This window comes from Photobacterium sp., assembly GCF_033720175.1.
GTDB lineage: Bacteria > Pseudomonadota > Gammaproteobacteria > Enterobacterales > Vibrionaceae > Photobacterium.
This window is the reverse complement of the sequence record NZ_JAWWDA010000001.1, coordinates 516967-574637: the sequence shown is the minus strand read 5'-3', so window position 1 is coordinate 574637 and position 57671 is coordinate 516967. Positions and strand designations below refer to the sequence as shown.

General features: G+C 47.5%; 55 protein-coding genes and 1 riboswitch (2 of these 56 only partly in view). Of the genes, 36 read left to right on the top strand and 19 right to left on the bottom strand.

Going from position 1 to position 57671, the window contains the following annotated elements; all coding sequences use genetic code 11:
• The 18 genes from R3289_RS02525 to R3289_RS02440 all read left to right on the top strand — a co-directional run.
• Positions 1–553: the 3' portion of a Mu-like prophage major head subunit gpT family protein gene (locus R3289_RS02525; RefSeq protein ID WP_318923864.1), read on the top strand. 347 nt of this gene lie to the left of the window's left edge; 553 of the gene's 900 nt are visible here — the last part of the coding sequence; the start codon falls outside the window, past its left edge; its stop codon occupies positions 551–553.
• Positions 554–714: 161 nt separating this feature from the next.
• Positions 715–1002, top strand: coding sequence for an HI1506-related protein (locus R3289_RS02520; RefSeq protein WP_318923863.1), 288 nt, complete (start codon positions 715–717; stop codon positions 1000–1002).
• Between the two features lie 67 nt (positions 1003–1069).
• Positions 1070–1498 carry a gp436 family protein gene (locus R3289_RS02515; RefSeq protein WP_318923862.1) on the top strand — a complete coding sequence of 143 codons (429 nt, stop codon included), beginning with the start codon at positions 1070–1072 and terminating at the stop codon, positions 1496–1498.
• On the top strand, positions 1498–1941 hold the full coding sequence (locus tag R3289_RS02510) for a hypothetical protein (protein ID WP_318923860.1): 444 nt from the start codon (positions 1498–1500) through the stop codon (positions 1939–1941). Before R3289_RS02515 ends, R3289_RS02510 begins: the two co-directional genes overlap by 1 nt.
• Positions 1931–2863: a phage tail tube protein gene (locus R3289_RS02505; RefSeq protein ID WP_318923859.1), complete on the top strand. Its 933-nt coding sequence runs from the start codon at positions 1931–1933 to the stop codon at positions 2861–2863. The genes R3289_RS02510 and R3289_RS02505 overlap by 11 nt, the downstream gene beginning before the upstream one ends.
• 79 nt (positions 2864–2942) lie before the next feature.
• The gene (locus R3289_RS02500; protein ID WP_318923857.1) at positions 2943–3275 is read left to right on the top strand and encodes a hypothetical protein; all 333 of its coding nucleotides are present in this window, start codon (positions 2943–2945) and stop codon (positions 3273–3275) included.
• Positions 3191–3607 carry a hypothetical protein gene (locus R3289_RS02495; RefSeq protein WP_318923855.1) on the top strand — a complete coding sequence of 139 codons (417 nt, stop codon included), beginning with the start codon at positions 3191–3193 and terminating at the stop codon, positions 3605–3607. Before R3289_RS02500 ends, R3289_RS02495 begins: the two co-directional genes overlap by 85 nt.
• The gene (locus R3289_RS02490) at positions 3600–4820 is read left to right on the top strand and encodes a hypothetical protein (protein WP_318923854.1); all 1221 of its coding nucleotides are present in this window, start codon (positions 3600–3602) and stop codon (positions 4818–4820) included. Before R3289_RS02495 ends, R3289_RS02490 begins: the two co-directional genes overlap by 8 nt.
• Before the next feature lie 16 nt (positions 4821–4836).
• Positions 4837–5694, top strand: a complete 858-nt coding sequence (locus R3289_RS02485) for a hypothetical protein (protein ID WP_318923852.1) — start codon at positions 4837–4839, stop codon at positions 5692–5694.
• Positions 5694–6668, top strand: a complete 975-nt coding sequence (locus R3289_RS02480; RefSeq protein ID WP_318923851.1) for a hypothetical protein — start codon at positions 5694–5696, stop codon at positions 6666–6668. Before R3289_RS02485 ends, R3289_RS02480 begins: the two co-directional genes overlap by 1 nt.
• A complete protein-coding gene (locus R3289_RS02475; protein ID WP_318923849.1) occupies positions 6665–8311 on the top strand; it encodes a hypothetical protein in 1647 nt (548 codons plus the stop codon). The genes R3289_RS02480 and R3289_RS02475 overlap by 4 nt, the downstream gene beginning before the upstream one ends.
• Positions 8298–9047, top strand: a complete 750-nt coding sequence (locus R3289_RS02470; protein ID WP_318923847.1) for a phage BR0599 family protein — start codon at positions 8298–8300, stop codon at positions 9045–9047. Before R3289_RS02475 ends, R3289_RS02470 begins: the two co-directional genes overlap by 14 nt.
• 26 nt (positions 9048–9073) lie before the next feature.
• Complete coding sequence (locus R3289_RS02465; protein ID WP_318923846.1) at positions 9074–9286, top strand: hypothetical protein; 213 nt, start codon at positions 9074–9076, stop codon at positions 9284–9286.
• Positions 9267–9473 carry a hypothetical protein gene (locus R3289_RS02460; RefSeq protein WP_318923844.1) on the top strand — a complete coding sequence of 69 codons (207 nt, stop codon included), beginning with the start codon at positions 9267–9269 and terminating at the stop codon, positions 9471–9473. Before R3289_RS02465 ends, R3289_RS02460 begins: the two co-directional genes overlap by 20 nt.
• Before the next feature lie 3 nt (positions 9474–9476).
• Positions 9477–11648 (top strand): phage tail protein, encoded by a 2172-nt coding sequence (locus R3289_RS02455; RefSeq protein ID WP_318923843.1) that lies wholly within the window; start codon positions 9477–9479, stop codon positions 11646–11648.
• A 914-nt stretch (positions 11649–12562) separates the two neighbouring features.
• Complete coding sequence (uvrB, locus tag R3289_RS02450; RefSeq protein WP_318923841.1) at positions 12563–14587, top strand: excinuclease ABC subunit UvrB; 2025 nt, start codon at positions 12563–12565, stop codon at positions 14585–14587.
• Between the two features lie 354 nt (positions 14588–14941).
• Positions 14942–16393 carry a quorum-sensing sigma-54 dependent transcriptional regulator LuxO gene (gene luxO / locus R3289_RS02445; RefSeq protein WP_413466656.1) on the top strand — a complete coding sequence of 484 codons (1452 nt, stop codon included), beginning with the start codon at positions 14942–14944 and terminating at the stop codon, positions 16391–16393.
• Positions 16394–16753, top strand: coding sequence for an Hpt domain-containing protein (locus R3289_RS02440; protein ID WP_318923840.1), 360 nt, complete (start codon positions 16394–16396; stop codon positions 16751–16753).
• On the opposite strand, the gene yvcK is transcribed toward R3289_RS02440, so the two are convergent.
• From yvcK to R3289_RS02425, 3 genes are all read right to left on the bottom strand, one after another.
• Positions 16715–17614, bottom strand: a complete 900-nt coding sequence (gene yvcK / locus R3289_RS02435; protein WP_318923838.1) for a uridine diphosphate-N-acetylglucosamine-binding protein YvcK — start codon at positions 17612–17614, stop codon at positions 16715–16717. The two genes, R3289_RS02440 and yvcK, sit on opposite strands and share 39 nt — an antisense overlap.
• Positions 17615–17818: 204 nt before the next feature.
• Positions 17819–18394 carry an LON peptidase substrate-binding domain-containing protein gene (locus tag R3289_RS02430; protein WP_318923837.1) on the bottom strand — a complete coding sequence of 192 codons (576 nt, stop codon included), beginning with the start codon at positions 18392–18394 and terminating at the stop codon, positions 17819–17821.
• Positions 18395–18579: 185 nt separating this feature from the next.
• Complete coding sequence (locus tag R3289_RS02425) at positions 18580–18807, bottom strand: hypothetical protein (RefSeq protein ID WP_318923836.1); 228 nt, start codon at positions 18805–18807, stop codon at positions 18580–18582.
• A gap of 180 nt (positions 18808–18987) precedes the next feature.
• Positions 18988–19156, top strand: a riboswitch (molybdenum cofactor riboswitch).
• On the opposite strand from R3289_RS02425, the gene moaA reads away from it, so the two are divergent.
• The 5 genes from moaA (at position 19130) to R3289_RS02400 (ending at position 22381) form a co-directional block, all read left to right on the top strand.
• Positions 19130–20152, top strand: a complete 1023-nt coding sequence (moaA, locus tag R3289_RS02420) for a GTP 3',8-cyclase MoaA (RefSeq protein ID WP_318923834.1) — start codon at positions 19130–19132, stop codon at positions 20150–20152. Its footprint overlaps the riboswitch before it by 27 nt.
• A 58-nt stretch (positions 20153–20210) precedes the next feature.
• On the top strand, positions 20211–20690 hold the full coding sequence (gene moaC, locus R3289_RS02415; protein WP_318923833.1) for a cyclic pyranopterin monophosphate synthase MoaC: 480 nt from the start codon (positions 20211–20213) through the stop codon (positions 20688–20690).
• Positions 20687–20932, top strand: a complete 246-nt coding sequence (gene moaD, locus R3289_RS02410; protein ID WP_318923831.1) for a molybdopterin synthase sulfur carrier subunit — start codon at positions 20687–20689, stop codon at positions 20930–20932. Before moaC ends, moaD begins: the two co-directional genes overlap by 4 nt.
• Before the next feature lies 1 nt (position 20933).
• Positions 20934–21383: a molybdopterin synthase catalytic subunit MoaE gene (gene moaE / locus R3289_RS02405; protein ID WP_318923829.1), complete on the top strand. Its 450-nt coding sequence runs from the start codon at positions 20934–20936 to the stop codon at positions 21381–21383.
• Positions 21384–21844: 461 nt separating this feature from the next.
• A complete protein-coding gene (locus R3289_RS02400) occupies positions 21845–22381 on the top strand; it encodes a hypothetical protein (RefSeq protein WP_318923828.1) in 537 nt (178 codons plus the stop codon).
• 73 nt (positions 22382–22454) lie between these two features.
• On the opposite strand, the gene R3289_RS02395 is transcribed toward R3289_RS02400, so the two are convergent.
• Positions 22455–22871 (bottom strand): MerR family DNA-binding transcriptional regulator, encoded by a 417-nt coding sequence (locus R3289_RS02395; RefSeq protein ID WP_318923827.1) that lies wholly within the window; start codon positions 22869–22871, stop codon positions 22455–22457.
• A 636-nt stretch (positions 22872–23507) separates the two neighbouring features.
• On the opposite strand from R3289_RS02395, the gene R3289_RS02390 reads away from it, so the two are divergent.
• The 7 genes from R3289_RS02390 (at position 23508) to R3289_RS02360 (ending at position 31982) form a co-directional block, all read left to right on the top strand.
• Complete coding sequence (locus R3289_RS02390) at positions 23508–23675, top strand: hypothetical protein (RefSeq protein WP_318923826.1); 168 nt, start codon at positions 23508–23510, stop codon at positions 23673–23675.
• 449 nt (positions 23676–24124) lie between these two features.
• A complete protein-coding gene (locus R3289_RS02385) occupies positions 24125–25756 on the top strand; it encodes an ABC transporter substrate-binding protein (RefSeq protein ID WP_318923825.1) in 1632 nt (543 codons plus the stop codon).
• A gap of 90 nt (positions 25757–25846) precedes the next feature.
• Positions 25847–26767, top strand: coding sequence for an oligopeptide ABC transporter permease OppB (oppB, locus tag R3289_RS02380; protein WP_318923823.1), 921 nt, complete (start codon positions 25847–25849; stop codon positions 26765–26767).
• Positions 26768–26781: 14 nt separating this feature from the next.
• Positions 26782–27693 (top strand): oligopeptide ABC transporter permease OppC, encoded by a 912-nt coding sequence (gene oppC / locus R3289_RS02375; protein WP_318923940.1) that lies wholly within the window; start codon positions 26782–26784, stop codon positions 27691–27693.
• A gap of 15 nt (positions 27694–27708) precedes the next feature.
• Positions 27709–28674, top strand: coding sequence for an ABC transporter ATP-binding protein (locus tag R3289_RS02370; protein WP_318923821.1), 966 nt, complete (start codon positions 27709–27711; stop codon positions 28672–28674).
• The gene (oppF, locus tag R3289_RS02365) at positions 28674–29663 is read left to right on the top strand and encodes a murein tripeptide/oligopeptide ABC transporter ATP binding protein OppF (RefSeq protein ID WP_318923820.1); all 990 of its coding nucleotides are present in this window, start codon (positions 28674–28676) and stop codon (positions 29661–29663) included. The genes R3289_RS02370 and oppF overlap by 1 nt, the downstream gene beginning before the upstream one ends.
• A 183-nt stretch (positions 29664–29846) precedes the next feature.
• Positions 29847–31982: a methyl-accepting chemotaxis protein gene (locus tag R3289_RS02360; protein WP_318923818.1), complete on the top strand. Its 2136-nt coding sequence runs from the start codon at positions 29847–29849 to the stop codon at positions 31980–31982.
• A 69-nt stretch (positions 31983–32051) separates the two neighbouring features.
• On the opposite strand, the gene R3289_RS02355 is transcribed toward R3289_RS02360, so the two are convergent.
• The 7 genes from R3289_RS02355 to rluE form a co-directional block, all read right to left on the bottom strand.
• Complete coding sequence (locus R3289_RS02355; protein WP_318923817.1) at positions 32052–33182, bottom strand: cupin domain-containing protein; 1131 nt, start codon at positions 33180–33182, stop codon at positions 32052–32054.
• A 263-nt stretch (positions 33183–33445) separates the two neighbouring features.
• The gene (norW, locus tag R3289_RS02350) at positions 33446–34591 is read right to left on the bottom strand and encodes an NADH:flavorubredoxin reductase NorW (RefSeq protein ID WP_318923816.1); all 1146 of its coding nucleotides are present in this window, start codon (positions 34589–34591) and stop codon (positions 33446–33448) included.
• A gap of 9 nt (positions 34592–34600) precedes the next feature.
• Positions 34601–36082 (bottom strand): anaerobic nitric oxide reductase flavorubredoxin, encoded by a 1482-nt coding sequence (gene norV / locus R3289_RS02345; protein ID WP_318923938.1) that lies wholly within the window; start codon positions 36080–36082, stop codon positions 34601–34603.
• 246 nt (positions 36083–36328) lie between these two features.
• Complete coding sequence (gene purB / locus R3289_RS02340) at positions 36329–37696, bottom strand: adenylosuccinate lyase (RefSeq protein ID WP_318923815.1); 1368 nt, start codon at positions 37694–37696, stop codon at positions 36329–36331.
• A 134-nt stretch (positions 37697–37830) separates the two neighbouring features.
• Entirely contained in the window at positions 37831–38448 is a 618-nt protein-coding gene (hflD, locus tag R3289_RS02335; RefSeq protein WP_318923814.1) for a high frequency lysogenization protein HflD, read from the bottom strand.
• A gap of 14 nt (positions 38449–38462) precedes the next feature.
• On the bottom strand, positions 38463–39578 hold the full coding sequence (gene mnmA, locus R3289_RS02330) for a tRNA 2-thiouridine(34) synthase MnmA (protein ID WP_318923813.1): 1116 nt from the start codon (positions 39576–39578) through the stop codon (positions 38463–38465).
• Between the two features lie 318 nt (positions 39579–39896).
• Positions 39897–40547: a 23S rRNA pseudouridine(2457) synthase RluE gene (rluE, locus tag R3289_RS02325; RefSeq protein ID WP_318923811.1), complete on the bottom strand. Its 651-nt coding sequence runs from the start codon at positions 40545–40547 to the stop codon at positions 39897–39899.
• Positions 40548–40689: 142 nt separating this feature from the next.
• Here rluE and icd point away from each other — a divergent pair, with 142 nt between their 5' ends.
• Positions 40690–41943 carry an NADP-dependent isocitrate dehydrogenase gene (icd, locus tag R3289_RS02320; RefSeq protein ID WP_318923810.1) on the top strand — a complete coding sequence of 418 codons (1254 nt, stop codon included), beginning with the start codon at positions 40690–40692 and terminating at the stop codon, positions 41941–41943.
• 329 nt (positions 41944–42272) lie between these two features.
• On the opposite strand, the gene cspD is transcribed toward icd, so the two are convergent.
• Positions 42273–42494 carry a cold shock domain-containing protein CspD gene (gene cspD / locus R3289_RS02315; RefSeq protein WP_107284559.1) on the bottom strand — a complete coding sequence of 74 codons (222 nt, stop codon included), beginning with the start codon at positions 42492–42494 and terminating at the stop codon, positions 42273–42275.
• 868 nt (positions 42495–43362) lie between these two features.
• On the opposite strand from cspD, the gene clpS reads away from it, so the two are divergent.
• The gene (gene clpS, locus R3289_RS02310; protein WP_107284560.1) at positions 43363–43683 is read left to right on the top strand and encodes an ATP-dependent Clp protease adapter ClpS; all 321 of its coding nucleotides are present in this window, start codon (positions 43363–43365) and stop codon (positions 43681–43683) included.
• Positions 43684–43730: 47 nt separating this feature from the next.
• Positions 43731–45995, top strand: a complete 2265-nt coding sequence (clpA, locus tag R3289_RS02305) for an ATP-dependent Clp protease ATP-binding subunit ClpA (RefSeq protein ID WP_318923806.1) — start codon at positions 43731–43733, stop codon at positions 45993–45995.
• 170 nt (positions 45996–46165) lie between these two features.
• Here the strand turns inward: clpA and infA are convergent, their stop codons facing one another.
• The 3 genes from infA to aat form a co-directional block, all read right to left on the bottom strand.
• Positions 46166–46384: a translation initiation factor IF-1 gene (infA, locus tag R3289_RS02300; protein WP_006231244.1), complete on the bottom strand. Its 219-nt coding sequence runs from the start codon at positions 46382–46384 to the stop codon at positions 46166–46168.
• Positions 46385–46600: 216 nt separating this feature from the next.
• Positions 46601–47293: an arginyltransferase gene (locus R3289_RS02295; RefSeq protein ID WP_318923804.1), complete on the bottom strand. Its 693-nt coding sequence runs from the start codon at positions 47291–47293 to the stop codon at positions 46601–46603.
• An 8-nt stretch (positions 47294–47301) separates the two neighbouring features.
• Positions 47302–48015: a leucyl/phenylalanyl-tRNA--protein transferase gene (aat, locus tag R3289_RS02290; RefSeq protein WP_318923803.1), complete on the bottom strand. Its 714-nt coding sequence runs from the start codon at positions 48013–48015 to the stop codon at positions 47302–47304.
• Positions 48016–48064: 49 nt separating this feature from the next.
• Here aat and R3289_RS02285 point away from each other — a divergent pair, with 49 nt between their 5' ends.
• Positions 48065–48523, top strand: coding sequence for a glycine zipper 2TM domain-containing protein (locus R3289_RS02285; protein WP_318923801.1), 459 nt, complete (start codon positions 48065–48067; stop codon positions 48521–48523).
• Between the two features lie 43 nt (positions 48524–48566).
• Here the strand turns inward: R3289_RS02285 and cydC are convergent, their stop codons facing one another.
• The 4 genes from cydC to ald form a co-directional block, all read right to left on the bottom strand.
• Positions 48567–50288 carry a heme ABC transporter ATP-binding protein/permease CydC gene (gene cydC / locus R3289_RS02280; RefSeq protein ID WP_318923800.1) on the bottom strand — a complete coding sequence of 574 codons (1722 nt, stop codon included), beginning with the start codon at positions 50286–50288 and terminating at the stop codon, positions 48567–48569.
• Positions 50281–52053 carry a heme ABC transporter permease/ATP-binding protein CydD gene (gene cydD / locus R3289_RS02275; RefSeq protein ID WP_318923798.1) on the bottom strand — a complete coding sequence of 591 codons (1773 nt, stop codon included), beginning with the start codon at positions 52051–52053 and terminating at the stop codon, positions 50281–50283. Before cydD ends, cydC begins: the two co-directional genes overlap by 8 nt.
• Before the next feature lie 99 nt (positions 52054–52152).
• Positions 52153–53115, bottom strand: a complete 963-nt coding sequence (gene trxB / locus R3289_RS02270; RefSeq protein WP_318923797.1) for a thioredoxin-disulfide reductase — start codon at positions 53113–53115, stop codon at positions 52153–52155.
• A gap of 203 nt (positions 53116–53318) precedes the next feature.
• Positions 53319–54440, bottom strand: a complete 1122-nt coding sequence (gene ald, locus R3289_RS02265) for an alanine dehydrogenase (RefSeq protein WP_318923796.1) — start codon at positions 54438–54440, stop codon at positions 53319–53321.
• Between the two features lie 157 nt (positions 54441–54597).
• On the opposite strand from ald, the gene lrp reads away from it, so the two are divergent.
• Both lrp and R3289_RS02255 read left to right on the top strand, forming a co-directional pair.
• Entirely contained in the window at positions 54598–55092 is a 495-nt protein-coding gene (gene lrp / locus R3289_RS02260) for a leucine-responsive transcriptional regulator Lrp (RefSeq protein ID WP_007467256.1), read from the top strand.
• A 624-nt stretch (positions 55093–55716) separates the two neighbouring features.
• Positions 55717–57671 carry the 5' portion of a DNA translocase FtsK gene (locus R3289_RS02255; RefSeq protein WP_318923790.1) on the top strand. 1144 nt of this gene lie beyond the right edge of the window, so only the first 1955 of its 3099 coding nucleotides appear in the window; its start codon is at positions 55717–55719; its stop codon lies beyond the right edge, outside the window.

The window sequence follows — 57671 nt, the reverse complement described above, 5'->3', positions numbered from 1 at the left end:
GCTGTTTGCCTTAATGGCGGCGGGCTTTACCACCAAGTGTTACGACGGCCAGTACTTCTTTGATCCCGACCATCCGGTAGTAAACCCTGAAACGGGTAAAGAGGAGTCGGTGGCGAACATGCAGGCGGGCGCGGGGGTGCCATGGTTCCTGCTTGATACTCGCCGACCGCTCAAGCCGTTCATCTACCAGAAGCGTAAAGACTATCGCCTCAATGCGAAAACCGATGCGGGTCAGTCTGATCATGTATTCATGGCAGACGAGTATGTCTATGGCGTCGATGGTCGCGGCAACTGGGGCGTCGCGTTCTGGCAGCAAGCCTTTGCGTCAAAAGCCGCTTTGGATGACACCAACTTTGATGCGGCAGTCAGCGCCATGATGGCGTTTAAATCCGATGAAGGCCGTCCGCTGGGGATCATGGCTAACGTGCTGGTGTGTGGCCCGAGCAATCGCAGTGCGGCGAAGAAAGTGCTGGAAGCCGAAAACAAAGCCCAGGGCGAATCGAACACCAACTACAAGGCCGTCGAGTTAGTCGTGGTGCCTTGGTTGGCGTAGTGACTCAGTAGCGAGTTTCGAGAGTCGAGGGGCTAGTTTCGAGTTTCGAGTATCGAGTAACGAGAGCCTAGCTTCTCTCTACTCTCTACTCGCCACTCGCCACTCGCCACTCGCCACTTTTCACTCGTTCCTTGTCCCTTATCTACGGAGATCTTCATGTTATGGAAAAATGCAATATTATCGATAAAAAGCTGGTTGTTAAAAGCGTGGCGCACGATGGCTACCGCCGTGCAGGCATGGCGTTCAGCGCCGGGGAGAACATTCTGGCTGCGGGTACAGTTACCTGCTCGCAGCTGGCCATGCTTGAAGCAGATCCACGCCTTGCAGTGTCGTATGCCGAAGCAGGTGCGTCAGACGATACGCCAGGGGCACTGGTTCAAGGACGTATATCTGACGGTGTAAACAAAAAAAGTAAAGCGAAGTCGAGCAGCAAGAGTCGAGGAGAGTAACGAGACTCGAATCAGGAGATGCTTTTCCTCGGTTCTCGTCCCTCGCCACTTAAATTAGGAGCCCCCTATGTATTGCACCCGAGACGATATGAAGGGCCGCTTTGGTGAGCAAGAGCTGATTGCGCTGACCGATCGCGATGGCAGTGCCGGTGCCGTTGTAGATTCAGTGCTGAACCAGGCAATCGATGATGCCTGCGCCACCATCGATGGCTATCTGGGGGGCAGATACAGTCTGCCGCTCCACATTGTTCCTCGGGTGCTGGCGCGTACGGCGTGTGATTTGGCGCGTTACTACCTCAATGATGATGTTCTGGGTGATGAGCACCAGGTCGCCAAACGCTATAAAGACGCCATCAGCTATCTGGAAAAAGTGGGGCGCGGCGTATTGCAGCTCGGTGTGGACAGTAACAATGCCAGGCCCGAGAGCAACAACACCGCCACCATCACCAGTGCGGGCAGTGTCTTTGGTCGCGACCGTGCGAAGGGGTTCATCTGATGGCCGATTTGATCAAGCTAACGGTCGAGAGGTTGAAATTAACCGTTGACGCCAAGCCGCCCTGGATTGACGTCCATGAACTTGATTCGTTGACGCAGCTGGACTTGAAACGCAGCAAAACCGTCAGAACCCCGTCGCTGTATGTGTTTCAGGTCGGTGATGCTCCGCAGCCCGATGTGCGTGGCAGCGGAGCCTACCTGCAAACCGTTACGGTGACCGTGGGTGTGGTGATTGTTGATGCCAGCAGTAACAGTAAGCCGCTCAACTGGAAGCCGTTGCGCGATGAGCTGAAAAAACGGCTGTTTGGCTGGTCGGGAGATGATGAGTTTGAGCCGTACTGGCTGGGTAGTGGCCGGTTGCTGGCGGTAGAGAGCGGACGGGCGACATGGCTCGATCAATTTGTAACGGAATATACCGAGGATCAAAACGCGTATGGCTCGTAAAGAACGGAAAAAAATTATCGGCTTTGCCCCCGAAACAACCTATGGCGTCGATGCGCTGTCGGCAGAAAACATCGCCAATGGTGCGGTGATGAAGCATGTGCTGGGGCGTGAGTTTTCTATTACGCCGCTCGCCGGTGAATCTCAGGCACTGGAATACGATGACGGTGCTTTGGGCCAGTCAGCAGAGATCATGACCGAGGTGTATGTCTCGGTTGAATTCACGGTGGATTTGGCGGCATCGAACGATCCGGCCAAGGCTGCGCCGTGGGGCGATCTGATGGCGGCCTGTTTGCGTCGGGTGACCGAAGATGCAGTGAACAGCCAGACTGTTTACAGCATCGATGATGATGCCACCGGCAGCCTGACGCTCTATTACTACCAGTCCGGCACCTTGCACAAAGTCGTCGGCACGCGGGGCAGCCTGTCGTTTAACGCGGCGGCCAAAGCTTTCGGCGGGATCAAGTTTGTGTTCACCGGCCTGCATGTACCGGCAGAGGCGCAGGTCCATCCCGCGCCCGATTTTTCAACCTGGCTGACACCGCTGAAGATCGGGGTGCAGCATTCCAGCTTCACCATTGATGGCACAGCGGCCAAGCTCATTTCCCTTGAATATGATCAGGCCAACCAGGTGCCGTATCAGGAATATGTCGGCCATGAAGAGGTGATGATCACCGACTACCAGCCGACCGCCACCATGGTGATTGAAGCGCCGCAACTGGCAGAGCTGGATGTGTTTGCCCTGGCGCAGGCCGGTGATGAGCACGAGCTGGTATTCACCAATGGCGCAATCGGTAATCAGGTGGTCTGGCAAAGCCCTCGGGTACAACTTGGCCGCCCGACCTATGGCGAGCAGGAAGGCACCCAGACCTACAGCATCCCGCTGCGCATTATCGCTAATGCCGATCAGTTTATTACCCGATAGACAGTCAGCGAGGATCTAGTTTCTAGCTTCTCGTTACTCGACTCTCGCCCCTTAAAACTCGACTCTAAGGACTATTTCCATGTTCAAGCTCGTAGCAGACCGAAAAGTAAAAGCCTGGCCCGTCAGTATCAGTGTGCCGGTTGATGGCGGCAAGGTGGAAACCTTTGACATGACCATCGATTTTAAGCTGGTCGATAGCAAGACATTTAATGAGCTGAGCCGTAAAGGCGATGCACAAATGTTTGCCGAGGTGATCACCGGCTGGTCGGGTATCGCCGATGAAAGCGGTGAATCATTGGCATTTACCCCTGAAAACCTCAACGCGGCGTGTCTGAACCCGCACTTTACCGCCGGAGCCTTGTCGGCCTACCTGAAAGCGATGAGCGGGCAGGCCAGCACAAAAAACTCTTAGACGCAGTTCGGGCGGCCATTAAGCGCCAGCCCGCGACTGCGAAAGATGAGCAGGACTGGCAGCAGGAACTCGCCAGTTGGGGGGTAAGTCAAAACCCCGAACCCAAAGTAAATGATGATATTGAGGTGTGGCAGGAGCATGCCGAGGTACTCGAATGGTGGCTCACTATTCCCGCCTTTCTGCGCTGGAATGGCTTCTGTTGCTTGGGGATGGATGTCTGCCAGGTCAAAGCCGATGCCGACCTGTCTGGCCGAACCATCAACCCCGATGATTATCAAAAACTCAAATCAATCGCCAGCGTCATGGCCGAGGAACTGAACCTGCGTGAGTAAAGATCTGAAATTTACCCTGCGCTTTGACGCAGAAAACAAACAGTTTATCGGTCAGGTTCGCGGCGCTGACAATGCGGTTGCCTCCCTTGGCAACCAGTCGGCCACCACGGGCCGTCAGATGCGCACCATGAACCATCAGTCTGATGCGCTGGAAGGGCAGATGTTCTCGCTGCGCAATCAGCTGCTGGGTGTCGCCGCCGGGTTTTCAGCGGTCGCCGCCGCCCAGAAGGCCACCGATAGGCCGGGAGCCTTGCTCAATGAGGCCGGGCAAGACCGTCTAGTGCAAATGCAGCAGCAAGTGCCTCAAAACAAACGCGATATCGAGGCGTTCTACGCCGAATCAGACGAAATCAACGGCGCATGGCTGATGCGGCTGGCGATGCAGGCCGACATGGAAAATCAGGCCAAGATCCGTGAAGAGTATGCTTTTGATGATCGCCTGGCGCGGCTCTCCCAGTCATTTCAATCTGCCTATGCGCAAGCCCAAGAGAACCAGCAGCTACAAGATGAGCTGGAACGGGAGTATTTCGCCAATCGGGAAATACTGCGGGCTGACCATGAAGCCAACTTAACCGATATTGATAAGCAGGCCACCGACGAGCGGGCGGCGTATCAGGCGCAGGTTGCCGAATCGACCCTGACGTTTACCCAGCAGCAGCTCAGCATAACCACCAACTTTTTAAAGCAAGCCGGTGAAGAGCAGGGCGGTTTCTATCGGGTGCTGTTTGCGGCCCAGAAACTGGCGGCCATTCCGTCGATGATCATGGCTACCGAAGAGGCGGCCACCAAGGCGTTAAGCTTCGGGCCGCCGCCGGTTGGGATGGCGCTGTCAACGGCGGTGCGCACCATGGGTTATGCCTCGGTGGGGATTGTTGCCGGGCAGGCGCTGGCAGGTCAGGCCCACGACGGGATCAACCGCGTACCGGCGCAGAACGAAGGCACCTGGATGCTGCGCAAAGACGAAATGGTCTTAAACCCGGCCCAGGCCGACAACTTCCGCTGGATGGTCACAGCCATGCAGCAGATGAAAACCATGCAGAGCCAGCAACAACAGGCAATGCAGTACGGTGGAAGCCCGAATGTCAATGTCGCCGCCCCGCCGGTGCATGTGGCGTTCCTCGATAACCAGCAGCAGCTGAAAGCGTATCTGCGCAGCGACTCCGGCGAGCAGGCGGTGGTGAAAATCGTACAGCGAAATAAGGCGAGTTTTTAAATATTAAGGATTGGGTATGGCGTGGGAAACAGGGACGGCGAATGGCTATCGGGATTTGTTGGCAAAGCTTAAGGTGTTTGCTCAGCAGAATGGCTGGACGGTAAAGCGTTGGCAGCCAAGAACCGTTGATACGGCATTTGATGAGTTGATTCTTGAATCGGTTGATGCGGTATCAAAAGAACGGTTCATTGCCGCATTTAAAACCGATGAAGAACCGACCGATGCACGCTTTAACTGGAAGCTCTATTGCGCGCCTGCGTATTTTGAGGCGTTAACGTTTGAGCAGATGCCGGATAAAAACCCGTATCACTATATGTATTTATGGGATCAGCCTCTAACGTATTACTTTATTACAGATGCCGACCATCGGCATTTAAAAGTTGTCGCTCAAATATCGACCACAACCCATGTGATTTATATGGGACGGGTCAATATGTTTGCATCCATAGCGCATTGGCCGGATCAGTATGGATGCTTTGGTGAAGGAACGGCCTCCAGCTTTAAATGGAATACGCAAAGTGATGGCGTATCCACGTTTCAATTTGCAAGGAATGACGCCCGCCATATTCATTGGCTGGACAAGTCATGGCTCAGTGTGGAATACACTTGGCCTTATCAGCCCAATTATTATTACGGCCTGTCATTGAATCTACAAACCAACTATTTAAATGATGATCATTGGATGATGCCCATCTATCCCTGCTCAAAAATACATCGGTGCCTTGGGGCGTTTATCGGGGCTTATCAGATGAGCGGGCCAAATACATCGACAGGACAAGTGATAAACACGACGGACAATTTACGATCATATTTGGTAGTACAGAACATTTACCGAACGGGTGATTCAGACTTTATGTGCTTGGAGTTAGATTGATGGCTTATTACACCACCGTGATGGCAAATCGAGAGGAACTTGTCGGGAATATCAAACAGTTTTTCTCTAAGCACCCATCATCCCATTGGGCGTTGAAATATGATAATGGTACCACCCAGTTTGTGGTCGCCCACAAGAGCAAGCCTGTTGCGATTGCAATTGAAGCGTTTCATCACTCGCAAACTGGCCACAATATGAATATCAATGGTGGGACAGCATGGCGCAGTGGCTTTCCCGGCTTAGAAAATAGGAGGGGGCTGGAAACAACACACCACTCACGAAACAGCACCGGCTCTGCGTTACATTTCCCCGTATATATCCATATTTTCAGTAATGAAGAACTGTTTGGTATTTGTTTAGTCAACTTATCGAATCATGAGCCATTTTATTCGATCGGCTCTGTTGCTACGGGGATAGGTAGTATTACTGCGGGTGATGAAGCCTATTTCATTGGCGGAGATGGGGTATCAAGTGCGACCTATAGAAATAAATGGCGGTTCTGTACACAATCTTACCTTGATAAAAGCAGCATTGTTTATTCAGCGGCAAACAATAAAACATATGAAATGCGTTTAGCCAGCGAAGGCAATTCATCGTCCAGAACGATCCTGAAATGTATTTATGATGCCAGAAATATGAACGACACTATTTATGGTTATCATCAAAATAACTCGGAATCCATGTCCGCTTATATGCGATTTAAGCCGAGTAATACCCGATTGTTTATGCCTTGGCTGCTATGCGCGAAACAGTCAAATGGGCGGTTTGCCCCTGAATACTCGCTGAATACATTGAGGATCACAACGATTGAGGACTGGGTGCTTGCCGATATGCCCAAGGTCATTGAATATCGCTCCAGGCCGTGGATTGTCTTTCAGTTGACGCAATTTCAACGGTTGAAATACGGCGTGGCGATTCAGCTTGAATCGGGTGATTTGCCTGCATCATCGGTGATAAAGGGTATCGCGGTATGAATACCGCGTATCCCGTTTTATCGTATTTTTGGTATAACGATCCGCCGCCCATTATTCCTCCTGATATACCGGCGGTAGATTGCGGGACGATTCTTTTTGGTACAGTCTCAACATCCAGTTCACTGCCAATGAAGCCCATGGTTGACGGCACAGGGTTTGTTGTTGATGGATTCTGGGATTCGCTGTTTAAAAATAATCTTTTCCTTTCACCTTCAACGATCGAACTGGGTTTCATTCTCAATGCCAGTGAGCATGCCATTGAAATGTGGAGCAGTTACACCAAGCCACTTACGCTCAATGCCTTAGCTAAAAATAACGATACAGGCTTAGCGCTTACAGGTCCCCATCCAGATAAGACGCTTGCATCCTATGGTGGCCATTGGGATTACGAGTTAGCGGTGTCACTCGATGTTGAAATGAATATTGACGCCCAGTACCAGTGGCAATTTAATAACGGTGCCGTTACAACAACGCTGCATGTGTACGGTTCGCGGATCGCTCTCTGGCCGTATCCGCCGATTTATCCGGTCACTGAACAATGGCAGTGGTTTACTGCGGTGCTTGAAACCCGCGCCAGCGAACAGCGTTTGTCGAATGCCGATAAACCGCTTCAGCATATTGAATACCGTTACAACCTGCCGACGTTAGCGGCGGCGGAACAACATGCCCGTTATGAATCGCAGGGTACGAGCATGCATGTCATCCCGATATGGGCGGATGCAACCCCGCCGGTGACGGTAAAGGCTGGTGATGTAGTCATTGATACCGATGTGTCCTCACGCTCGTTTCGTGGTGGTGGCATGGCGGTGCTGTATAAAAATGAACGAGAGTACGAAGTCGCGTTCATCGATAAAGTGAATGTCGATAATCTGTTGCTGAAACGTCCGCTAATGTATAGCCACAAGAACGTGATTGTCTTGCCCGCCATAACAGCCCGAGCCCCTGACGGGGTGAAATCCGTACGCCGAGGCGCAAGAACCGAGCAGCAAATTAGCTGGGTGAATAGCCAGCCGTTATTGATTGAGCCCTTATCGCCTCCCTATAACACTGATTTTGACACTGAATACCTGGGCAAGCCCGTTATTGTTCAGCGCGGTAAATCCGGCGGTGTCAGTGATGATATGGCATTCGCCTGGCGTGAAAAAACCACAGCCAGTGGCCATCACATTATGGATATCGACCGTGATTATGGCCGCCATGCAACCAATGTTGAATTCATTGCCAAAGGGCGACAGCAAGCCTGGCGGTTAAAGCAGTTTATCTATCAGTTTAACGGGCGTTTAAACGCCTGTTGGTGGGTCAGTTATCATCGCGAAATTCGCATCGCGGCACATTGTAACCGACAGCAAATCGTTATTGAGCGGGTGGGCCTGGTCGAGTTCGGCGGCAGGCATCTGTATCTGAACTGGCACGATGGCGTGCAGATGGTGTTGGCACAACCCGTGGGTTACGACAGTAACGGCAATGAAATTATTAAGCTGGGCGGTACAGATCATCGTGCGGTTGAGCCAGCTGATTTAAACGGCGGGCATATTATGCGCCTGATGCGACCGGACGAGGATGATGTCAAATTAGTCACCAATAGTCGTCATTTGTTATCAGCCAATATAAAAATGGTTGAGGTGCCCAGTGGCGACTATTGAATTATATCAAATTGAAATTCAAGCGGATGTCTGGCGGTTTACATCATCTCAATCGGATGTTTTGTATAAGGGATTTAACTGGCAGTCTCACGCTATCGAACGGGGAGCCTCAATCGAACAGTCTGACGATCCGTTGCGTGCCGATACCTCGTTTGAGGTGTCGGCAGGCAGTACCCTGGCCAATATCGCGTTAAATCCGCCGCTTAATGTCGCGCCGAAAATCACCATTCTGCGCTCTGAAGATGGCCTGACGTTTTATACCGTATTCGCGGGGCGATTGATGGCAGGAGTCTGGAATGACGGCTTTGTCAGTGTCGAGCTGGAGGCGGTTCACACTGAACTGCAGATCACCGGCCTGACCGAAACGGTGACCCCGCATTGTCGTTATTCGTTAGGCAGCCGAAAGTGCGGCCATACGGAAAGCCCCCGAACCGTCACCGTGGCGGCGGTTAATGGCAATCTCGTTACCCTCAATGAATCACTGTCGCTGGAATATCATTATGGCCGCCTTAAACAGGGCCATAACCATCACTATATTGATACTCAACCCAGCAGTAAGACACTGCGGCTGCTGCATCCGGCAACGTTCACGCCGGGGGAACAAGTCGAAGTGACCCGAGGTTGCGACCGCACCTTGGCGACGTGTCATTCGCGTTTTAATAACGCCATTAACTTCGGTGGCGCGGTGAATTTGCCCACCAAGAATCCCTATATCGGCGATCCCATCGACCGCTAAACCGTCCGTAAAAAAAGGAGAGTCAAATGTTTTGGGTTCAACTGGTTATTCTCGCGGTATCACTTTTTATGAGTTACCGCGCCATGAATCAAACCCATACCGCGCCGGATGCGCAAGAGCCCAAAGCCCCGGTGATCGAAGAGGGCAAACCGCTTGGGGTGGTATTTGGCCGGGTAAAAATCAGCAGTGGCAACGTTTATTGGTGGGGGGATTTAAGGAATGAAGAAATCAGAAAGTAACCGTATTTTCCCCAAAGATTTGGCCCCGATAGGTTACTGCTGCTCAGGGGCTCGGGGGGTATTTGAAGCTTACGGGTTGAGCTGGGCAGAATTTCTGAAAAACGGGGCCGATTGTGATGCCTTGCTGGCGCTGGATGATCCGGTGGTGACAGCCGTGGTGGTTAAATTTAGACAGGGCAAGGAGTAGTCCATGGGCAGAAAGAAAAAACAGGTTGCTGGGCACCGCTGGTTCTGGGGCCAGCACCTGGTGTTATGCCATGGACCCGTCGATGCCATTAAGCGGATCTGGTTTGGTGAGAAGGTCGGTTGGCAGGCCAAGGTATCGAGCAACACGCGTATTCATGTTGATCAGCCGACATTGTTTGGCGATCGTGACCAGTATGGCGGTATTGTGGGTGATATTGATGTCTGTTTTGGCCGTGCCGGCCAGCGCGTCAATGACTATCTGGCTCACCATTGCGGCCAGGTAGTTAACGGGCAGAAGGTGGTGAGTGCTTTTCGTCACCTCACTGCCCTGGTGTTTCGTCAGCCAGAAATGGGCAATTCCAGCTATCCCGCGCCGGTGGCCGTTGAGGTCGAACGCCTTTCCACCGGTTGGGATGGTCACGCTATCTGGTACAACACGAAGGCAGTCATTGATAATGGCCTCAATGGTGCCCACATTATCCATGAGTTGATCGAGTGCCCGGAGTGGGGCACCGGTAATGCCAATATCGACAATGCGGCATTTCAGGCTTGTGCTGATGTGCTTTATCAAGAAAGGTTTGGCCTTAATGCCCTCTGGGTAAAGCAGCAACCGGTAGAGCAGTTTGTTAAAGATATCTGCCGTTACCTCAATGGCTATGTGTTTACCGACGAGGCCAGCGGCCTGGTCACCATGCGCCTGGCGCGGGATAATTATCAGCCAGAGGCGCTGCCAACCCTGACGGTGAAAGAAATCAAGACCGCGAAGAATGTCCGCCGTCGAAGTCAGGCCGATATTATTAACACCCTGACGCTGACCTATACCGATCCGAAGACGTTTGAAAAAGCCGCCGTCACCGTGATCAACTCGGCCATGGTGCATGCCGTTGGGCGCACCATAGGCGAGAGCGTGGATTTCCCGATGATCCATGATGCCCAGCTGGCCTACCGGGTTGCGATGCGTGAGCTAAAAATGCTGTCGGCCCGCCTGATGACCACCGAACTCTACTGTGATACCACGGCATCCGTTTATCAGCCGGGCGATGTGGTGCGGGTGGTGTATCCGCCCGCCGGGTTAAACCATATTATGCGGGTACAGAAAAAGCGCCGGGGCAGCATGGCGCAGCCGGAAGTAAAACTCGATGTGATGGAAGATATCTTTGCTGCCGCAACCGGCGATTATATTCCGCCACCACCAAGCGGCTGGCAAGACCCTATTAATGAACCTGCGCCGATTGTCATTCAACAGATGGTTGAATCGCCTTACTGGTTGTTGGCCACCACCCTTAATCCGTCAGAGCTGGCAGTACTGAATGAACATAGCTGTTTTGTCGGCTGGATGGCCCGCAAACCAAGCAGTGATACATTAGGCGCGGAACTGTATTACAACCACTTTGGCCGCTGGATTTACAGCCATCGCGCTTCTTTTGCTAACAGCTCTATGCTGGCCGAGGTGATTTCTCCGATGGCAACCCAGCTCAGAATGATAGACAGCAATCTGCTTGCCGCTGATCTGCCTGCAGTGTGCCAGTTGAATGATGAGTTGGTGGTGGTGAAAAGTGTTGTCGATAGGGTGGCAGACGTTGAACGTGGCGTGCTGGATACTATTCCGACCGAACACCCCGCGATGACGGTGATAACAGCACTTGACGGTGACTCGTTAGAGGCAGAGTTCACGACCGGTGAGCAGGTGAGTGTCCGCGGTTTAACCGTGACGGCCCGAGGGGCATTACCCGAGGAAGAGGCGACTATCGTTACAACTGATCTGGTCGGGCGCGCCGCCAAACCGCTCTGCGTGACTAACGTAAAACTGAATGGAGGTTACTGGCCTGAAACCATCACTATGCCGGTTAATGTTACATGGTCACACCGTAACCGCATCAGCCAGGTCGTCGAGCCACAGCACCTGACCAATTGGTACACAGACGGAGCCCCCGAACCCGGCACAACCACACAGATATCGGTAATGGATGCTGATACCAGCGCAGTACTCTATCAAGGCGAGACGACCGAGACTGAATTGCTATTGGATCAAACCCAAATACCGGCAGAAACCCAGCGATTAACCATCACCCTAACCGCCACCCGAGCGGGCAATGAAGCAATGCACCCCTTCACCCACACATTCAATGTAGTGTTTACCCCCGCCACTGAAGTGTTTAAAGGTCCGGATAGTTAAACACTCTAAACAGAGAAACCGCTTAAACTGACAAATACCCAATTGCCAATCTAAGCGGTTCCCTTTGTCACACCGCGCGGCGGGCTACACGTCATTAGGAGACTGCAAAATATTACATCAAAAAACACTTGATTTTTTCGAGGCCAGAAATGGCAAGGGCTTTAGTCGGTTATCCACGGAAACTGTGGATAACTGTGTTGATGAATGTTAGAAAAACGTAATATGGTCTAAAGGATGGCGGATCCGTCTTAACCTGCTCGGTGTGAAATTATAGGCATAAGCATTTGTTATTCAATAGGAAAGAATAAGTGTTAAGAGGATGTTAGAATAAATACTTTAAACTGTTTTTTCTAATATAACAATTGTGAGTTGATTTACATCGGGAGATGAACAAGCTGTGGATAATTCTCATCAAGAGTTATGATGAAAAGGAATTTTATACTGTATTTGCAATACGGATTTCTAATCTTTCTGAGCGTGATTTTCTCCGTGGGCGGTGATAATACGCCTATGTAAAAATTAGATCAATCCCTACTTTTCATTTTGTTATTATTTATTCGTATTTAGAACCAGATGCCTGAGTAAAAAGGGTATAAAAAAGCCCAAACAGGAGTGTCTTGGTGTCTGGGTTGACGATATGCATGTTGTCGGTTGTCGTTAATTTCCAGCTTTGGCAGGTTGGCCAGCCAATATCACACAGGTCTTGCCTTTGCGGTTTTTGTTAGTGAAGGTTGTATTATAGCTGATGGCGTATCAATGGTTTGATAGTGTGAGCTTGAAAGGGATCTTCCTGCGCTGATTTGCCTTGAATTGAACTCGAAGAGCTCACTCTGAATCCTGTATCTTGCAGTTACTTGGGTATAGTAGCAAAATAGCTAACTAAGTAATGTCTTCCCTTGCAACGGAAACTAAGCATGAGCAAAGCGTTCAAACTGTCTTCTCATTTTTCACCATCGGGTGATCAGCCTACTGCGATCAATCAACTGCTTGATGGGTTAGATGCCGGCCTTGCTCATCAAACCCTGTTAGGGGTTACCGGTTCAGGTAAAACTTTTACGGTGGCGAATGTGATTGCGAAAGCCAATCGTCCCACCTTTATAATGGCGCCTAACAAGACGCTGGCAGCACAGCTTTACGGGGAAATGAAAGAATTCTTTCCTGATAATGCCGTGGAATATTTCGTATCCTACTATGACTATTATCAGCCTGAAGCGTATGTGCCGACGACGGATACCTTCATCGAAAAAGATGCGTCGGTAAATGCACATATTGAGCAGATGCGACTGTCAGCAACGAAAGCGCTGATGGAGCGTCGTGATGTGATCATTATTGCTTCAGTTTCGGCGATTTATGGCCTGGGTGATCCAGACTCCTACCTAAAAATGATGTTGCATGTGCGCCGGGGCGATATGCTTGATCAGCGTGATATTCTGCGTCGTTTAGCTGAACTGCAATACAAGCGAAATGATATGGTATTTGAGCGCGGTACTTTCCGCGTTCGGGGGGAAGTGATCGATGTCTTCCCGGCAGAATCGGAACATGATGCCATTCGTATTGAGCTGTTTGATGCTGAAGTTGATTGTATCAGTGTTTTTGACCCGTTGACTGGTGCGATCCAGCAGCGTGATTTGCCACGGTGTACGATTTATCCGAAGACTCACTATGTTACCCCGCGCGAGAAAATACTGGAGGCGATCGATAAGATCAAAGATGAGCTGGTCATACGCCGTAAACAGTTAATCGATAATAACAAGCTGGTCGAAGAGCAGCGTATTGCCCAGCGCACTCAGTTTGATATTGAAATGATGAATGAACTGGGTTTTTGCTCAGGGATCGAAAACTATTCACGTTACCTCAGTGGACGTGCCGAGGGTGAGCCGCCTCCGACGTTATTTGATTATTTGCCTGCTGATGGCTTGCTCATTATCGACGAATCTCATGTCACGGTGTCGCAGATTGGTGCTATGTATCGTGGGGATCGCTCGCGAAAGGAAAACCTTGTCGAGTACGGTTTTCGCCTGCCTTCGGCATTGGATAATCGTCCGATGAAGTTTGAAGAGTTTGAATCATTAGCCCCGCAAACTGTTTATGTGTCTGCGACGCCGGGCAAATATGAAATAGAGCGCTCCGGTGGTGATATCGCAGAGCAGGTAGTACGTCCGACAGGATTACTCGATCCGATCATCGAAGTTCGTCCGGTTGCCACGCAGATTGATGATTTATTATCAGAAATCCGAATCCGTGAAGTAAAAGGAGAACGGGTACTGGTTACAACGCTGACCAAACGGATGGCGGAAGACTTGACGGAATACCTGGCAGAGCATGGTGTTAAGGTGCGCTACCTTCACTCCGATATTGATACGGTTGAGCGGGTTGAGATCATTCGCGATCTGCGTTTGGGTGAATTTGATGTGCTGATCGGGATCAACCTGTTACGAGAAGGTCTGGATATACCGGAAGTGTCGCTGGTGGCGATACTTGACGCTGACAAAGAAGGATTCTTACGTTCTGAACGTTCGTTGATCCAAACCATTGGCCGTGCGGCGCGTAACCTGGAAGGGCGTGCTATTTTATATGGCGATAAAATAACAGGCTCAATGGAGCGAGCTATTAACGAAACCAACCGGCGCCGAGAGAAGCAACATGCCTATAATGAAAAACGTGGCATCGTACCTCAGGCACTGAATAAAAAAGTGGGTGATATCCTGGAGCTGGGTAAGCCAAGTTCGCGCGCCAGGATCAATAAAGCAGCCCAGCTAAACAGGGTTGCAGAAAGTAAGGGAACTTACACCAGCATGTCGCCGCAGCAACTGGAAACGGAAATTCAGAAGCTGGAAACGGAAATGTATGATTTTGCGCAGAACCTAGAGTTCGAAAAAGCCGCCGAAACCCGTGACAAGATCCATACTTTCCGGCAGCAGTTTATTGCAAATAGCTAACCCTACCACTCTGAATTTCAGGTAAAAAAAAACCAACCGATAATTATTTCGGTTGGCCTCATTGTTTTAGTGAAAAAAATCCACAAACAACGTCAGTTGGCTAGGTTGACTCTTAATTAAGAGTCGATTTATATAATGCAGGCATCGTGCCAACTTTTTTATGTTGTTTTTTTGTGCTTTTTACTGATGTTAAAGATATTTTTGTCATATTTATTTGCTAAACTGGGATTATTATTCGCATTTTGCAAACCGTTTTGCGATTCATAGTGAGACGGATAAAAAATAAAAATCGTGGTAACACAACTACTTGTAGTGATTAAAAAGTGATTTATGGGACTCATGTCTGAGGTGGGAATGGAAAGCACGGCAAAACAACGGCAAGTATTGATGGTAGAAGACACCGCTTCTGTCGCGGCGTTGTATAAATCTTATCTCAATCCTCTGGGGCTAAGTGTCAATATTGTCGGCACGGGGAGAGAAGCACTCAGCTTCATTCAAGATATTGTTCCAGATCTGATTTTGCTTGATTTACGCTTGCCCGACATGACTGGTATGGAAGTCCTGGAAGCTGTTCGACGTGATCATGGCAATCTTCCTGTTGTGATCATGACAGCCCATGGGTCGATTGATGTTGCCGTTGAAGCCATGAGATATGGCGCACAGGATTTTTTAATCAAGCCCTGTGAAGCGGATCTGCTGCGTATCACCGTTAACAATGTATTGAGGGATGGCTGTCATACTCAGGATGCTTCTCAATCCAAGTTGGGTGGCGGGCAATATCAAGGCTTCATTGGCAACAGTATCCCGATGCAAGCCGTATATCGTGTTATCGAATCAGCGGCGGCAAGTAAAGCAACGGTATTTATTACAGGTGAAAGCGGCACCGGAAAAGAGGTCTGCGCTGAGGCTGTTCACGCCGCGAGTCCGCGAAATGATAGACCGTTCGTAGCGTTAAATTGTGCCGCCATTCCAAAAGAGTTGATTGAAAGTGAGTTGTTCGGCCATGTAAAAGGGGCATTTACCGGAGCTTCAACTGAGCGACAGGGAGCGGTAGAGCTTGCCCATCAAGGAACATTGTTCCTCGATGAACTTTGCGAAATGGACTTGGATTTACAAAGTAAGTTGCTGCGTTTTATTCAAACCGGCACTTATCAAAAAGTAGGCTCTTCAAAAACCAGCACGGTAGATGTTCGTTTTGTTTGTGCGACTAACCGAAACCCTTGGGTGGAAGTGCAAGAAGGGCGTTTTCGAGAAGACTTGTATTATAGGCTACACGTTATTCCTATTGCACTGCCGCCTTTGCGTGATCGCAATGATGACATGATTGAGATTGCTGATGCTTTGCTGGCCTTGATGTCGGTGGAAGAAGGTAAAAACTTCAGTCGCTTTTCGCCAGATGTCGTTGCATTACTTAAAGCGCACTCCTGGCCGGGCAATGTACGAGAATTACAGAATGTTATCCGGAATATAGTGGTGTTAAATACTGGCGAAGAAGTGACCTTGCAAATGCTGCCACCGCCGATAAACAGTATTGCTGGCGCTGAAATTGCATCTCCTGTAAATAGTTCAACGGATATCCAAAGTCGTCTCATCGAACTTGGTGAAAATTTACATATTGAACAAAGTGAACGGTGGACGGTTGAGCCGCTTTGGATGGTTGAAAAACGTGCAATTCAGGCTGCAATTGATGTCTGTAACGGAAACATTCCGCGTGCTGCAGGTTTACTGGAAGTTAGCCCTTCAACCATATACAGAAAATTACAAACCTGGCAGGAAATAACAGGTGGAAACAGGGAGATCAAATAAATGGTAAAGAGTATTAATGCGGAAACCATCAAACGGCTGGCAGAAGAAGTCGGTGAAGAAACGGTCATACTCTTACTTAATGTATTTAGTGATGAGCTACAGCAGTACTTACGCCAGCTATCTGATCAACCATCGGTCAATCAGGTCGGGGAGATCAGCCATTCGATTAAAAGTAGCGCTGCCAGCTTTGGGGCTGACAGTCTGGCTGAAATGGCTCAAGAGTGTGAATCGCGTGTGAGACAAGGACAGAATGAGTGGATGGTGGATCATCTGCCTGAATTGACACAAATGGTCAAGGGTATGGCACAAGAGTACAAGCAATTAGCCTGTAACGATCAGTTTATCAATCGCTTGTTTTAACTTTATCCGGTCATGGCGCCACTCATGATTGCTGGAAGCTAAATCTTCAATCCGCTGTTCATACCTTGGGGAAAGTTCTGGCCAAGGATGATCGGTGATTATGCTATCAATGTGGCGCCCCTGCATTGCACGTTCACACCAATGCAGCATAGTGCTAAGAGACATTTTTCCTGCCGGTCCCTTCTCTTTATCCAGATTGGTTATAAAGACTATTTTGGCCGGACTTTCTTTTAGCGCTGAACCAATATCTTTGAGTAGTAAAGGCGGCATAATACTGGTTAGAAAGCTGCCAGGCCCTAACAAGATGATATTGGCCTTTTTAATTGCCTTCATTGCTTCCTTGGTGGCAGGTACCGCAGGCTCAATGTAAAGCCGTTGCGGTACTTCTTCCAGTTCATCGACACTGGTTTCACCGCAAATAATCTCGCCCGCCGGCGTCAATGCCGATAAGTCTGCCGGGTGTTCAGACATTGGGATGATATGGGGTTCGACTTTCAGCATATCCCGGATAAGATTGATCGCTTCTAAGGGGCGAATACAGAGGTTATCGAGTGCGGTTAGCATCAAGTTCCCCAGGTTATGCCCATTCAATTCGCCATTACCGCGAAAGCGATATTCAAAAATCATCGAACCGACAGAGGGTTCAGTGATCAATTGATTAATGCAGTTACGGGTATCTCCCCATGCAATTCCGCCCTGACAAGCACGAATACGACCTGTCGATCCGCCATTATCAGTCGTGGTGACAATTCCGGTAACTTGGGGGCCATAATCAGACAGAGAGGAGAGCATACGGCCCAAGCCATGACCACCACCGATAGCAACAATCTTGGTTTTAATTTCAGTCTTTGTGTTTGTCATGATCTTATTTGCAATTTTTTGTGATCTTGATTGATGTGTAGAGTATACAAAGCCGTAAAATGAATACAAGATTTCGCTGGGGATATGCTACTACTGTCACGATTAGGGGAGAACTTTCGCTGTGTGCTGGATGGGTATGCGTTAAGAGTATGATCGGGAGTGAGAAGCGCTGGCTACAGCCTGACGCATCAACACACCCTAAGATTAGTGGGGCTCTTGCATCATATTCATTAAATAATCACAGGTATCGAGACAATTTGGGGTATTAAGTAGTGCTTGTTTTTCACTGGCGGGAACGGGCAGAATCTCTAACCAGCGCTGACATAACCAGCTTAAATTGTTGAACTCTTTGGTTTGATGTAAACGGTCGAGTTCCGGGTATTTCTCAAACATAATTCTCAATTTCACAGCCAGTAGTTGCTGGTTGTTATGGAGCTGGATTTCTGTCCACAGAGGTATTGTCTGGTATTCAGCAGAAAACACGCCATTGCTATCTTGCGTTAATGATTTAATACGGAAATTGTCGTGTCCGTAGACGGTAACGATGAGGGAGCCATCATCTGTTGATCTGTCAAAATCTTCTACAGTGACCCGGGTACCGATATGGAAAAAATGTTGACCTGGATCGCTTTCATCATGCATACAGACACCAAAGCCATCGGTTGACGACAAAGCCACTTTAAAGGCTTCTGTTTGTGACCCGGGCGCGATACGCATAGGCATTCTGCCAGTAGGTAAGACATGGCGTTGTTGAAAAAGTAGCGGTATTGATTGCATCATAAACAGCTCCATTCATCATTATCGTGTCTGGTACCATATGCACTGCAAATGTGATGCCGAAGTGTCATACCGCGAATGAGCTGGAATGAAGTATCTTAATTGATAAGCAATAACCGCATTTGTTTTCATATTGCAAATCCCTGATGCAAATTGCAATGCAGTTTATACCCAAGCCACCTCAACCCTCACTTTTGGTTGGCAATGATTTTAAGCACATTATCGCTGGGTAATAACTCAAGGTGACCTTGCTCGTTGAAGTACCAACCTTTTATGATCCCTTTTGCCATCATGTCATAAAAGCCATCAATAATATGTTGTGCTTCCTGGTGGGCGTTCAGTGCATCAATGCCATCTTCGTACTGGAGATAGCGTGCGATATCATCAACGCTGGCAGATTCGATAATGTTGGACATGGCAGCCTCACTTGACATTAAATTAATCACAAATAGTCCCTTTAGTAGTATTGTCGGGATCTTTCTCGAAAGGTAGAATACAGCACGTTTTTTTTCGGTGAATTGTTTATATTGTCATTTTACTGATATTTTTATGATTAGATTAGCAGCTGTGTGAATGACTCTACATGCGCATCACATAGCAGCCCATAACTCCGAGCTTTGTTCACTAAGTTGCCCGCCTTTTGTGTTCTGTAATATGGACAGGTGCAGGTAATAAGTGACCAACGCCAGTGACAGGCTGTCACCAGGGTCTATTTAGAAATGAATCGGCCTCCCGTATTTGGAAAGGTGTTCCGTGGCAAAACAATTAGAAGATCATCTTCATTTTGAAGATCGCTTTAATCGTAAGTTTTATTACTTGCGATTGTCAGTTACCGACGTGTGTAACTTCAAATGTACCTATTGCCTGCCGGACGGTTATCATCCCCCGGAAAAGAAGGCATCTTCCTTTCTGACGTTAGATGAGATCCAGCGTGTAACAGGGGCCTTCGCCGAGTGTGGTACGACAAAAGTGCGTATTACCGGTGGCGAGCCAAGCTTACGCCGTGATTTTACCGATATTATCCGTACTGTTGCTTCTCAGCCCGGTATAACCAAAGTGGCGACAACCACTAACGGTTACCGTATGGCCAAACATGTCAAAAGCTGGAAAGAGGCTGGTCTGACTCATATTAACGTGAGTGTTGATAGCCTGGACCCGAAAATGTTTTATCAAATCACGGGTGAGAATATGTTTCATCAGGTGATGTCGGGTATTGATGCCGCTTTTGATGCGGGCTTTGAACAAGTCAAAATTAATACGGTACTGCTCAAAGACTTAAATTCACAAGAGTTGCCGAAGTTCCTTGATTGGATCAAAACCAGACCAATTCAACTGCGTTTTATTGAATTAATGCAGACCGGTGAGATGGATGATATGTTTGATAATCATCATCTCTCTGGAGTTAGCATCCGTAACCATCTGATTGCCAATGGTTGGGTTTTACAGATCAAGAGCAATAATGATGGTCCTGCCCAAGTATTTTGTCATCCTGATTATGTCGGTGAAATCGGACTAATCATGCCTTACGAAAAAGATTTCTGCCAAAGTTGTAACCGATTACGCATATCGGCAAAAGGTAAGCTTCATCTGTGCCTGTTTGGTGAGCACGGTGTGGACTTGCGCGACTTGCTTGCCGAAGACGGGCAGCGTGCCGAGCTGATTAAGCGTATTCAAGGTGGCTTACAACAAAAAGCGGTGGGTCATTTTCTTGATGAGGGAAATTCAGGCATGACACCGCACCTTGCCTCTATTGGTGGCTAATACCGGTAAACTAAACAATTGATGACAGCTATCACTGATGTGAACGGAAGTAATAATAATGACACAATTAACGCATATCAATGCTTCGGGTGAAGCGAATATGGTCGATGTTTCAGCCAAGACTGAAACTGTTCGTGAAGCGCGAGCTGAAGCCTTCGTGCATATGGCGCCGGAAACACTCGACCTGATTATTTCGGGTAAGCACCATAAAGGTGATGTCTTTGCAACGGCCCGTATTGCGGGTATTCAGGCGGCGAAAAAAACATGGGATTTGATCCCGCTATGTCACCCCTTGTTGCTGTCTAAAGTTGAAGTGCAGTTAGAAGCAATCGAAGCGGAAAATATGGTACGTATAGAATCGTGCTGTAAGCTGGCGGGTAAGACCGGCGTTGAAATGGAAGCATTAACAGCGGCATCGGTAGCGGCGTTGACCATTTACGATATGTGCAAAGCGGTACAGAAAGATATGGTTATTAGTCAGGTTCGTTTGTTAGAAAAAACGGGCGGTAAATCAGGTCACTTTAAGGTTGAAGCATGATTAATGTACTTTTCTTTGCTCAGGTGAAAGAGCTGGTTGGGGTTGATCGCTTAGAGGTTGACGCTGAATTTACGACGGCAGAAGCATTACGTGTTCATCTGACTGAACGTGGCGATAAATGGCTGCTGGCGCTGGAGTCCGGCAAATTACTGGTTGCCGTTAACCAGACAATTTGCCATTTAGAGTCTGAAATCAAAGACGGTGATGAAGTTGCCTTTTTCCCGCCAGTGACCGGGGGGTAATATGGTTTCGGTTCAGGTTGAAGATTTTTCAGTTGCTGATGAATACGCAAAACTGGCTGAAGGCACTGATGCTGGAGCGGTTGTGACGTTTATCGGTAAAGTGCGTGATTTTAATCAGGGTGATGACGTCACCGGTCTGTCGCTAGAGCATTATCCGGGAATGACCGAGAAGGCCTTAGCTGAAATTATTGAGCAGGCGGGTGAGCGCTGGCCACTCCTGAAAACGAGAGTTATTCACCGGGTGGGTGATTTGGCACTGGGTGATCAGATTGTGTTTGTGGGTGTAACCAGTGCACACCGGGGGGCGGCATTTGAAGCTTGTGAATTTATTATGGACTACCTTAAAACCCGCGCACCATTTTGGAAGAAAGAACAGACAAACAGTGAAAGTCGCTGGGTTGATGCCAGAGATACTGATACTTCTGCGGCAGATCGTTGGCAGTTAACATAACCTAATACTGGATGATTAGGGTGTAAAAAAGGAGCTGATAACCGGCTCCTTTTTTAATGGTTGAAATTTGTCACTGCTGGGTGGTTTGATACCGACTTCGATAAAAAAAGTATCTGTTCAGCCAACCATAATTAATTAGTCAAGATACTCGTTGCCCAGTCTTTGCCACCATATCTCTGCATGAAACAGCACTTCCCGCTAAATAGCCTTGTGGAATACTTCTTCGTTCCTCATCTCTTTTATAACATAAATGCAACCGCCATTAGCGTTGCAAAATAGCCTAACAAAAGGAAGGGTAACCATGCTGTAACAAATGACTGGATAATCTTTCATAAATATTCAGGTGTTGTTTCAAAAAGAGCTGTGCTATGTTTTTGTTATAGGAATAATTAACCATTATTGGTGAATGGTTATAAAGTTCGCAGTTGAGATTTAAGAGCCTGTAGTAATAGGAGGGGATTATGATCAGGAGTGATCGTTTACTCTATGAAATTGCACCCGATGGTTTTGGTAAACGTCAGTGTGAGCCTTGGGATCTCTGGCGTGACAGAGCACATCTGATGTTGCCTCACTTTCCCGACGAAGTGCTTGAGCAATGGGTATATCGCCATTGGAAAGCGGTCCTTTGTAATTGGGGCTGGCTTGATTTTCGTGCGATGTCCTTTACCAAGCAGGTTTGGACGAATGACGAGATCCTTAACAGAATTAAGACTCCTCATAATGATGTGGTCGATAAGTTTTCACGGCGTATGACTAATGAAATCTTTCAGCGCAGTTGGCTAGTGCAGAATATGCAAGGGCGTGGCACCTGGCCTGTGGCTCCTATTATTTTGCACTATGAGCGTGATTTGTACGCGACCAATGGCCGGGTATTAAAAGCGCCGTTTAACTTGCTGGAAGGACATCACCGGTTAGGTTATCTGAAAGGTATGATAGATCACGGAGAATTTACCCAGCAAACACATGAAATATGGGTTGCAAAAATGCCTGTTCATTAAGTGGTAGACGGCGGTTGTTGGGTTTGGGTATACGAAAGAAGTGCAGCCAGATTATTGGCTGCTTTATTCTTTATTATGAGCAGTCTTTTCGCTGCTTCATCTCCAGTTTTGATAATTGCTGGTAACAGTTCTTTTCCGCGGCATTTAATTCCATCATTACAGCTTGAATATCGGCCTGTTGCTGTACCAGTAGTCGTTGTCGATACTTAATCGCCTTGAGCATGTCATGGAGTTGTTTTTTATTGCTCTTCTCTGAATCGTACAGATCAAAAAGCCCTCTAATATCATCAAGGCTGAAACCGAGTCGCTTGCCTCGCAGTGTCAGCTTCAAGCGAGCACGATCTTGCCTCGAATAAATACGGTTTTGACCATTTCTTTGCGGGGTTAATAATCCATGATCTTCATAAAATCGAATACTGCGCAGGGTCACGCCAAACTCTTCCGCGAGTTGAGAGATAGAGAAAGTATCCTTACCTTCTGTCTTTAACATTGTTATTTAACCTAGATCCATTACCTGATGGGGATCATTTCATAACTGAGTGGCCATTGACAAGCACCTTTGCAGACTTGAATCGAGAGAATAAAGGGTCTGACAGGCATAAAGCAGGGAAATATTTCAAGCTAGCGACAAAAAAATAGCCCCTTTGAGAAGAGGCTATTGAAAGATGTGAATGGGTAGTTAATAACTACTTATTTTCACTTTTTGAATCGCCTTTAGCACTATGTGCTGGTGGCACATAACCATGACGGACTCGGGATGGACTTGGACGCGAGAAGCAAGCGGCTGGTCTCATATATTAACTCTCAAGATACAACGGAACGGGAACGGATTATTGAAAGCTCAACCTAATTGATGCGATCAGATTGACTTTTTCAATATAAATAATTCTAACGCGATTAACGTGTTGCAGATACTTGAAAAGTATTAAAAAACAGCCTTGTGAAAAGTTAATCTATCAGTGTTTTTTTTATTCGCTTTTGTTATTAAAAAGAGACGGTGAGGCAGGGTGGGAATTTATGTGCCATATTTATTTGGCACATAAGATTTCTTGCAAGGCGCTTTGGATGATAATTGTGCGTAACAGATTGTTTTATCAAACTTGCTGAATTTGACAGCGGAGGGTTCATGAAACATAGGCGTGTATCGAATAAGAGAATCAAGCAGATGCTTAATGAAATTGGCATTGGGAATGATCACGACAAAGACGATGATCAACAGCTTCTGCTGGAAAAAAGACACCAATCAGTCAGTCCTGACAAACAGGTTTTTGATATCGACAGTGAAAATAAATAATTTCCCCGACCTTTAAAAGCGCTCCTCGTGAGCGTTTTTTTATGCCTGTACATCAACTTATTAATGTTTTGTTATTGACTGCTACGTTTTTTGTTGGCTCTTTGAGTTATTTATGCTGATTACTTGTGTAAGTATGCAGTAATTGGTTTGGGAACTGAATTTTATTAGCTTTTCTGGCGGATATTTCTCTATAACCTAGTTTTTATAATAGAAAGGTCCATATAGTTCTTTTTGGGTGGTGGTTAATGCTGGCTAAGGGGTTTATATTAAGGATAATATCTCTTTTTGTAATGGATTTGTGGCAAATTACTTCAATGCCTGTTAAAGTTGCGAGCTATTCTTCGGTTTGTATTGTGTTATTTCTGGGAAATAATCCAAAAATTGTCGCTGTATGAACAACAACTGAAGAACGTCATGGATGCAATGAAATTATGTATTGGAGTTAATGCATGTATAAAAATAAAATCACTCAGGCGTTATTAATTAGCGCAAGCCTGACAGTCGCTGCCACTTCTTTTTCTGCTCTGGCTGCTGAGGTTCCTGAGGGTGTCAAGCTTGCTGCGAAACAGGAGTTAGTTCGTGGTAATGGAACAGAAGTCGCCTCACTCGATCCCCACAAAACCGAAGGTGTGCCAGAATCTCACGTTATTCGTGATCTTCTTGAAGGTCTGGTAAACCAAGACGCAGACGGTAAGACGGTACCTGGCGTAGCTGAAAGCTGGGAAACAAACGATAACCGCACATTTATTTTCCACCTGCGAAAAGATGCGAAGTGGTCAAATGGTGATCCGGTTACAGCAAGCGACTTTGTTTACAGCTTCAAGCGTGCCGTCGATCCGGCAACGGCATCACCTTATTCATGGTACCTTGAAATGACTACCATGAAGAACGCAGCCCAGATCATTGCAGGTAAAGCCGAGAAAGAAACACTGGGTGTTACTGCGGTAGATGCAAACACGCTAAAAATTGAACTGGAATCAGCCGTACCATATTTTGTCATGATGATGGGCCACACAACAATGAAGCCTGTTAATCAAAAAGTGGTTGAGAAATTCGGCGACGATTGGACGAAGCCAGAAAACTTTGTCGGTAACGGTGCTTACGTTCTTGATAAGTGGGTTGTGAACGAACGTATTGTCCTAAAAAACAACCCTCAGTACTGGGATAACGAAAAGACAGTTATCAAGCAGGTAACCTTCTTACCGATTGAAAACCAAGTTGCTGAAATGAACCGCTTCCTTGCGGGTGAAATTGATATTACCCACGAACTGCCGAATGAACACTTCCGTCGCTTGCAGAAAGAGTATCCAGAAGATGTATCCATTCAGGGTAACCTGTGTTCATACTACTACGGCTTTAACAATGCAAAAGCGCCATTTGATGATGTTCGCGTACGTAAGGCGCTGTCTTACGCAATCGATCGTGACATCATTACTAAAGCGCTGCTTGGTCAAGGTCAGAAGCCGGGTTATTTCCTAACGCCAGAAATTACCGCTAACTTTGACCCAGTAATGCCTGATTACGGTAAGCTCACTCAGAAAGAGCGTAACGCTAAAGCGAAAGAGCTCCTGGCTGAAGCAGGATTTGACAACAGTAATCCACTTGAGTTTACACTGCTTTACAACACATCAGAGAACCACAAGAAGCTAGCAGTTGCTATCGCATCTATGTGGAAGAAAAATCTGGGCGCTAAAGCTAACCTGGAAAACCAAGAGTGGAAAACCTACTTGGATAACCGCCGTCAAGGCAACTTCGATGTTACGCGTGCCGGCTGGTGTGGTGACTACAACGAAGCATCCAGCTTCCTTTCTCTAATGCAGAGCAACAACAGCTCTAACGATCCTAAGTATCATAGCAAAGCATATGACAGCATCATGGAAAAAGCGCTTAACTCAATCTCAGAAACTGAGCGTGAGCAGCTTTACGTTGATGCAGAAAAACAGCTGGCTAAAGATATGCCGATTGCCCCTATCTACCAATATGTGAAAGCACGTCTGGTAAGCCCTAAAGTTGGCGGTTTCCCTGCGAACAACGCAGAAGACAAACTCTTCACCAAAGATATGTACATCATTGCTGACTAATAAACAGCAAGATATATAAAAACACAACGCTACACCCTATGCCTAGGGTGTAGTGCTTTCTGTCACAGATAAAAAATAACGGTACAGTTTATGATTAAATTCGTAGCTAAGCGGATATTTGAAGCAATACCGACGCTGTTGGTATTAATCACTATTTCGTTTTTCCTGATGCGCTTCGCACCCGGTAACCCTTTCTCGAGTGAGCGTCCGCTGCCTCCTGAGGTTATGGCAAATATCGAAGCCAAATATGGCTTAGATAAGCCGGTGTTTGAACAATACACCATTTATCTGGGTAATATTATTCAAGGTGATTTTGGCCCATCTTTTAAATACAAAGATTTCACCGTAAATGAACTGGTGGTTAAAGCACTGCCGGTATCGGCAAAAATTGGCTTTTTCGCCTTTATTTTTGCACTTGTGATGGGGGTAACTGTCGGCACTCTGGCCGCATTGAAGCAAAATACGTGGTTAGACTACACCATTATGTCGACCGCAATGGCCGGGGTGGTGATGCCATCCTTTATCTTGGCACCGGTACTTATTTATATATTCTCTATTAATCTAGGTTGGCTTCCGGCTGGTGGCTGGCAAGACGGCTCTATCAAGTTCTTACTGTTGCCGATGTTTGGTATGTCACTGTTGTATGTGGCCACTTTCGCCCGTATTACCCGTGGTAGCATGATTGAAACCCTGAACAGTAACTTCATTCGTACCGCCCGTGCGAAAGGTTTGAGCTATCCGTACATCATCATAAAACACGCACTGCGACCGGCGCTGCTCCCCGTTGTCTCTTATATGGGGCCGGCATTCGTTGGTATCATCACCGGTTCCGTGGTTATTGAAACGATTTTCGGCTTGCCGGGCATCGGCAAACTCTTTGTTAACGCTGCCTTTAACCGTGATTACTCACTGGTTCTTGGTATCACTATTCTTATTGGTACGCTGACCATTATCTTCAACGCCATTGTTGATATCGTATTAGCGTATATCGATCCGAAAATTCGTTACTAAGAGGCCTTACGATGATGTTAACTAAAAAAGACAATGTAGAGGCACTCGGAAAATTTTCAGAGAATCTGGAAATTGAAGGCCGTAGCTTGTGGCAAGATGCGCGTACTCGGTTTATGCGCAACAAAGCGGCAATGACAAGCCTAACTATTTTGTTTCTGATCACATTGGCCGTTGTATTTGGTCCGATGTTAAGTAGCTATGCCTTTGATGACACTGACTGGTATGCCTTGCATGCTGCGCCAAGTCTTGGCGAGGAAGGTCACTTCTTCGGAACCGATAGCCTGGGACGTGATTTATATACCCGTACCTTAATCGGCGGTCGTATTTCGCTGATGGTTGGTATCTTAGGTGCGTTAGTTGCCGTTGTTATCGGTACTCTTTACGGTGCAACCTCTGGTTTCATCGGCGGCCGTACTGACCGTGTGATGATGCGTATCCTTGAAATTCTGTATTCCATTCCATTCATGTTTTTCGTAATTGTTCTGGTGACCTTTTTTGGCCGGAATATCATGCTTATCTTTGTGGCGATTGGGGCGATTTCCTGGCTGGATATGGCGCGTATAGTTCGTGGTCAGACCCTGTCTCTTCGTAGCAAAGAGTTCATCGAAGCTGCCCATGTGTCAGGTGTTAGCCGCTGGAGAATTATCTCTCGCCATATCGTACCAAACGTTTTAGGTATTGTTGCTGTGTACTCAACCCTGCTGGTACCGCAAATGATCCTGACTGAATCATTCTTAAGTTTCCTCGGTCTTGGTGTTCAAGAGCCAATGACGAGCTGGGGGGCTTTGCTCCAGGAAGGTTCGCAAACCATGGAAGTTGCCCTGTGGCAGTTAATGTTCCCGGCTGCATTTATGGTTGTAACCCTGTTCTGCTTTAACTATGTGGGTGACGGTTTACGTGACGCACTAGATCCAAAAGACAGATAATTATAGGAAGTTATTATGAGCTTATTAGATGTCAAAGATCTACGCGTAGAATTTACAACACAAGATGGTATCGTCACCGCGGTTAATGATCTGAATTTTTCTCTGAATCTGGGTGAAACCCTGGGCATTGTTGGCGAATCTGGTTCAGGTAAAAGCCAGACAGTATTCGCGATCATGGGTCTGCTTGCTAAGAACGGTATTATTAATGGCAGTGCAAAATTTGAAGGCCGTGAAATTCTGAATTTGTCGGAAAAAGAGCTTAATAAGGTTCGTGCTGAACAAATTGCAATGATTTTCCAAGACCCAATGACTTCTCTCAACCCTTACATGAAAGTAAGCGATCAGCTTATGGAAGTGTTAATGCTGCACAAAGGCATGGGTAAGAAAGAAGCGTTTGAAGAAAGCGTACGTATGCTGGATGCGGTAAAGATCCCTGAAGCCCGCCAGCGTATTACGATGTATCCCCACGAGTTCTCTGGTGGCATGCGTCAGCGGGTAATGATTGCGATGGCATTGTTATGCCGTCCTAAGCTGCTGATTGCCGATGAGCCAACGACAGCATTGGATGTAACGGTTCAAGCACAGATCATGGACATGTTGAACGATCTGAAAAAGGACTTCAATACCTCGATCATTATGATCACTCATGATCTGGGCGTCGTCGCAGGCAGCTGTGACAAGGTCTTGGTGATGTACGCGGGCCGTACCATGGAATATGGCAAAATCGATGAGATTTTCTATAAGCCATCTCATCCATATACTGAAGGCCTGCTAAGAGCTATTCCACGTTTGGATACGGAAGGCGAAGAACTGCCGACGATTCCAGGCAACCCACCCAACCTGTTGCGCTTACCTGTTGGTTGTCCTTATCAGGATCGCTGCCATCGTGTTACGAGTCGATGCTCGCAGGAAGCACCTGAACTGAAAGCGTTTACTGAAGGCCGTTTACGCGCTTGTTTTTCTGATGTGGGGACGTGGTAATGGATGCACAAAAAAACCTATTGTTGGATATTAAAAATCTGAAAGTTCACTTTAATATTGCGCCAAAATCAGCATGGCCCTGGACTAAGCCTTTAAAGCTTAAGGCGGTTGATGGTGTCGATATTCGTCTTTATGAAGGTGAAACCTTAGGTGTCGTGGGTGAGTCAGGCTGCGGTAAATCGACGTTTGCTCGCGCGATTATCGGTCTGGTGGAAGCAACCGATGGTAACGTTGTATGGCTGGGGCAGGATTTGACCAAGCTGGATCGTGTCAATATGCGTGAAAAGCGCAAAGAGATCCAGATGATTTTCCAGGATCCGCTGGCATCGCTGAACCCCCGTATGACGGTGGGCGAAATCATCGCTGAGCCATTGAAAGCCTTTTATCCGGAACTCGCTGTTGACGATGTTAAAGCGCAGGTAAAAGCGATGATGACAAAGGTTGGCTTGCTACCGAATGTGATCAACCGTTATCCGCATGAATTCTCTGGCGGTCAGTGTCAGCGTATTGGTATTGCGCGAGCGCTGATTTTAAAGCCAAAGATGATCATTTGTGATGAACCGGTCTCGGCGTTGGATGTCTCGATTCAGGCCCAGGTCGTCAATCTGCTGAAAGCATTACAGAAAGAAATGGGGCTTAGCCTGATTTTCATCGCTCACGATTTGTCTGTGGTTAAGCATATTTCTGACCGCGTGTTGGTGATGTACCTGGGTAATGCTGTCGAAATGGGGGAGAGTAAAGCGCTGTTTGCCGAGCCTAAGCACCCTTATACCAAGGCATTAATGTCAGCAGTACCTATCCCTGATCCTGAGCTGGAAAGAAACAAGCATATTCAAATGCTTGAGGGTGAACTTCCTTCGCCAATCAATCCGCCGTCGGGTTGCGTATTCCGTACTCGTTGCCCACAAGCAACGGAAGTCTGCGCACAGAAGAAGCCTGAACTACAGGGTGGTGACATTCATGCGGTTTCGTGTCTGCATGTACACTAGTTTGAGCCTGTGACAGGCTTTAAGCGCGGTGTAAAAGCCGCGCTTTTTTTATACACTTATTACTTAATAGCTGCGGCAAGATGGATTATTGCCACAAGGAATACATAGCAGTCAACATCATCAGATTTGACGTCCTGATTGGTTATATTTTCTGCCAGCTAGATATATACAAGGATTGTTTATATGCGCTCACTTTCGGTTCAGTGGAAAATCACCCTCGTAGCAGGCGTTGGTTTACTGCTAACAGTATTTGTTTTAACGGGCCTTTCTTTTTACTTCTCCAGCCAAAACCAACAACTGGTCAGTGAGCAGACATTCTCTTCTTTGCGAAGTACGTCCCAAGAACTGGTTAAGGTTCAGTCTGAGCGCCAGGCTATTCATGTTCAGCAGTATATGGATGAAGCAATATACCGTGCTGAAATGCTGGCACAGAGCGTGCTCTTCTTAAAATTCAACGCGGAAGAGAACTATACCAATAGTGCTGAACTCCGCAGTTCACTCAATGAGCTATTACGCCGTTCGGTCAATGACTTTTCGAATGTTTATGCTGCTTTCGTGGTATTTGAACCCAATGCCCTTGATGCCGAGGACAATAATTACCATGATGCCGATTATGTCGGAGCTAATGGCACCGGACGCTTCGCGCCATACTGGTCGAAATCGGCTGATCAGCAAGCGGTGCAGCGTATTATTACAGAACAACAGATCCTTGATAGCAGTCAGAATACAGACGGTAAACCGGTCAACGAGAGGTTTACCTGTAGTTTATTGTCGCAAGATACCTGTGTGCTGAATCCGGCGTTTTCCGATGACCAATCTGGACGCCACTTGATCAGCTCGATCACAACACCATTGATCGTGGATGGTGTCGCTATCGGTGTGATGGGCATTGATGTTAGGTTAGATGTTCTTCAGCCTGTGATTGCAGAGGTTGATGGTAATTTATTTTCAAGTACAGGTAAAGTGAGTCTGCTCAGCCAGACCGGTACTATTGTAGCGTGGGATCAGGCTGTTAGCCGTCTCGGTGAGACATTTACCGATAGTGATGCTTTGCCTGCTTCGCTGTCTGGCTGGTTAAGGCTGGGGCAGGAATTCGTCGGTTGGAGCGACGATCAGCAATGGTTGATGGCTTATACGCCGGTGATATTAGGCAACTCTTCCTGGGGCATTGTCATTCAGTTACCGGCAGAACAAGTGCTAGCCGAAGCGATTGCATTAGATTATGCGATTCAGGGCCAGCGCTCTGCCTCGTCGACCATACAAATTATCGTCAGCATCGTGATTGCAGTATTGGGCCTGTTTATCGTGTTAGTCGCCGCTTCACGGTTGGTGGCACCGATTAAACAGGTGGCAGAGAGCCTGAAAGATATTGCTTCAGGGGAAGGCGATCTGACGCAACGCATTAGTATTGCTCAGCAAGATGAAGTGGGGGAACTGGCTCTCTGGTTTAATCGCTTTTTAGATAAATTGCAAAACACCATCGGGCAGGTGATCGTCGCAGTAGATGAAGTGGGTAAAACCGCCAATGAGGCAGCCCATGTTGCCAGCAATACCCGAGATGGCAGCCAATCGCAATTTAAAGAGGTCGATATGGTGGCTACTGCGTCGGAAGAGATGACGCAAACAGCCGCACAAGTGGTCGGACATACCGAAACGGCGGTAGAGGCGGCGAAACAAGCCGATGAGGCAGCACTTGATGGCCAGAAAGTGATCCAGCAATCGGCTGAATCAATGACCAGCCTGGTTAATCGGATGGATTCTGCGGTGCCGGTTGCGAAAGAACTGGAAAGTAACAGTGAGAATATCAATCAGATTTTATTGGTTATTGAAGGCATTTCGCAGCAAACCAACTTACTGGCACTGAATGCAGCCATCGAAGCAGCCCGAGCGGGTGAACAAGGGCGTGGTTTTGCGGTTGTTGCCGATGAAGTACGCCAGTTAGCTAGCCGTACGCAGGATTCTGTCGGCCAGATCCGTATTGTGATTGAAGATCTGCAACAGGGAACCAGAGATGTTGTTAATGCAATTGAAGAAGGTAACCAGCTTGCTGGTGATACCGCACAGCAGGTTAGCAGGGCTGTCCTGAGCCTCAATCAGATCACTGAGTCTGTAAGTGCGATTCAGTCGATGAATGAACAAATTATGCGAGCTGCAGAAGAGCAGCAAGCCGTTTCGGGTGAAGTGAATCGCAATGTGTCGAATATTCGCGAATTGAGTGAGAGCATCCTTAATCAGGCGGAAAACTCAGCCGATATCGGCCAGCGGTTGACAGCGCTGTCACATCGTCAGCAAGAGTTAGCTGGTCAGTTTAAGGTGTAATACCAATTCCCTTAAAACGGGGAAGGAGAGCATCACGCTGATGTTCTCCTTCAAATTACTGGTAGTGCGTTATTCTACCGGGTACCAGTAACCCAGGTTGATGAGTTGTGTCAGCAAGGCGAGGAAAGCCGGGTTATCAAGTTGCTTACCTAGCAATGTACGTGTTACTTGCTCTTCATCACAAAGGCATTTAGCCGCATCTTTACACTCTTCAGGCAGTTCAAAACGCTCCCCGTTAATATAAAGCACATGTGGTTCATCTGGATGATAAAAAGCGCGTAAGCCACCTAGGCGCTTAAATGCTTCGCCATCTTCTAAAAACTGATAGGTTTCACCGTTCTGCCAGGGTGGTTCCGATGCAATGATATCGAGATCATGACGGCTTTGGCTTAAATACTCGCCCATCCATTGCTTCATCTGCTGAGGGTGGTCCAGCAGGCTGCGCATCATGGCTTCAAGATCGGTATATTCAGCCTCTAAAATGGCACCGCAGTTATTGCGAGCTGGCAGAGAAGGATTATGGTAATGCACATCACCCAGATCATTGGCGATGACAAAATCAGCAAAACTGCTTAACAGTTCCTGCTTCTTCGGTGATCTGAAGCCAACAGAAAAGCTCATTGCGGTTTCTGTGGCGTAACCATCATGAGGAAATCCCGGCGGAATATATAAAATATCTCCCGCTTCAAGGATCTCATCGATAATCGGTTCAAAGCCTTTAATTTGTCGCAGGGCAGGGTGATGAAGTTCTTCGTAGTTGTCATCTTTTGGCCCTACACGCCAGTGGCGCTTTCCCGAACCTTGGATAATAAATACATCGTATTGATCGATATGGGGGCCAACGCCACCACCTGGGGTGGAGTAGCTAACCATTAAGTCATCAAATAACCAGTTCGGTAACTGGCGGAAAGGCGTGACAAGTTGTGCAGCCCCTTCGTGCCAGTGGTTAGCTGCCTGAACGACAAATGACCAATGATCTTCCGGAGTATTATCAAAATTGAGCGGGCCATGTTGGACTTCCCATTCCGTACCAATTTGGGCGATATAACGGGAATCGACCTCTTCTTCCATGGCCAGACCTGCTAATTCGTCAGGGCTTATCGGATCGATAAAGTCTTTAAACCCACCTTTAATGACCGTGGGCTTTTTTTGCCAGAATTCGGCAAGAAATTCATCAAATGAGAATGTGAACTGGTACATATATAGGCTTTTGATTGTTGAGCTAAGTGCTTATTATAGCTCAAAGTATTGCATGCTTAGCGAAATTTAAATTTGTTCTGAGTATATGATCTGAGTTATCTGGTGTTATTTACATTTTAACGGGGAATAGAGTGATGATAGTCATTCGATGTGGGATTATGGATAAGAAAAAAAGAGAGGCAAAAAATGCCTCTCAAAGTGAATTCCATTTCAGCTCTTTTCATATCTGAACAGAGCAAGCAGTGTACAAGTGGTGTATACAATTACTCAGCGGGTAACAGTCGCAATAAAGGGAAGGCGGCTTTGTGTTGATCGTGGCTGACAACAAATCCGACTAACTGAGCGGTTTCCTTATCAAAAGCTTTAGCTATCAGGCCATTTGATTCCGTAACAACTTCCCACGACAGATCTTTCTTTACCGTGTTGCCAGACATGTGGAGTGGTAACCAGGGCGTTTTGGCCTTAATCAGACTAGCCGGAAGACGAACCGGGGTCGGGGAGCCCAACAGTGTCTTTGCCAGTGCCATAGCACTTAACATGGCCGGCTGTATGAAAGCCCGAACTTTTCCTTCGAGCTCAGCGCAATCACCTAACGCATAGACGTTCGACGCCGATGTTTGCATTATCCGATCAACTGTTATTCCCCGGTCAGTTTCAATCCCCGATTTTTTTGCCAATCCAATATTGGGTTTCAGACCCATCGCCGCAATCACCGCATCTGTTTTGATATGCTCACTACCGGAAAGTGAAACAACCAGTTCCTGGTGGTGACGGTTGATAGCGGTCACGTTGGAGTTGAGTCGGATTTGCACGCCTTTCCCGTGCATCTCCTGAAATAATCCGGCACTAATAAATGGCGGCAGCAGTGTCGGCATCAGGCTTGATGCCCTATCACATAAGGTGACGCTCTTGCCCGAGCTCGCCAGATCCATCGCGATTTCCGTGCCGATCAAGCCAGCTCCCAGTACCAGAACAGATTTTGCACAAGCCAGTTTGTCCTGCTGCTGTTCATATTCGGTCAGGCTGTTTAACGTCACTATCTCGTCGATGGCATTTCCTGCAAACGGTGGAACCAATGCCGATGCCCCTGTTGCTAATACTAGCTCGGAGTAGGTAATCGCATTATCGCCGTAATGCACTGTCTGGCTATCGGTATCGATAGATTCAATCAGAGTATTGTTGATTAATAGAATGTTATTATCTGCCGCGAATTCACAGGCAGATTGTCTGATCAGATCATTGGCTGTTTGCTGCTTGCTGAATACATGGCTGAGCTCGGGCTTAGAGTACTCATCACCGCTATCGGCAGTAATGACCGTAATAGGGGTATCAGTATCGAGTTTTCGCAATGATTTCACTAACTGGTAAGCGGCAAAGCCGCTCCCAATAATTACAATGTGCTTGTCCATGATCTTTATTTACTCCGTAGGTTCGAATACTTCTTTTCCGATGCCACATTCAGGGCAAAGGAAATAGTCAGGTACTTCGTACCACGGTGTCTTTGGTTCAACATCCTGGTTAGGCTCGCCGAATTCAGGGTCGTAAACCCACTGACAAACAGTACAAATCATTTTCTGATCTTGCTCAGTAGTAACAGAGTGACTGGTATCCGTTTTTTTTGACTCCGAACGAGAGATAGTCACTGTTTCTTGTTGTGTTGAACCTGTAGCGGTAACCTCTGCTTCTGCCTGCTTTGGTAGCGGCTGAAGTGCCCATTCGCGCGCAATTTTGCGGCCATGTTCGCGGCATGTTTCCAGTGCATTTGAGTCTGGTCGCCATTTTGTTTTAAGGCTAACAGTGGTAAAGAAACCGGCATCCGTTAAGCGGGCATGAATACGGTCAACAGCACCGCCATTCCAGCCGTAGCTGCCAAAAGCCCCCGCTTTTTTTGCTTTAAAGCGCAGACCGGTAATTTCTTCTAGCATGCCGGCAACTTTAGGCATCATCACGTTGTTCATTGTTGATGAGCCGACTAATACACCTTTAGAGCCGAAGACATGGGTCAGAATTTCATTCTTATCATGACGTGAGACGTTGAATATTTTTACCGTCACATTAGGATCCGCTTCAGTGATCCCCTGAGCGATACCATCAGCCATCATACGGGTGTTATTTGACATAGAGTCATAGAAGATTGTGATTTTGTCTTCTTTATACTCATCAGCCCACTCAAGATATTTTTCAATGATCTGAGTAGGGTTGTCACGCCAAATCACACCGTGAGAGGTGGCAACCATATCAACAGGCAGATTAAAGCCAAGTACCTCGTGGATCTTCGCGGTTACCAGCGGGCTAAATGGTGTCAGAATGTTTGCGTAATAGCGCAGGCATTGTTCCATTAACTCGTTTTGCTCTACTTCGTCATTGAACAGGCGCTCATCGCAGTAATGCTGACCAAACGCGTCGTTACTAAATAACACCGCATCTTCTGTCATATAAGTCATCATGCTGTCAGGCCAGTGCAGCATAGGAGTTTCAATAAAGACCAGTGACTTGCCATTACCGATATCAATACTGTCGCCCGTTTTGACGGTATTGAAATTCCATTCCGGATGGTGGTGATGACCGGTAATGGAGTCAATCGCATTTTCAGTACAGTAAATAGGGGTGTTTGGGATCTTGCTCATCAGAACAGATAATGCACCGGCATGATCTTCTTCCGCGTGATTGATCACAATAAGATCAATTTCGTTCAGGTCGATCTCTTGCTCAAGTTGTTGGATGAAATCGTAGCTAAACTTATGATCAACGGTATCAATTAACACGTTTTTACCTTCACGGATCAGGTAACTGTTATAGCTCGTTCCTTTTAATGTTTTATATTCTGTGCCGTGGAAATCTCGAACTTCCCAGTCGCGTTGACCAACCCAGTGAATATTGTTCTTAACGTGAATAGACATATCATTAACCTGCACTTTGCTTAACATGTATTTTGATTGCATGTTATATCCAGGAAAGACTTCTTGCAATACTAAAGTTGCATAAATTATACATGTTATAAATATATTATTGATATATATGGTTTATTTTCAATAAAAGCTTTTTCAGTCTTTGTTGCTACAGAGGGAGGATAAGAATAGGGGGGATAAAGAAGGAAAAAGGGCCGGCAAAAATGCCAGCCCATTTCGTAATGATATTTGAAAGAATTACAGCTTGTCAGTAAGCTTAATTGCGTCACCGATGTAGTTAGCCGGTGTCATCTCTTTCAGGCGTGCTTTTTCGTGCTCAGGCAGCTCAAGACCGTCGATGAAGGTACGCATGCCTTCGCCATCCACACGCTTGCCGCGAGTCAGCTCTTTCAGCTTCTCGTATGGCTTTTCGATGCCGTAGCGACGCATAACGGTTTGTACAGGCTCAGCCAGAACTTCCCAGTTCTTGTCCAGTTCAGCCTCTAGTGCTGCCTGATTGACTTCCAGCTTGCTGATACCTTTCAGTGTCGAAGTATAAGCAATGATTGCGTAGCCACAACCGACACCCAGGTTGCGTAAAACGGTTGAGTCAGTCAGATCACGCTGCCATCGGGATACAGGCAGTTTCTGGGCAAGGTGAGAGAACAGCGCGTTAGCAAGACCCAGGTTACCTTCAGAGTTTTCGAAGTCGATTGGGTTGACTTTGTGCGGCATCGTTGAAGAACCGATTTCGCCCGCGATTGTTCTTTGCTTGAAGTGACCCAGAGCAATGTAGCCCCAAACGTCACGGTCAAAATCCAGAAGAATAGTATTGAAACGAGCAAACGCATCAAACAGCTCAGCAATGTAGTCATGCGGTTCGATTTGCGTTGTGTACGGGTTCCAGGTAATGCCAAGAGATGTGACGAACTCTTCGCTGTACTGGTGCCAGTCGATTTCCGGATAAGCAGAAATGTGAGCGTTGTAGTTACCTACAGCACCGTTGATTTTACCCAGAATTTCAACGTTTTCGATTTGCTTGAACTGACGTTCCATACGGTACGCCACGTTGGCCATTTCTTTGCCCATCGTTGATGGAGAAGCGGGCTGGCCGTGGGTACGGGAAAGTAATGGAATGTCGCGGTATTCCTTCGCAAGGCCTTTGATTGCATCGATAACGTTGCGGATCTCTGGCTGCATTACTTTTTCACGCGCTTCATTAAGCATGAGTGCGTGAGAAAGGTTGTTGATGTCTTCAGAAGTACAAGCAAAGTGAATGAATTCATTGACTGCGTGTAGTTCTGGTACTTCTGCAACTTTCTCTTTCAGGAAGTATTCAACAGCTTTAACGTCGTGGTTAGTCGTACGCTCGATTGTTTTTATACGCAGCGCATCTTCTTCGCTAAATTCAGCAGCGATGCGATCTAAAAACTGATTTGCTTCATCACTGAACGCAGGAACTTCGACGATAGCATCAGTAGCGGCTAGTTTTTGTAACCAACGGACTTCAACAATAGTGCGATATTTTAGCAGACCAAATTCGCTGAAAATGCTGCGAAGTGCACTTGTTTTACTTCCGTAACGGCCGTCTACCGGGGAAACAGCAGTCAATGCTGACAGTTCCATGTTGTCTCTCTCCTGATATTGATGAGGTTAGAACAGTATATGTAAATCCTTAGCTGTTCAGCTGATGAATAGCTAAGGATATCGATTAATAAACTACATTATGACTTATCACATAAGCGGGTAAGCCCGTAAAATTAACAGCGGGCGAGCAAGATCTTTGCTTGTTCAACCATTTGTTTCCGACCGAAGATCAGGTGACGACGTTTGCCGCCAACCTGGCGCCAAAGTACGGCACTTCGTACCGCTGCTAAAAGCAAAGCGCGTACTTTATGTTGTACTTGTGGCTGCTGAAGATGCGCAGGTGTACCGGTTACCTGAATTCTTGGGCCGAGAGGGCTGATAATATCCAGATAGATACTGGCAAGATTACTTATCATTTGATCATCTAATAACTCGTAATGATCCGTTTGACGTTTGATGGTATCAATACGATCGCCCAGCTGTGCCATGCTGTCACGTCGGCCGGATAGCTTGCGCTCCAGTGCCATAACGCTCACCAGATAACGCGTAATTTCATTACCCGATGGTGTGCTATCTATTTCGGACACTAAGGTTTCAAGACCAAGTCTCAGGTTGGCCTCATTACCATAAATTTCAACAGTATTTGAAGGATCTGTTACAGAGATACTGTTCAGACATGCTTCCAGTTCATTGCTATCACACGTGCCGTCACGGGCAATTGTTTGAACAAGCTTTATAGCCTGACAAATACCGGCAAATGCGATAGTTCGGTCATACAGAGTGTTTGCCACGAGTGCCTGCTCCTTTAGATTCGCTGCTCAATAATACCGCCGCCAAGGCAGATCTCATCTTGATAAAATACTGCGGACTGACCCGGAGTAACGGCAATTTGAGGCTCATCGAAAATCACTTTGATGTTCTCATCATCCACAGGGATAATGGTGCAAGGAATATCTTGCTGCCGGTAACGGGTTTTTACAGTGCAAGTCATTGGTGCACGAATTGGCTGACGATCAACCCAGTGTAGCTGAGAGGCGATTAAACCATTCGATTTCAGGCGTGGGTGATCTTTACCCTGTCCAACAACCAATACGTTACGCTCAACATCTTTATCGACAACGTACCACGCATCTTCATTGCCGCCACCGCCTTTCTGACCACCGATGTGCAGACCTTTACGCTGTCCCAGGGTGTGGTACATCAGGCCCTGGTGCTCGCCAATCACTTTGCCTTCATCAGCCGTCTCAATATTTCCTGGCTGAGCCGGAAGGTACTTACTTAAAAACTCAGTGAATTTACGCTCACCGATAAAGCAGATACCGGTTGAATCTTTTTTCTTCGCGGTGATCAGATCTTGCTCTTCTGCAATACGGCGTACTTCGGGTTTTTCCAACTCACCGACCGGGAACAGGCTGCGCGCAATTTGTTCATGGCTAAGGGTATACAGGAAGTAGCTCTGATCTTTGTTGGTGTCGACACCGCGTAACATCTGTGGCTTTTCGCCTTCACCGGTCGGGAAACTACGTCGAGTGTAGTGACCCATCGCAATGTAATCAGCTTCCAGAACTTCATCGGCGAACTCCAGGAAGGCTTTGAATTTGATCTCTTTGTTGCAAAGGATATCCGGGTTAGGTGTACGACCTGCTTTGTATTCAGCCAGAAAGTACTCGAACACATTATCCCAGTATTCTGCTGCAAAGTTAATCGTATGAAGGTGGATCCCTAGCTTGTCACATACAGCTTGCGCATCAGCGAGATCTTCTGCGGCAGAGCAGTATTCTTCATTATCGTCTTCTTCCCAGTTCTTCATAAACAGGCCTTCAACCTGATAGCCCTGTTGAAGCAATAAGTAAGCTGATACGGAAGAGTCAACGCCGCCGGACATGCCGACAATGACTTTTTTCTGGCTGTTATCTGACATATTTCTCTTAAGTCGCTAGTAGTGATAAGAGTGTAATTCTAACAGAAAGCTCAGGGCCGAAACAGACCGAGAGCAGAATCACACTTTAATAATTTTATCGTACTGAAAAAACGACAATATGCTGCATGAATACGCCTTTATGATAAAAACTCAAGGTCTTACCTTACAGTCACGCAAACGTTTGCTAATTGCTGGCAATAATAGTTGAACACGCATGCAATGTGTAGCTTTTTATGTGTGGACCCGTGATAAAAATCGGTCAGGAAATACCGGCAGCGAACGCTACCGGCAAGCAATATTTATTTAGCCGCACAGAGGTTAGTGGTCAGTTGTCGGTATTAAAGTCACTTCACGCCACTCGCCAGGGGCCAGATCATTAACTGTCCAGTCCGCCATCTTATAGCGGATCAGGCGCAAGGTCGGAAAGCCGATGTGGGCGGTCATACGACGTACCTGCCGATTCCGGCCTTCTCTCAACGTGATCGCAAGCCAGGTTGTCGGTATGTTTTTACGCTCACGAATTGGTGGGTTACGATCCCATATTTCAGGTTGAGTAATACGCTCAATATCTGCAGGTAGGGTTGGCCCGTCATTTAAGGTTACCCCTTTACGGAGTTGCTCCAGATCATCATCGCTAGGAACGCCCTCGACCTGCGCCCAATAGATTTTAGGTGATTTAGATTTTGGCTGAGTCAAGCGAGCCTGAAGTACGCCATCGTTGGTTAACACCAACAAACCTTCGCTGTCTTTATCTAACCGTCCGGCAGGATAGATGTCTTTTACCGGGATGTAATCAGACAGTGTTTTATCGCCAGGTTCACCGGAAAACTGAGTCAATACATTGAATGGTTTGTTAAATAAAATGATCTTTTGCGGACCGCGAGGGCGCTTTGGTTTATGCAGTTTTCTTGATGCTCTGCGCTCATTATTGGACCGTTGAGCTTGACGATAGGAGGTGTTTGGCTTCATAGGTAGCGTGCTGTTCTGGGGGTTGGTAATTTCGACGGTCCCATTATACGCTAAAAAAACTCAATTGGCGTGTTGGTAAAATTTCAAGTATGATTTGCGCGCATCTTACAAAAAGATAACAAATGGACGCTAGGAGATTTAAATGGATAGTAAAGTAGTTGTACCAGCTGAAGGTCAAAAAATTACACTTGACGCAAACGGTAAGCTGGTCGTTCCTAACAACCCGATCATTCCATACATTGAAGGTGATGGTATTGGTGTTGATGTAAGTCCTGCAATGATCAAAGTTGTCGATGCGGCAGTGAAAAAAGCGTACGCTGGCGACCGTAAAATTGAGTGGATGGAAATCTACACCGGTGAGAAATCAACCCAGGTTTATGGCGAAGACGCGTGGCTACCGCAAGAAACTTTAGATTTCATTCGTGAATATAAAGTGGCTATTAAAGGCCCGTTAACGACTCCAGTTGGCGGTGGTATTCGTTCCCTTAATGTTGCTCTGCGCCAAGAACTTGATCTGTACATCTGTGCGCGTCCGGTTCGTTATTTCGAAGGCGTACCAAGCCCGGTTAAACAACCGGAACTGACCGACATGGTTATCTACCGTGAAAACTCAGAAGATATCTACGCCGGTGTTGAATTTCAAGCTGGCACGGCAGAAGCCGATAAAGTCATTAAATTCCTGCAAGACGAAATGGGCGCAACGAAAATTCGTTTTCCGCAGCAGTGTGGTATCGGGATCAAGCCTATTTCTGAGGAAGGGACTAAGCGTCTGATCCGCGCAGCCCTCCAGTACACAATCGATAATGACCGTGACTCGTTAACGCTGGTTCACAAAGGGAACATTATGAAGTTCACCGAGGGTGCCTTCAAAGATTGGGGTTACGAAGTTGCATTGCAAGAGTTTGGAGCAGAGCTGTTGGACGGTGGTCCATGGATGACACTGAAGAATCCAAACACTGGCAAAGAGATCGTTATTAAAGACTGTATCGCAGATGCATTCCTGCAACAGATCCTGCTTCGTCCTGCTGAGTACGATGTTATTGCGACCATGAACTTGAACGGTGACTACATTTCGGATGCACTTGCCGCTCAGGTTGGAGGTATCGGTATTGCCCCAGGCGCAAACATTGGTGATGGCGTAGCGCTATTTGAAGCCACTCACGGTACAGCACCGAAATATGCCGGTCAGGATAAAGTAAACCCTGGCTCACTCATTCTTTCGGCTGAAATGATGCTTCGCCACATGGGCTGGACTGAAGCCGCTGATCTCATCATCAGCGCGACCGAAGCTGCCATTAGCAATAAGACGGTAACTTATGACTTTGAACGCCTGATGGAAGGTGCAACGCTTCGTAAGTGTTCTGAGTTTGCTAATGATATGATTGAGCAGATGTAAAAATTCATTTTTTACTCTCGTGATATGTAAAGGGCTCAGCTTCGGCTGGGCCTTTTTTGTTGGTCTTTAATCTGTCGGGTGCACTAGATTTAACTTGTTAATTAAAATGTTAATAATGACGGTGGGTTTATTCACTTTTTATTCAGTGGTCGGGAAGGTCTGACTTTTCGCTTATTGATGTATTACGTGAGTTAAAATGAGATCAGAAATAGATTACTTACATGTTAGTCAGGCGACGAATGCAGCTTGGTGAGAAGGTTGGTTCGTTTGATAAAAAAAGGCGAGCACATTGCCCACCTTTAGGATTTGATGCGACTTAACGTTGATGACTATTTTGCCGTATCACCGTCGAGCGGGACTATCTCGCTGGCATGGAAACCTTTAGGACCAGTCTGAACATGATAGTTGACCTGCTGGCCAGCTTTTAGTGTTCGATATCCATCCATCTGGATGGTTGAATAGTGTGCAAAGATATCACCATCTCCTCCTTCAGGGCAGATGAAACCAAAACCTTTGGCGTTATTGAACCATTTAACCGTACCTGTTGCCATGCTTTACATCCCTCTTGCATTCAAGTTCCATTCTGCATTAGTTAGCAAGGCTCATCCTCGAACTCTTGCATACTAATGCTATTTGATGCAGTTTATATCTACTACAGGTTACACTTTAGTAAAAAGTGCTAGACAGTCAAGTGCATATTGTAACATTTGGATAAAATCTTTTTTTATTAATCCGGATATACTAAGTGCTTCAACAAATGATGAAGATGAAATCATAAGCTTCGCCGCCCACAACCCGCGCCATATGGGCCCTGAGCCGATAATCAGAGACTGTTCAGAATCACTAAACTCAAATAAAATCATATTTGGTATCTATTTATTACATGTGCGCCACTTTTCGCTATTTGTGACAGACTCGATATTTAAGGGCGTGAATATAAGTTCATCGACAGAAAGCGCACCTTCGCAAGAGCCAAAAAGCCTTAAGATTCGCAGGGCAGCAGGATAGTGAACTTGTTTTAAACGGGTGATTAAACATTTGGTTGAGCTTCAAGGAATGTTTTTACCGTTTTTGGTTAAAGAGCACGATAAAGATCGTTGAGCTCAACGTAAAAAGGAAAAATGGAAATTGAGGAAATAGTTAATGCCGTAAAAAATCAGATTAAGCTGGCACTTGCCGATCAGTTTATGACAAACGTGGCCATATTGACTGTTTTAACAGGCTTAAACAGATAGGTGTTGCTGTAAAAATTAATTTGGTCATAGCCACCTTAGATTTGCTGGAATACAATTGGTGGATTAGTGTTGATGTATAGGTAGAGAAAAAGTGTCGCCATTTAGTCGCCATGGATTTATGCATTGATCTTTTAAGTTTTTGTTAATAAATGGCATTTGGATTCTTTAGCTATAAGATGAGATTATGAGTAAGTTATATGAATGGATTATTCCTGAGTCAGATGTATTAGATGAGGAAAAAACTCAGGTTAAACCACCGTCGATGTATAAAGTTATTTTAAACAATGATGATTACACTCCGATGGATTTTGTGATAGAAGTGTTACAGAAGTTCTTCTCCATGGATCTGGAGAAAGCCACACAGTTGATGCTTTCTGTACATTATGAAGGGAAAGCCATTTGCGGAACCTTCACCGCTGAAGTCGCTGAAACGAAAGTGGCACAAGTGATGATGTATGCTAGGGAGCATGAACATCCACTACTGTGTACTATGGAGAAAGCTTAAACTTTTTCCGGCACGCCATATTGAGTGGTATTTAGGGGAGGTGCCTTATGCTAAATAAAGAACTTGAAGCCAGCTTGAACGGTGCATTTGCACGTGCGAGAGAAAAGCGCCATGAGTTTATGACCGTTGAGCATTTACTGTTGGCCTTACTAGAAAACGTCGCCGCTCAAGAAGCGCTGTTAGCGTGCCGCGCTGACCTTGATGTTTTACGCAAGGAGCTTGATTCATTCATCGAGCAGACCACACCGCTCATTCCTATGGATGATGAGAGCCGTGAAACGCAACCAACACTAAGCTTTCAGCGTGTTCTGCAGCGCGCTGTTTTCCATGTCCAATCATCGGGTCGCAGTGAAGTCACGGGTGCTAATGTGCTTGTTGCCATTTTCAGCGAGCAAGAATCTCATGCCGCTTATCTACTGAAGAAAAGTGACATTAGCCGTTTAGATGTGGTCAATTTCATTTCGCACGGTACTGTCAAGGACAGTGACAACGATGATTTGGGTGGTTCGGATGTCGGAGGGGAAGAACCTCGCGCTGAACAAGGCTCAGAAGACAAGCTGGAAAACTTTGCAACTAACCTGAACCAACTGGCCCGTGCCGGTGGTATTGATCCGTTAATTGGCCGAGATAGCGAACTTGAACGCACCGTTCAGGTTCTGTGTCGCCGTCGAAAAAACAACCCATTACTGGTCGGTGAGGCCGGTGTCGGTAAAACCGCCATCGCTGAGGGGCTGGCATGGCGTATTGTTGAAGGCCAGGTTCCTGAAATTATTCAAGACTGTGTTATCTATTCATTGGATATTGGTTCTTTGCTAGCAGGAACGAAATATCGTGGTGACTTCGAGAAGCGCTTTAAAGGTATTTTGAAACAGCTTGAAAAAGAAGCTCACGCGGTTCTGTTCATTGATGAAATTCATACCATCATCGGTGCAGGTGCTGCGTCTGGCGGTCAGGTAGACGCCGCCAACCTCATCAAGCCGTTACTGAGCAGCGGAAAAATTCGCTGCATGGGGTCAACGACTTACCAGGAATACAGCAATATTTTTGAGAAAGAGCGTGCGTTGGCTCGTCGTTTCCAGAAGATCGATGTTATTGAGCCTACGATCGATGACACCACTAAAATATTGATGGGCCTGAAGCCCAAATACGAAGCACACCACGATGTACGCTATACCAATAAAGCGATTCGTGCCGCGGTCGAATTGTCAGCGAAATACATCAATGAACGTCATCTGCCTGATAAGGCAATTGATGTGATAGATGAAGCCGGCGCCCGCTGTCGCCTTGCGCCTGCGAGTCGCCGTAAGAAAACCGTTAACGTTAGCGATATCGAAGCGATGATCGCTAAAATGGCACGTATTCCTGAAAAATCAGTGTCATCGAGTGACCGTGATGTCCTGAAGAATCTGGATAGTAAGCTGAAGATGCTGGTGTTTGGACAGGATCCGGCTATTGATGCGCTGACTGAAGCGATCAAGTTAAGTCGTGCCGGTTTGGGGGCTGAGAATAAACCTGTCGGTTCATTCCTGTTTGCGGGCCCTACCGGGGTAGGTAAAACGGAAGTAACCGTTCAGCTGGCGCGTACTTTAGGTATTGAGTTGCTGCGTTTTGATATGTCGGAATATATGGAACGACATACCGTTAGCCGTTTGATTGGTGCGCCTCCCGGTTATGTCGGTTATGACCAGGGTGGACTGCTCACTGATGCGGTTATTAAGCAGCCGCACTCGGTCGTATTGCTTGATGAAATTGAAAAAGCGCACCCTGATGTGTTTAACCTGCTACTTCAGATAATGGATAACGGGACATTAACGGATAATAACGGTCGTAAAGCCGATTTTCGTAATGTCATCTTTGTTATGACTACCAATGCCGGTGTCACGGAGACAGTGCGTAAGTCGATTGGTTTGATTCAGCAAGATCACAGCCTGGATGCGATGTCGGAAATTAAGCGTGTGTTTACACCAGAATTTCGTAACCGTTTAGATAGCATCATTTGGTTTAACAACCTTGATAAAGAGGTTATTTCTCAAGTGGTCGATAAGTTCATTGTTGAGTTGCAAGCCCAGCTTGATGCCCGTGGCGTTTCGATGGAAGTCTCTGATAGTGCTCGTGTCTGGCTGGCAGAGAAAGGGTATGACAAGAGCATGGGGGCACGTCCGATGGCCCGACTCATTCAAGACCGCCTCAAGAAGCCTTTGGCCAATGAATTGTTGTTTGGTTGCCTGGTAAACGGCGGTTCGGTACGGGTTGATTACATCAATGGCGAACTCGATTTCCATTTCAATAGCGAAATGGAACCTGCGCATTAGCCAGTGCTTTTACCAACAACTGTTTTCAACAATACAAACGAAATAACCGCTGAGAGGTGGTTATTTTTTATCTGCCGATGTAGATAGGTATTAGGTGAACACTAACAACAGACAAAATAAAACCCGGCAACTGGCCGGGTTTCACAGTATTCTTTAATCTCGTTTTAAGATTAACGTGCGCGGAAGACGATGCGGCCTTTAGTCAGGTCGTACGGAGTCAGTTCCACGGTAACCTTGTCACCAGTCAGAATACGGATATAGTTCTTACGCATTTTACCAGAGATGTGAGCGGTAACTACGTGACCGTTTTCCAGTTCAACGCGGAACATAGTGTTAGGCAGTGTATCTTGTACAGTACCTTGCATTTCAATTACGTCTTCTTTTGCCATTGAATCCTCTTAGGCTACCTGCCATTCTTCTGATCGGGCAGAATAATGCCTTTAAACTGTTTAAGTGTAAAGTTTAGGCCGCAATTCTACCCTTGCCTGTACTCTTTGTCAGCTTTTGTTACCGACTAAAGTTCATTTTACCCTGATTTTGTCGAAATACACATATTAGGTAACGGTTAAGTGTACTAATTTCAGTCAGGATGGCGATGTTACTGGCTATTCCTGCCATCGCCCCTGAATTAATTTTTGGTGTGGCTTAAATCTGATTTTGTAATTCATCGCCTTGCAGGCATCAATTTGATAGCCGGGGTAGAGCCACTTTCGTCCGGTCTGCTGGCAGTATTGAATCTGGAATAATACACACAGAGTACCCAGCGACAGCGTCGAGTCCGGTTCGAAAAAGCTATATACCGCGCTTAGCGCATCAACAAACACGTCAGTAACGGCAATGGCAACCAGAGTGTCGTCCTCATAGACGTGAAGAAAAAGCGTGTCCATCCATTCGGCGGTGCAGAAATCAAAGAACTGTTGTTTGTTCGCGGGATACATGGCGCCTTCAGCATGACGTAACCGGATGTACTTTTCATACAGCGTGAACCAGTTGTCATCTAACTTGGCTTTAAATTCCCAGCGCAGCTTCTTCATCTGATTGAGCTGGCGCTTCTGACTTTTCGATGGTGTGAAACATTGGCAATCAACACGGATTGGGGTACAGGCCGTACATTGTTCGCACATGGGTTTATAGACAGCGCAGCCGCTGCGACGATAACCTGAAGCTAACAGTACGCTGTAACCTTTGGCTGAAAGCCAGTGTTGGTCCATTACCACGCCCAGTTGCTCTTGTTTGCCGGGCAGATAGTTACAATAAGAAAAGGGAGTTAAACCAATTCGTAAAGAGAGGTTATTCATAGACGCCTTTATTCTGCTGGGACCAGCAACTCTTGTGCTGTGTAGCAGCCGGTTTTAAGTATTGCATCTCTATCCCGATGCAATTGTTGCATGAACGGACGACGTTCAATTTCGACAGCACCTAATGATTCTAGATGGTCATTCATGATTTGGCAGTCGATTAAGCTACCGCCGTGCGCGGTGAAGTGGCGACAGAAAAACCATAGCGCGATCTTTGACGCATTGTCTGCCAGCGAGAACATCGATTCACCACAGAAGATTGTCCCGACTTGTAAGCCATACAGGCCACCGACCAGCTTGCCCTGATCCCACACTTCGACGGAGTGGCAATAGCCGAGATTATGCATGACTTGATAAGCTTGCATCATGCTGGCCGTTATCCAGGTGGCGTCCGGCCCCCGGCTGGCGGCGCATTGACGGATCACTTCATGACAGGCTTTATTCAGCGTGATTTGGTATCCTGATTTACGGTAAAATTTACGCAGGCTTTTGCTCGGTCTAAACTTGTCTGGAAGGAAGATCGCCCGGGGAGCAGGGCTCCACCATAAAATAGGCTCGCCATCAGAATACCAGGGGAAGATCCCTTGTCGATAAGCAGACACCAAACGTTCAGGCCGTAAGTCTCCGCCAAAAGCCAGTAAGCCATTGGGATCGTCAAGAGCGGTTTCCGGGTTAGGGAAATGCGTATCAACCGGGTCTAATTCCGGCAGGTAAATAGCCATAGAAACTCAATTATTCAGTTTAATATTAGGGCCTGTGGGGAAATTATATATGAGAACGTTGTTAATGTTACTGTTATTGCTGCCACTGACTTTAACGGCAGCGCCATACAACCGTAATGAAGCCCGTGCTGTTAACAAGATAGTCTTCGGCCAAGTCGATACTGTTCGCTATATCACCCAGCAGGAAGTGATTAACTCGCGGCATAACGGCTGGGAAACCTTATTGGGTGGCGTGGTGGGAGGCTTGATTGGCAATCAGTTTGGTGACGGTACAGGCCGTGAGGTTGCAACGGCTGTCGGTGTTGTGGCCGGAGCCAGCATTGCGCATAATCGCCAGCCTGGTCAAACAGTCGTTGAATATCGCCTGGTGGAAATATTGATTAAAACCGATGACGGAAAATTGATTGATGTGATTCAGGATGTCGACCAGAGTATGATTTTCGGCCGGGGTGACAATGTGCGAATTCTCTATTTCAATGAAGGGGTACGGGTGGATAAGGTTTTTTAAAAACGAGGAACTCTCATTCCTCGTTTTTCTCAATTATCAAACCTTAAATACGATTGCACAATTCTGAATAACGGCCGCCTGCCGCCAACAGTTCTTTGTGCTTCCCGTGTTCAATGATTTCGCCTTCATCCATCAGGCAAATCTGATCCATCTGTTCCAGACCCACCAAGCGGTGGGTGATAAACAGAACGGTTTTGTTTTTGGCATGCTCCAGTAGCAGGTTCAGGATCTGCTGCTCGGTACGGCGATCCAGCCCTTCTGTCGGTTCATCGAGCAGCAGGATCGGTGCATCATGTAACAGTGCACGGGCAATACCTAAGCGACGGCGTTCACCACCCGAGATCTGGCGTCCCCCATCACCGAGCCAGGTATCTAACCCCTTACCGTCAAGCAGCACTTGCAGACCGACGCTATTCAGCGCCGCGATAAACTCTTCGTCACTACCTTCCGGTTTTGCCAGTATCAGGTTTTCACGCAATGAGCCGTTAAACACGTCAACGCGCTGGCTGACGACGGTCACGGCTTTCCGGAGTGAGTCTTCATGCCAATCCGGCAGTACCACGTCATCAATACGGATTTGGCCCTGTTGCGGATCCCAGTTTCGGGTCAGAAGCTGAAGCAGAGTAGATTTACCGCAACCAGTACGGCCAAGCAGTGCCAGCTTTTTCCCTTGTTTCAGACTGACGGACACATTGTTCAGTACCGGTTGGTCACTGCCGTAATAGGTATAACTGATATTATCAATAGTGATATCACCCTTCACTGCAGCCTGATGGCCATTTGGATCAAATAGCGTGTCCGGTGTGGCTTCGATGATTTCGTTCAGGCGACGAGCCGATGTCAGGGTCTGCCCCAGATACTGGAAGGCACCCGCAACAGGCATCATCAGCTCAAAGCTGGCCATCGTGGCAAAGGCAACCATGGCGACGAAAGGATCGGGGGCAGCACCACCGACACCGTCAGCGGCAATCCAGATAATCAGTACCAGGGTCCAGCCCGTTGCTGCCATCAGGATGGCATTGGCTAATCCGGTCAGGCTGGCCATCCGGCGTTGCGCTGCCAGCAATAACTGCTGTTCATCTTCTGCCTGCTTGCGGTAGCGTTCTTCCGCATTGAACAGCAATAATTCTGCGTGTCCCTGCAACCAATCCAGCAGCTTAATACGATAGTTGGCTTTGGCATAGGTTAGCGCGGCACCGTTGGATTTACCCAGGCGGTAGAAAATCACTGGCAGAGCTAGCATCAATGTCAGCAGGATAGCTCCCAGGGTCAGGCCGATCGTTAAATCAAACCAGGCCAGAAAGCCGGTGATCGTAAGCAGACCGATAATGCCGATAGTCAGCGGGCTGATCAGGCGCAGGTAAACGTGGTCCATCGCATCGACATCTGCCACCAGACGGTTTAGCAAGTCTGCATCTCGTAAGTTAGCCTGACGGCCCGGAATTAAGGGGGTCAGCTTTTTGAAAAAGAACAGACGCAGATCGGCCAGTAATTTAAAGGTGGCATTATGGCTGACCACACGCTCCCCCCAGCGGCCTGCGGTACGGGCAATTGAGAACCCGCGAACCCCGGCTCCGGGCAGCATGTAGTTGAACGTTTCACGGGCAATAGTTAAGCCTGCAACCGCCGAAGCGGAAATAAACCAACCGGAAAGGGTTAACAGACTCATTGCCGCAAGCAAGGTCGCCAGACCTAATAGCATGCCCAGAGTCAGGCCGAACCAGTGTTTACGGTAGAGCTTCAGGTAAGGGATTAAATCACGCATTGAGATCCCTCTTATCGGTATGGGAAAGCATGTCGGCGAGTAAACCTTCATGACTGATTTGATCGAAATGACCGTTCTGAACCAGCTTACCGTCTTCTAATACCAGAACACGGTCAATGGTCGATAACTGATCTAGGCGGTGGCTGACCATTAACGTTGTTTGGCCTTGTACGGCTTGGCTCAGGCTTTTCAGCACCAGTTTTTCACTGTTAGCATCAAGACTCGCGGTGGGTTCGTCTAAGACCCAAAATGCACCGCTTTGCAGCATGGCACGGGCAACAGCAATACGCTGTGCCTGACCTACAGATAAGCCTCCGGAGCGATCACCGACATGGTGTTGGTAGCCCTTTTCGAGACGGTTGATAAACTCGTCTGCATAGGCCTGTTTTGCTACCAGGCCAACATGCTCATCGGTTGCCAGCGTGTTGCCTAGGGTGATGTTGTCATGGACAGTGCCATGAACGAGCAGCGGGTTTTGTCCCACCCAGCTAATCGCCTGACGCCACTCGCTGTGATCCAGCTCTTTCAGTTCGATCCCGTTGATTTTCAAGCTGCCGCGATAAGGCAGGAAACCGAGCAGGGCATTAAGCAGGCTGGTCTTACCCGCGCCGCTAGGTCCGACCAGAGCAACCTGTTCGCGGGCCAGAATATCGAAGCTTAACGGGCCGGCAAGAACCTGACCCTGAGGGCTCAGTACTTCCAGATCGCTTACCCTGATTTCGATGGTTTCCGGTGACGGCAGTTCTTTGTCACCAGCGGCCATTTCGTCGGCTTCAACGTTAAGAAACTCAACGATCGATTCTGCAGCACCGATAGCCTGGGCCTTAGCGTGGTAGAAGGTACCCAGATCACGCAGTGGCTGGTAGAACTCGGGAGCTAAGACGAGGACAAAAAGGCCGGTAAACAGCGAGATTGGTACACCATAGTGGCCGAAATTTAATTCACCGATAAACGAGAAACCAAAGTAAACGGCAACGATAGCAACCGAAATGGCGGAGAAAAACTCCAGTACTGCAGACGACAGGAAGGCGAGACGCAATACTTCCATGGTGCGTTTACGCAACACATGCGAGGCGGTATGAAGGTTTTCAGCTTCTGCATCCGCGCGGTTAAATAAACGAAGGGTAGACAGCCCTTGCAAACGATCGTAAAAGTGGCCGGAAAGGCGCTGTAATGCTTTAAAGTTACGTCGGTTAGCATCTGCTGCCCCTAAGCCGACTAACGCCATAAACATTGGTACAAGCGGAGCTGTGATTAAAAAAATCAAGCCTGCAGCCCAGTTTATAGGGAAGACTGTCACCAGGATGACGACAGGAACCAGTACCGCAATCGATATCTGAGGGAGGTAGCGAGCAAAAAAATCTTGCATCTCTTCGACTTGCTCAAGAACCAGGCTGGCCCAGGCACCGGCTGGTTTGCCTTTGATGTAAGCCGGTCCCAGACTGTGCAGGCGGTTTAAGATCAGCCGGCGGATATGGAGCCGAATTTGTTCGCCGCAGCGGTAGCCGAAAATTTCCCGCCCCCAGCTGCAAGCTGCGCGTAAGCCTACAATGGCGATCAGGCCGACAAACTGGCTGACGAGTTCATACTTGTCGGTGTGTTCTATGATCAGTTGGTGGAGTATATTGGCTAATAGCGCAGCTTGGCCGACTAAGAGCACCCCTGAAAGGAAACCAAGCCCGACACTCAGCATAAGCCAGCGTTTGGCTAACTTGCTTTGTGATTTTAACCACTGGGTTAAATCACGTTGTAATTGTTTATCCATAAAAAAGGTATCGTTGTTAAACGGTGCGCTGCAGTATGCAGGCAGATGTTGAGCAGACTGAAAAGATCTGGCCGTTATTAACAACGGCCAGAAATAAGATTATTTTTGTTGTTCTAATGCATCCAGATAACGCTCTGCATCAAGGGCGGCCATACAACCGGTTCCCGCCGAGGTAATAGCCTGGCGATAGACATGATCCATGACATCACCGGCAGCGAAGATCCCTTCGACACTGGTTTGGGTGGCATTGCCCTGAGTACCTGACTGGACTTTGATATAGCCGTTGGCCATATCCAGCTGGTCTTCAAAGATTGCCGTGTTCGGCTGATGGCCGATAGCAATGAAGGCACCCATAACGTCAATAGTTTCTGTCGCATCAGATTTGGTATCTTTAATGCGAACCCCCGTAACCCCCATATCATCGCCCAGAATTTCGTCCAGAATGCGATCGGTGTGAAGAACGATATTGCCGTTTTCTACCTTATCCATCAGCCGGTTGATCAGAATCTTCTCTGAACGAAATGCGTCGCGACGGTGAATAAGATGTACTTCAGATGCGATGTTGGACAGGTATAATGCTTCTTCAACCGCAGTATTACCGCCACCCACAACGGCAACTTTTTGGTTACGGTAGAAGAAACCATCACATGTTGCGCAAGCTGACACGCCACGGCCTTTGAAGGTTTCTTCCGACTCCAGCCCCAGGTATTTAGCGGAAGCGCCGGTTGAAATGATTAGCGCATCACAGGTGTATTCACCACTGTCGCCTTTCAGACGAAACGGGCGCTGGCTAAAATCGGTTTCATTGATGTGATCAAAGATGATTTCAGTCTCAAACTTCTCGGCGTGAGCTTTCATGCGATCCATTAGGGCCGGACCGGTTAAACCTTCCGCATCACCTGGCCAGTTTTCAACTTCGGTTGTCGTCGTGAGCTGACCGCCTTGCTGCATGCCCGTGATCATCACTGGGTTCAGGTTGGCACGAGCAGCATAAACCGCGGCGGTATAGCCAGCAGGGCCAGAACCGAGGATGAGCAGATTACAATGTCTTACGTTACTCATTACTTCTCCAGGCTGAATGGGATTATTTCTTATTAAGTGGGTGATTGTAGGTAAATTGGGGGCGTAAAGAAAGCGTGTCATTATGCCAAATGAAATACAGTCCAAAAGAGGGCGTAAAAACGAGGATGATCAGCAGAGCAAAAAGGAAAATCAGCAGGAAGATTTCCCTCATACAGTACGTTCTCAGCGAGATGCTCGGTCGATCAATGCATACTGAGGGCAACGGTGGGATCGGTGAAATGAAGATCGAAGGCATCCGCCACTTCTTTACAAGTCACTTTGCCGTGCATGATGTTCATGCCATTTAAGAACCCTTCATCTTCTAGCAGCGCTTTCTTATATCCCTTGTTTGCCAGGTTGAGTACATAGGGCAGGGTGGCATTGTTTAACGCGATCGCTGAGGTGCGGGCAACGGCGCCGGGCATATTGGCAACACAATAATGGACGACATCATCAACAATATAAGTCGGCTCGGTATGCGTTGTCGGGCGAGAGGTCTCAAAACAGCCGCCTTGGTCGATAGCAACATCAACCAGCGCAGAGCCCTGCTTCATGATTTTGACGTGTTCTGCTGTGATCAGTTTGGGCGCAGCAGCGCCGGGGATCAGTACCGCTCCGATAATCAGGTCGGCATCGATAACCAGATGATCGATGGCTTCTGCGGTTGAATAGATGATTTTCGCCCGGCCTTGAAATTCAGCATCTAATGCCCGTAGTGTCTCTATGTTCCGGTCGAGAATCGTGACGTCAGCGCGCATACCTAATGCGATACGTGCAGCATTCGAGCCAACGACGCCACCACCTAAAATGACGACTTTTGCCGGTTCGACCCCCGGTACGCCACTTAACAATAGCCCGCGTCCGCCCCGCGAATTTTCCAGTGTCTGGGCACCTGCCTGAACAGACATTCGTCCTGCAACTTCAGACATTGGTGCTAAAAGTGGTAATGTACCCTTATTATCTGTTACCGTTTCATAAGCAATACAGACAGCTTTACTCTTTATCAGGTCTTTTGTTTGCAGAAGATCTGGTGCAAGATGGAGATAGGTGAATAAAATCTGCCCTTCGTGGAGCATAGTTCTTTCTACTGCCTGAGGCTCTTTTACTTTGACAATCATCTCTGATCTGGTAAAAACTTCTTTGGCGCTAGAAATAATGAACGCACCGGCAGCTTGATAGTCAGCATCGCTCAGGCCAATACCAGCCCCGGCATTGGTTTCGACGAGGACTTGGTGATTGAGTAAGACAAGCTCACGAACGCTCGATGGGATCAGACCCACGCGGTATTCATGGTCTTTGATTTCTTTGGGTACACCAATGATCATCCTGCTTCCCCCTTGGCATCATAGTGTTATTTGCTATCGGCAAGGTTGTTAATGCGGATCTAATGGCAGTATAGTTTGACTATCAGAGTATTTGATTCTAAATATTGGAAAGTTGTAGTATATTTTTTTGCAAGGAAGTAAGAAGGTGGAATAAAAAATGGTAGATACCAAAAAGAAACCATCCAAGGAATTGGATCGCATTGACCGTAACATTTTGAATGAGCTGCAAAAAGATGGTCGCATTTCGAATGTTGAACTGTCTAAGCGTGTTGGGCTTTCTCCAACACCCTGTCTTGAGCGTGTGCGTCGACTAGAGCGTCAAGGTTATATCAGCGGCTACACTGCACTGTTGAACCCTCAGTTTCTAGATGCATCGCTGCTTGTTTTTGTTGAAATCACGCTAAACCGCGGTGCGCCTGACGTATTCGAGCAATTCAACAAGTCAGTTCAGGAGCTGGAAGATATTCAGGAATGCCATCTTGTATCCGGTGATTTCGATTACCTGTTAAAAACACGCGTATCTGATATGTCGGCTTACCGTAAACTGCTAGGCGAAACACTACTTCGTCTACCTGGTGTTAACGATACCCGCACTTACGTGGTCATGGAAGAAGTTAAGCAAACTAATAACTTGGTTATTAAAACTCGCTAATGACACTGTGAGCTATCTTTGATGGTGATTCGGTTGCTGGTGGCAGAGTGAGGCGAGTGGATCGGGCGGCGTATGCCGCTCGATTTGTTTCTGGACGTGATACCGACAAGTTTTAACCATCTTGGTATTGTCAGCTCCGACCCTGTTGCGAAGTGATATTTTATTTTTATTAAACGCGATCTATTTCGCTTCTGTTCATTTTTACTTTTCAGGCAAGAATCCGTTGTCATCCGAAGACGTCACTCATCAACATAACTCCCCCCGAAAACATTCTGAATGGTCAGATAATCAATAGATTTGGCAGAACGTTGATAAATTGAGCGATTATCACCGTTAATTAACAAAATGATGAATTTTATCAACGCATACACGTCTACAATACTGAGTTTCAGCGTCTTGCTTCCAGTTTTTGTTTCTTACACTGATAACATCACAAATGATCTTAACTGGTATAAGATAGGGCAGATAGAAACGGATTTTTCTGGGTATACAAATGCAGTCAATAATAAATTAATCAATGAATCAACCAACGGGTGTTGGTGGCGGGTGCTGAGATAGCCCGTTTTCAAGATTGGTTATGACGCCGTTTTTTTTGTTATTAAAGTAGAAACACCGGAGTTTTTTTTGAGGAAGGTTAAAGGCAAACAGCAGCCCAAAGCGCGTCTTTCTGGCGGACAGCGCATTCTTGAGAGCTTTCTAATTATCGGCATTCTGGCCGCCATTTTTATCATGGTGGCATTGGTAAGCTTTGATCCCGCCGATCCGTCATGGTCTCAAACCGCGTGGGAAGGCCCCGTCCAAAATAAAGCGGGGGCCATGGGGGCACTCGTCGCAGATACTTTTTTCTTCGCTTTCGGCTCTCTGGCTTATCTCTTGCCGGCCGCCATTGTGCTGGCCGCATGGGTATTATTCAGCCATCGCAAAGAGCCGAAGTCGATTGATTATACGATCTTCGGAACGCGTCTGCTCGGCTTGCTTTTGCTGTTTCTGACCAGCTGTGGTCTAGCCGATTTGAACTTTGATGATATCTGGTACTTCTCGTCCGGTGGAGTGATTGGTGATGTTGTTTCGAATATGACCTTACCTCTGCTCAACATACTCGGTACCACCTTGGTGATGATGTTTGTCTGGGCCGTCGGCTTTACATTATTTACCGGTATTTCCTGGTTATCCATTGTCGATACATTAGGCGACACGACGTTAGGCAGCCTGTCTTGGTTGCTGAACAAGATCCGCGCTGATAAATCAGAAACCCTGACACCGTTTGCGGCCGATATTCCTGATGAGCAGCAAACCCCATATGCACAGCAGATGATCCAATCTCAGCCAGACGCTGATGATGTGTTATTAGCCTCTTACAGCCAGAAATCGGGAGCAGGAGAGCCGTTTGCACAAGAGGAACAATTATCTGCGCGCCAGCCATGGGAAGCCGAAGCTCCGGCTCCGAGAATTGTAATGTCTGGCCGTGCCCAAACGTCCAGAAACGAAGCCGCCGCGGTTGAAGCCCTGGGCGCCGCTGTGGCTGATGAGCACCTTGCCGGCACGGCGTCGGCGCAACAACGTCCGGATCAGGCAATGCTTTCGCCAGCATCCGTTGAGATCACCTCAACGGTACAGGCAAAAGGACTGACCATTGCCCAATTGGAACGTGAACTGGAAAATGACGAAGATTTTACGGTTTATGTCGAAGAGCAAGAGCCGCTGACAGCTCAAAGTAATGTGTTGGCAGCAGATGGGCCTGCAGCAGAACCGGAAATGGCAGAGCATTCATTACAGGAGCCTTATGAGCCGGCTTTAGGTGACTTGTCGCTCGTTAATAACCGCCCTTCTGCCGAGAAGGCCATCGGGCGTGATCAAGCCACGTATCAGGATTTACAGCAAGACGGCGCTGACATACCAGCAAGCATCGTTTTATCGCAAAATGAGCCAGTTTCGGAGCCAAGCCTTCCTAGGGTGGAGGCCAATCAACAACCGATGGACGCCATGCAAGTCACAGAACCTGAGCAAGCTGCTGTTGAGCGTGGTATCGAACCACACACCAGTATCGAGATCGGCGTCCACGACGGCATGTCGGAGTTAGAACGCGCACAACAAGCCGGCGCAGAACCTATGTCCGATGAAGAGATCTTTTTGCAAAAGATCCGGGACGCGCAAAAAGAGCAAGTCCATGCCGCCGGTCTCGATAATCCGTTTTTAATGAAAAAAGGTCCTGATCTACCTGTTCCGACCTCACCCATGCCAACGATTGATTTACTGGCACCGCCAAAGCAAAACGTTGAGCCGACATCAGAAGAAGAGCTGATGGAAACGGCACGGTTAGTTGAGTCAAAGCTGGCGGATTATAAAATAAAAGCCCGGGTGGTCGCGGTGTGCCCCGGGCCGGTTATTACCCGTTATGAATTGGATCTTGCGCCGGGTGTCAAAGTCAGTCGAATTTCCGGTCTGGCAAAAGATTTAGCCCGTGCCTTATCGGCAACGGCGGTACGTGTTGTCGAGGTTATACCGGGCAAACCCTATATCGGTCTGGAGCTGCCTAACCATAGCCGTGAGACTGTGTATATGTCGGAAGTGGTCGACAG

What these genes read in the sequence shown, in the direction of transcription:
- R3289_RS02520 (WP_318923863.1), top strand. Translation starts at nt 715, where the DNA reads ATGGAAAAATGCAATATTATCGATAAAAAGCTGGTTGTTAAAAGCGTG.
- R3289_RS02515 (WP_318923862.1), top strand. Translation starts at nt 1,070, where the DNA reads ATGTATTGCACCCGAGACGATATGAAGGGCCGCTTTGGTGAGCAAGAG.
- R3289_RS02510 (WP_318923860.1), top strand. Translation starts at nt 1,498, where the DNA reads ATGGCCGATTTGATCAAGCTAACGGTCGAGAGGTTGAAATTAACCGTT.
- R3289_RS02505 (WP_318923859.1), top strand. Translation starts at nt 1,931, where the DNA reads ATGGCTCGTAAAGAACGGAAAAAAATTATCGGCTTTGCCCCCGAAACA.
- R3289_RS02500 (WP_318923857.1), top strand. Translation starts at nt 2,943, where the DNA reads ATGTTCAAGCTCGTAGCAGACCGAAAAGTAAAAGCCTGGCCCGTCAGT.
- R3289_RS02485 (WP_318923852.1), top strand. Translation starts at nt 4,837, where the DNA reads ATGGCGTGGGAAACAGGGACGGCGAATGGCTATCGGGATTTGTTGGCA.
- R3289_RS02480 (WP_318923851.1), top strand. Translation starts at nt 5,694, where the DNA reads ATGGCTTATTACACCACCGTGATGGCAAATCGAGAGGAACTTGTCGGG.
- R3289_RS02475 (WP_318923849.1), top strand. Translation starts at nt 6,665, where the DNA reads ATGAATACCGCGTATCCCGTTTTATCGTATTTTTGGTATAACGATCCG.
- R3289_RS02465 (WP_318923846.1), top strand. Translation starts at nt 9,074, where the DNA reads ATGTTTTGGGTTCAACTGGTTATTCTCGCGGTATCACTTTTTATGAGT.
- R3289_RS02460 (WP_318923844.1), top strand. Translation starts at nt 9,267, where the DNA reads ATGAAGAAATCAGAAAGTAACCGTATTTTCCCCAAAGATTTGGCCCCG.
- R3289_RS02455 (WP_318923843.1), top strand. Translation starts at nt 9,477, where the DNA reads ATGGGCAGAAAGAAAAAACAGGTTGCTGGGCACCGCTGGTTCTGGGGC.
- uvrB (WP_318923841.1), top strand. Translation starts at nt 12,563, where the DNA reads ATGAGCAAAGCGTTCAAACTGTCTTCTCATTTTTCACCATCGGGTGAT.
- luxO (WP_413466656.1), top strand. Translation starts at nt 14,942, where the DNA reads ATGGAAAGCACGGCAAAACAACGGCAAGTATTGATGGTAGAAGACACC.
- R3289_RS02440 (WP_318923840.1), top strand. Translation starts at nt 16,394, where the DNA reads ATGGTAAAGAGTATTAATGCGGAAACCATCAAACGGCTGGCAGAAGAA.
- yvcK (WP_318923838.1), bottom strand. Translation starts at nt 17,614, where the DNA reads ATGACAAACACAAAGACTGAAATTAAAACCAAGATTGTTGCTATCGGT.
- R3289_RS02430 (WP_318923837.1), bottom strand. Translation starts at nt 18,394, where the DNA reads ATGATGCAATCAATACCGCTACTTTTTCAACAACGCCATGTCTTACCT.
- R3289_RS02425 (WP_318923836.1), bottom strand. Translation starts at nt 18,807, where the DNA reads ATGTCCAACATTATCGAATCTGCCAGCGTTGATGATATCGCACGCTAT.
- moaC (WP_318923833.1), top strand. Translation starts at nt 20,211, where the DNA reads ATGACACAATTAACGCATATCAATGCTTCGGGTGAAGCGAATATGGTC.
- moaD (WP_318923831.1), top strand. Translation starts at nt 20,687, where the DNA reads ATGATTAATGTACTTTTCTTTGCTCAGGTGAAAGAGCTGGTTGGGGTT.
- moaE (WP_318923829.1), top strand. Translation starts at nt 20,934, where the DNA reads ATGGTTTCGGTTCAGGTTGAAGATTTTTCAGTTGCTGATGAATACGCA.
- R3289_RS02400 (WP_318923828.1), top strand. Translation starts at nt 21,845, where the DNA reads ATGATCAGGAGTGATCGTTTACTCTATGAAATTGCACCCGATGGTTTT.
- R3289_RS02395 (WP_318923827.1), bottom strand. Translation starts at nt 22,871, where the DNA reads ATGTTAAAGACAGAAGGTAAGGATACTTTCTCTATCTCTCAACTCGCG.
- R3289_RS02390 (WP_318923826.1), top strand. Translation starts at nt 23,508, where the DNA reads ATGAAACATAGGCGTGTATCGAATAAGAGAATCAAGCAGATGCTTAAT.
- R3289_RS02385 (WP_318923825.1), top strand. Translation starts at nt 24,125, where the DNA reads ATGTATAAAAATAAAATCACTCAGGCGTTATTAATTAGCGCAAGCCTG.
- oppB (WP_318923823.1), top strand. Translation starts at nt 25,847, where the DNA reads ATGATTAAATTCGTAGCTAAGCGGATATTTGAAGCAATACCGACGCTG.
- oppC (WP_318923940.1), top strand. Translation starts at nt 26,782, where the DNA reads ATGTTAACTAAAAAAGACAATGTAGAGGCACTCGGAAAATTTTCAGAG.
- R3289_RS02370 (WP_318923821.1), top strand. Translation starts at nt 27,709, where the DNA reads ATGAGCTTATTAGATGTCAAAGATCTACGCGTAGAATTTACAACACAA.
- oppF (WP_318923820.1), top strand. Translation starts at nt 28,674, where the DNA reads ATGGATGCACAAAAAAACCTATTGTTGGATATTAAAAATCTGAAAGTT.
- R3289_RS02360 (WP_318923818.1), top strand. Translation starts at nt 29,847, where the DNA reads ATGCGCTCACTTTCGGTTCAGTGGAAAATCACCCTCGTAGCAGGCGTT.
- R3289_RS02355 (WP_318923817.1), bottom strand. Translation starts at nt 33,182, where the DNA reads ATGTACCAGTTCACATTCTCATTTGATGAATTTCTTGCCGAATTCTGG.
- norW (WP_318923816.1), bottom strand. Translation starts at nt 34,591, where the DNA reads ATGGACAAGCACATTGTAATTATTGGGAGCGGCTTTGCCGCTTACCAG.
- norV (WP_318923938.1), bottom strand. Translation starts at nt 36,082, where the DNA reads ATGTCTATTCACGTTAAGAACAATATTCACTGGGTTGGTCAACGCGAC.
- purB (WP_318923815.1), bottom strand. Translation starts at nt 37,696, where the DNA reads ATGGAACTGTCAGCATTGACTGCTGTTTCCCCGGTAGACGGCCGTTAC.
- mnmA (WP_318923813.1), bottom strand. Translation starts at nt 39,578, where the DNA reads ATGTCAGATAACAGCCAGAAAAAAGTCATTGTCGGCATGTCCGGCGGC.
- rluE (WP_318923811.1), bottom strand. Translation starts at nt 40,547, where the DNA reads ATGAAGCCAAACACCTCCTATCGTCAAGCTCAACGGTCCAATAATGAG.
- icd (WP_318923810.1), top strand. Translation starts at nt 40,690, where the DNA reads ATGGATAGTAAAGTAGTTGTACCAGCTGAAGGTCAAAAAATTACACTT.
- cspD (WP_107284559.1), bottom strand. Translation starts at nt 42,494, where the DNA reads ATGGCAACAGGTACGGTTAAATGGTTCAATAACGCCAAAGGTTTTGGT.
- clpS (WP_107284560.1), top strand. Translation starts at nt 43,363, where the DNA reads ATGAGTAAGTTATATGAATGGATTATTCCTGAGTCAGATGTATTAGAT.
- clpA (WP_318923806.1), top strand. Translation starts at nt 43,731, where the DNA reads ATGCTAAATAAAGAACTTGAAGCCAGCTTGAACGGTGCATTTGCACGT.
- infA (WP_006231244.1), bottom strand. Translation starts at nt 46,384, where the DNA reads ATGGCAAAAGAAGACGTAATTGAAATGCAAGGTACTGTACAAGATACA.
- R3289_RS02295 (WP_318923804.1), bottom strand. Translation starts at nt 47,293, where the DNA reads ATGAATAACCTCTCTTTACGAATTGGTTTAACTCCCTTTTCTTATTGT.
- aat (WP_318923803.1), bottom strand. Translation starts at nt 48,015, where the DNA reads ATGGCTATTTACCTGCCGGAATTAGACCCGGTTGATACGCATTTCCCT.
- R3289_RS02285 (WP_318923801.1), top strand. Translation starts at nt 48,065, where the DNA reads ATGAGAACGTTGTTAATGTTACTGTTATTGCTGCCACTGACTTTAACG.
- cydC (WP_318923800.1), bottom strand. Translation starts at nt 50,288, where the DNA reads ATGCGTGATTTAATCCCTTACCTGAAGCTCTACCGTAAACACTGGTTC.
- cydD (WP_318923798.1), bottom strand. Translation starts at nt 52,053, where the DNA reads ATGGATAAACAATTACAACGTGATTTAACCCAGTGGTTAAAATCACAA.
- trxB (WP_318923797.1), bottom strand. Translation starts at nt 53,115, where the DNA reads ATGAGTAACGTAAGACATTGTAATCTGCTCATCCTCGGTTCTGGCCCT.
- ald (WP_318923796.1), bottom strand. Translation starts at nt 54,440, where the DNA reads ATGATCATTGGTGTACCCAAAGAAATCAAAGACCATGAATACCGCGTG.
- lrp (WP_007467256.1), top strand. Translation starts at nt 54,598, where the DNA reads ATGGTAGATACCAAAAAGAAACCATCCAAGGAATTGGATCGCATTGAC.